Genomic DNA, 57,671 nt, shown 5'->3' with positions numbered 1-57,671 from the left:
TTCCAAGCAACTCCAAAAGGAAGTTGAAGAGGTAGTAGAAATGCAGGCAAATCTTACCGATGAGCAAAAGGCTTTGGTGGAATTTATGAGAGACGGTCCTCAATCTGTCCAACAAGCGGGGCACTGGCTTAAATTTGCACAGGAGGTTTCTATTCGAGATCAACATACCCTGGATGAGGATGTGAAAATGTATTTCTTAAATCAAATTACAGCAATGGACGCCTTTATTGCTTCCTGGGATTCAAAATTATATTATGATTTTACCCGGCCTTATGCACTCGTTCATGAGTATTACAAGGACAAAACGATCACGGGCTGGGGAGGGCCCGGAGTAGGAATGATTGAAATGAAAGGCCAGGACTGGCGACCTTATTCTCCCGATACATTTTTATGTCCGCCATTTCCCGGTTACACCTCCGGTCACAGTACTATTAGCGGTGCCTGTGCTGAAGCTTTAAAGTTATTCACCTAAGCAGCGATGAATTTGGATCTAAAGTAACGCTCATCCCGGGAATTTTAACCGAACCTGATAACCTGGGTGAGGCAGTCACAATTGAATTTCCAACTTTTTCTGAAGCAGCAGAACTGGCGGGAATTTCAAGAGTTCTGGGAGGATATCACATTCAGGCAGATAATACAGCGGGCCTTGAACTGGGAAAAAATGTGGCCCGGGAAAACTGGAAGTTTTATAAGAAACATATTGGAGAAAAAACCAATCTGGCTATGGATTAATTTCTGAAAGATATTGTGAACCGCATTACAGCATATACATTTTCCGGATTATGGGAGTTTTTAAAAATTTAACTAATTATTTCTCAAACATGAATTCTTCCGAAGTAAGAGGAATTTTTCCTATTCCTACTTTAACTCATTAATCTAATTCACTGCACCTGGGTAATAATGGATCTTCAGAAGGATATTAAACTATTCCTGATTGAGGAAGAAGATACTCCTGCTTTCTAATTTTTGATAAAAAATAATAGATAGCATCTTAAACTTTATTTTCCCGTAACTCCGGAACAGGCTGGCATTCTGGCCGCGACAATGGATTTTTAAAAGAAAAAATCGAGGAACACCTAAACAATAAGGAGCTTTATTTTCTGATAAACAGGAAATAAACTCATTGGAGTTGTGAGCCTAAAAAATATAGAGTGGAGAGTCCAAAAATGTGAAATTGCGTATTTAGTGGAAAGTGGTTTTCAGTGGAGGGGAATTATTTCGTTTGCTCTAGCCTGATCATAAATTATTGCTTCACATAGCGTAAAATGAAAAAAAATATGCACTTGTAGTTGAAAATCACCCCGGAAGCAAAGCAGTATTAGAAAAAAATGGTTTTAAGCAGGAGGGATTCTTAATTAAAATTACCGGAATGTTTATGGTTCTTTAATTAATCCCTTTAATTACGCCAAACATAAATTAGGAACCTGCTTACTTATCGCCAGAAATGGCAATTTGTAGAGGTCATTTATCATCATCAGTAAGCTCAAAATTGAAAAATTAACAGCTTTTTTAAAGTGAATGTTTAGCCTGGTGGTAGAACCCGCCCTTGTGCAGCGGGAAACATTATACAGCTCTTATATAAAACTTAAAAATTGGTCTCATATGACAGGTTCTTCATAGTATATAATACCTTGCGTCCTTATTGACCTATCTAAAAAGAACGTGCAATGAAGAATGAGCTTTCCAAAATGATGTGCCTTGATTTGTACCTATCCTCCCTTTCCAAAAAGGAATATAAAAATATAGAACCTCATTTAGAAAAAACAGAAGAGTTAAATATGCCCCTGGTAAGCTGGGATATTTTTGCACAGTCTTATCTTAAAGAAATTAAGGAAGGAAAAAAGAAAGGTGATGTGAAAAAGCTGGCTCATTTTGCCGGGAAATATAACTGGAGGATCAACATTGCCAAAATTTTGATGGAGCAGGATTATGAGGCTCTTGTACTTACCGATGTCTCCCAAAAAATAATTTGGGTTAATAAAGGATTTTCTGAAATGACAGGTTATTCCGCAAATTTTGCAGTCAACCGCTCCCCTTCCTTCCTTTCAGGTCCCGAAACTTCTGCTGAAGGTAGAAAGAGAATTGCCGAAAAATTAAGCACGGGAAAACCGTTTAAAGAGGTAATTGTGAATTACAAAAAAAACCAAGATAAATACAATTGTGAGCTAAACATAATTCCGTTGTACGGGAGTGAAATAATGCATTACCTGGCCCTTGAAAGGCAGGTAGGATAAATCATTCCTTTGGCTTAAAATAAGATGTAAGATTTCCTCCTATGGGAGGATCAATTATCTCCTCCCACAACTTCGATAAGATTAATTTCAAAAATTAAAACCGAGCCACCGGGAATGCTTCTGTAATTTTGAAAACCATAGCCAAGATGAGAGGGTACTAAAAGCAACCCACTTCCACCTTCCTTAAAATAAGTAATTCCTTCAGTCCATCCCTTTATAACCTGCTGTAAACCAAAGGAAACCCCTTCAGAGGTACTTTGGTCGAAAACCATACCGTTGGTGAAATAACCTTTGTAAGCCACACGAACTCTATCTGTTGCAGTTGGGCGCTCCCCTGTACCTTCGTCTTCAATGATATAATATAATCCTGAAGAACTTTTTTCGGCCTCAAGATTATTCTGTTCAAGGTAGGCCTTAATCTCTTTATCATTTTCAGTTATATAATCTACAGGTTCATCATCATTGCCGCAGGAAATAAAAAAGATCACGAGGAGTGCAAAGAAGGTATTTTTCATAATTTTTTTGGCAAATATACCTAAGTTATCATTTTCTTCACGCCTGTCCCTGAAATTTCTTGGTTCACTCCTAAAAATAAATGAAGATCTATAATTAATACAGGAAATAACTAGGCAAATTCTACAGGATCCGGACCTTGAAGAAGGACTTCTACAATTCTATCCAGTTCATCGGAACAACTTTCTGAAGTTTCTACTCCAACTTGAGCTAATGCTGCAAGGTTTTCTTTAGAGGCATTATCCATATCCACGTCTGCATTTCCCAAACTTGATGGCTGGATGCGAATATAGCTATTGGCTTTATTCCTGGCGGAAAACATCCTGGACAAATGGTAATGGGTGGTTTCAGCAGCACCGGACATCATAATATCTATAAGCGGTTTAATCCAACCCACTGCACCCCAGTTTTTGGCCCTGGTGTATTTATAGGATTGATGTTTGCTACTGGTACCCAGAGAGACCATAAACATTTCAGCAGCGGTAGGATTGTCTTTGGCATTGCGAACTTCAGAATATGCACAAAGGGAAGGATTATTGGCATAGACGCCGCCATCAATAAGGGGATAGGTAACCCCACTGCAGGATTTCACAATTGCAGCTTCAAAATAAGTGGGTGCAGCCGAGGTTGCCCGGCAAGCATCCCTAACTAAAAAATCCCTTCCTTCTCCCTTTATAGCAGGATCATGTTGAGCAAAAAAATAAGCCGATCTCCTGTCAATGTCATAGGAAGGGATAATACAGGGTTTTATTAATTCGCTTATTTTAAGGTCCCCAAAATATTTTCTAAGATACTTTTCCAGGGCGTCTTCTTTGTATTTTTCATCCAGATACCCGTTGGCAGCTTTTATCTTTTGCCAAAGATTCACACTAAATATTTCTTCCCCATGGTTCATATAAAGATTTACTGCCTCCTGAGCCGAAAATTTGGCTTTGAAAGGATCTTTTTCTGAAGGACAAAGGCAAATACAGGTAAGTATTCCACCTGTACTTGTTCCTGCGAAAAAATCAAAATAGTCCGCGAGCCTGGCTTCAGGATCACCTGATTTTTTTTGTAATTTTCTTTCCATGGTCACAAGTATCTGCCCCGGAATAATACCGCGGATACCCCCACCATCAATGGATAATATTTTTTTCATGGTGTTATGAGTTATGAGATTTTATTTAAATGCTTTTCACTTTAGCTTTTTAAAATAAAGCTTCTAACGTAGGGACTTTTGTTGCTTAGCCTTTATAACTTCAGGCTCTCCCTAATATAACACAAATCCGGATTTTGTGAGTTGTACTTCAATAATATTTTTCGATATTCCTTTCGTTATAAAGCTTTTACACTTTAGAAAGTTGCTAAATTAAAGTTTTATGTGAATGAATTCTGGATAGGAGGCCCATCTGCCAGTTATGCTATGAGAATAGTTAAATCTGTTTTCCTGTTTTTCTAAGACTGAAAAAAAATCAGAAAACAATTTATTTAACCTGAATCTAAGGTCACAATTTAATTATTTATGAGAATCATTAAATACAGGTCTGTGGGAAGTGATCTTCACTTTGCTTTCCGAAGAAATTGAAACTTATTGAAAAAAAACGAGCCACCCCAAGTGACTCGCTGTCAAAGAAGGGATAACCCCTTACCCCCTAAGCTTTGAATGGGTAAGATAGCATGAAGTTGTGCTAAGAAAATTATAATTCCAGTTAACAAAAAAACAACTTTTTGAGTTGAAGTTAGATTTTCGGTTACTTCCCAGGAGATCTTAAAGTGTAATGATTGTAATAAGATTTACCCTTAATTTTTTTAAGGTCTGAAGTTTTTTTGCCTCACAAGCCCTAATATTTTCTTTAGACTCCTCATAAAAAAAGAAAACAGACCTGGAAAATTAAAACTTAATATCCTGTATATAAGAGTGTTTAAAGGATAATTTTTTAATTTTATTGATAACCACGGCAGGTGGGTCTTTGGCTTCTTATACAGAACTCAATGGAACGAGCCTAAATTTAAGTTTAGAGAATTTTTATACGGACAAGGAGAAAATCCTGACTATTATGATTTCCTTGGGCATCAATGCAACAACAGGATAATTGGAGATATTACTTTCTGCTTCATAATTATCCCTATTGTAAAAATTTTGTTTTCTATATGTAATTAAGCCTGTTTTATACTTTCAGGATTAGTAGGAATTTGAATGAAAAAAATTAATATTATGGAAATTATCAGGCATACAAAAAATTCAGAAAGCGAAGTTCTCACAGTCGCAGGTAGTGAATACAGGATTCTGGTAGACGGGGAACAAACAGGAGGAAATTTCGCGGTAATTGAAATGAATATACCCCCAGGTAGTGGTCCCGGTTTACATTCCCATAAAGATATACAGGAAACATTTTATGTCGCTGCAGGAGAGGTTGATTTCTATTCAGAAACAGGAACTACCAGGGCCTTACCCGGTGATTTTATTGATATTCCTCCCGGTGGTGCTGTTCATGCTTTTAAAAACACATCAAATGAACCCGCCAAATTAATTTGTACAGTAATGCCTACGGGACTTGAAGAAATGTTTCGGGAGGTTAGTAAATTTGGAATGGAAAAAGCAAAAGAAATTGGGGAACGCTACGGCAATAAGTTTTACCCTGCAGATTATTTTAATAAATTGAAATAAAAACCTGCATTACAGTTTTCAGTTTGTTGTAACCAAATTGCCTGTGAGAAAATAGGCTGCAAACTTTAGATTATTTTTCCTTTATTCTGAAAAAGGAAATTTCAAGAAAACTTTTATACTTTCTCACTCTACTTTTTCATACACGATATTGTAATCACTTTTTGTATTAGTGCTGAAGCCACTAAGGACTAAGGTATTATTAGAAATTCGTAGTTTATCACATTTTCCCGCTTCCACCATAACTAAAATGATATCATCAGGCTTAACCGTTTTAATATTGTTGACATTAAAAGGGCATTTGTTTTCAACTTTGAATTCTTCAAATACAGGTTCCTCCACTACTCCCTCTTCTATAAATTTTACCAGGCTGTCTTTAAAATGAGCCACCCGAAATGGATATTCAGATTCCCTCCAACTGCCTTGCAATTTTTCAATAATTTCTTCCCGAATCTGGGGTGAGAGTAAATTTTCAGCTTCCTGAGAATTCGTTATTGTATCAGTATCCTGAGTATCTGTAGGGGAATTATCACTTCCGTTCTTGCACGAGAACAAAAGAACCGCAATCAAGACCTGCAAAAAAAAGATTTTAATCCTCATATCTTATACTTTGATTTTTAAACATTGGAGCAACTAAATATTGACTTTTTACCACTATTTATTTAAACCTACTAATTGTTAGATTCGCATTAAATGCCTGCAAAAGGTAAGCAACAAACAGATGGTCGTACTATATTCCTTTTGCTGAGCTCTTTTCAAAAGGAACTTTATTAAAATATGGGGTAAAAATCATTTTAAAATAAAGAGGTTTGATTGGCAGTACCAACAAAGAAGAGGGCTAAAATGGACTTCCCCTGCTATACCGCGGCAGGGTTTTTGTACACCTTCCGCTGGTTTCACGCCAAACCCCTCCTATTGATGAGACCTCAGTTTATAAGCATTACATAAATTTTCCTTAAATGCCGGGGGCTTTTCACCCACTTTTCTTAAAATTACTTTTATTTGTTATTCCTGAGAGAAAATATTTTTCAGGAATAATCCAGTTAGCACTTCTTAATGTCATCTTCACAAAATTCCGGTAACCGCACTCCTGTTAATCAATTTCAGAAAGAAATAGATTTTTTAAAAAAGGTTGCAAACCTAAGTCCTGATCTCTTATATATAATTGATCTTCAGGAAAAAAAAGTTGTCTTTGTCAATGACAAAATAAAGGACATCCTGGGTTTTGATCCTAAAATTGTTTACGAACAATGGCAGGAAATTATGAAGACAATCTTACACCCCGATGACAGAGAGAAGCGCTTGGAAAATCTTCAAAAATGTATTAGCTCTTCAAGCGAGGAGATATTTGAAGTAGAAGTGCGTTTAAAAGTTAAAGATGCTTAAGCTGGCAATGGTTTAGAATCAGGGATAAAATTTTTGAAAATAATCCAGATGGCACCGTTTCTCACATTATTTGTAATGCCCAAAATATTCATGATCAAAAACTGGGAGAATTAAAGCAACTGGAAGAACATCGCAGGTATTTAAATGCACAGGAAATAGGCCACATTGGAAGTTATGAAAGAATTCTTCCCGGAAACACTTTCTTCTACTCCCCTGAACTTTACCGTATTTTAGGTCTTGAACCAAAAGATGAAGAAATTAGCCTGGAGGAATTTATATCTCATGTTCATCCAGATGACCGGAAAAAATACCTTAAAGCGATTGACCACATCTACGCCACCCGGGAGCCATTAGATATGGTGACAAGGGCCATAAGGCCAGATGGCAGTATAAGATATCTTCACCGCAGGGCAGCGATTTTAACAGATGATGCCGGGAATGCTGTGAAAGGTTATGGGACTGCACAGGATATTACCGATAGAATTGAAGCAGAAAGAGAGAAAAAGCGCCTGGAAAATCTTATGGAGGCCACAGAGCTTGTAGCAGGAACAGGAAGCTACGAGGTAGACCTTCGCACCAATAAAATACTTTTTTCAAATGGCCTTTTTAAGCTGTTTGGGTATGAACCGGGCGAGTTTGAACCTTCAGAGGAGTGGATAGATGAACATTCCCATCCTGATGATATCTCTTCTGTGAGACAAATTCTAATTGAAGCAATAAACCGGAAAAGCGGCTACACCTATACCCGACGTATTTTTAGAAAGGACGGGCAAATTCGTACTGTGGAATGCCAGGGGAAAATTCTTCTGGATGAGAATGGCAATCCTCTAAAATTTATTGGCCTTTTACAGGATATAACAAAACGTAAACAGGCGGAGAATAAAATAATAAGAAGTGAAAAACGCAGCCGTAACCTTTTGAGGGTACTGCAAAATGCTCCGGATTCTTACCTTGTCCTCACCCCTACTTTTTATATAGAAATGGCCAGTGATTCCTACCTGGAGAATACTAATACAAGCCGGGATGAAATTATAGGAAAGTATATATTCGACGTATTTCCGGATAACCCTGCCCTGCCAGATGCCAGCGGGGTAAAAAATATCAATGCTTCTTTACAATCTGTCCTTTCCACCAAAAAGCCCCACAGGATGGCGATCCAAAATTTCGATGTAAAGCGACGGGATGCGGGATTTGAGGAAAAATACTGGAGTCTTACGAACTCTCCTGTTTTAAATGCAGAGGGGGAAGTAGAATATATTATTCAAAGGATCCTTGACATTTCTGATGTTGTTTTAAAGAAACAGGCGACTGTAAAAGGCCTTGTAACCGAAGCTGAAATGCTGAAGACTTCCCTGGAGGAAATTAAACTCCAGGCTGATCAAATCCAGGAGACCAGGAGCTTGTTGCAATCAATTTTTGACGCATCACCTAATTCAATTGTTCTCTTTAATATTTTATATAATAAAGAAGGAAAGGCAGACGATTTTCAATTTGCCATGTTAAATGCATTTAATTTTGAGCAATTGAGTTTTCCTGAAGATCTTGTGGGAAAAAAGCTGAGCAGCCAATTTCCGAATGTAAGGAGCACCGGGGTTCTTGAGCAACTCAAAATAACTGCAGAAACCGATATTCCGGCAGATTTTGAAACCCTGTATGAAGGGGATGGACTGAATCATTATTTCAGGTTTAGGGCAAAAAAAGTAGAAAACAGGCTGGTTCTCACCAGTGAGGACATTACCGAAAGAAAAAAATCTGAAGAAACCATTCATCAAATGCTGAATGGTTCTATTGCGGCCATAACCCTTCTTCAATCTATTCGTAACGAGCAGGGAAAAATCATCGATTTTGAAATTAGAGGAGCAAACAAAGCTGCAGAAAATATTAATAACCTAACGGAAGAGCAATTAGTTGGAACGCGTCTTCTTGATTTATATCCCGGAGTATCGAAGGTATTTTTAGATACCTATATTGAGGTTGTGGAAACTGGTAAGGCCCTAAGAGTGCAAAAAAACTATACTCATGAACAGTTTGAGAACTGGTTTGATGTCTCGGCAGTAAAGAACGGAGATGGCATAATTTTAACCTACCACGACATTACCGAACAGAAGAACAGAGAGAAGGAACTGGTGGAGCTGAAAGAAGAACTTGCGAAAAAGGCTACTGATAAGTACAGGAAAATTATTAATTCCCTTGATGAAGGTTATTGCCTGGTTGAAATGATCTATGATGAGCAGGGGGATTGTGTAGATTACCGTTATGTTGAAACAAACCCTGTTTTTGAGGCACATTCTGGAATGTCTAATGTATTAGGCAAGACCGTAAAAGAACTTGTACCTAATATAGAACCGTTCTGGCTGGAATATTACAGCAAAGTTTCTAAAACAGGTGAATCTTTACGCTTTGATGACTATTCCCAGTCCCTGGAACGCTGGTTTGATGTTTACGCTTTCAGGCTTGACTCCCAACAGGAGCAACAGGTAGCAATAATATTTAAAGATGTTACCGAAAGAAAACAGGCAGAGGAGCGGCAAACTTTTCTTCTTAAATTAAATGACGCTCTAAGGCCATTGGCAGATCCTACTGAGATCCAGTATACCGCCATGCAGGTATTGGGTGCACATCTTGAAGCAAACCGGGCTTATTATGCTGAAGCAATGGAAGATCAGGACACTTTGCAGTCCCGGCCAGGTTACCTGGATGGAGTAGAACCCGCACCCCCTGAAGGGAAACTTACTGATTTTGACAAGGAAATCCGGAACATTCTTCTTGAAGGGCGCACTCTTGTACTGGACGATGTTTCAGAAGGATTAGACCTTACCGGGGAAATGCAGGCTGTTATTGATGAAGCTCAATTACGGGCCTGCATAGGAGTCCCGCTGGTAAAGAATGGTAAGTTGCTGGCAGTTGTAGGAGTTCACCAGGCTGTTCCCCGAAAATGGACTCCTGTAGAGGTTTCTCTTGTAGAGGAGGTATGTGAATATACCTGGGCGGCTGTAGAAAGGGCCAGGGCAGAAAATGCACTGAGGGAAAGTGAACAACGCTTCCGGGATCTGGTCGAGTCATCTGCCATTGCTGTTTGGGAAACCAATGGCGAAGGTTTTGTTGTACAGGACAGCCCCTCATGGAGAAAATTTACTGGCCAGACATTGGAGCAATGGTTGGGTACAGGATGGGCAAATGCAATACATCCTGAAGACAGGGAATATGCTGAAAAGAACTGGCGCGTAGCTGTAGAATCCCAACAAAAAATAGATGTAGAGTTTCGATTGAAAAACGGAAACAACAAATTCCGCTGGACCAATGTGAAAGGTACTCCTATTTTCGATTTTGAAGGGAAAGTAAAAAAATGGGCGGGAATGAACCTTGATATTCACGACCGAAAATTGACTGAAGAAGCTCTATTGAAAGCTAAAGAGGAGGCTGAAGCTGCTTCCAGAGCAAAGGAGGATTTTGTTTCTACAATGAGTCATGAAATACGTACTCCCCTTAACGCCGTTATAGGTCTCACTAATCTCTTGCTCGACAGCAATCCCAGGGAAGATCAAAAAGAAAACCTGAGCTCCCTTAGCTTCTCTGCACAAAATTTATTGTCGCTTATTAATGATATTCTTGACTTCAGCAAACTTGAAGTCGGGAAAGGAGAAGTAGATCAAAATGAGTTTGATCTGTCCAAAATGATCTTAAGCCTACAACAATTATATAAGCCCCAGGCGAGAAACAATGGTACAATTTTAAAGGTTAAGATAGAGGAAAATATTCCCCAATACATTGTGACAGATCAACTTAAGTTGTCCCAAATCCTGCATAACCTGGTAAGCAACGCCGTAAAATTTACCCGGAATGGTTCTATTGACTTCGGAATTTCCATTGGTAAAAGGGAAAATGATTTATTGTGGCTGGATTTTTCTATTGAAGACACTGGAATTGGAGTTCCGGAGGAAAAGCTTTCCTACATATTTGAAAAATTTTCCCAGGCTGAAAGTTCCACGGTAAGACAATATGGTGGAACCGGGTTGGGACTTACAATAACTAAATTGCTTCTGGATTTGCTGGGAAGTGAAATAAAGGTAGAGAGCAGGGAAGGTAAAGGTTCCAGGTTCTACTTTAGCCTCCCCGTTAAAGAAGCCAAAATTCCAGCTTTAGAAGAGGAAATTAAAGTTCCGCAGGAGGAATTTTCAGATTTAAGCCATATTAAGCTTCTACTGGTGGAGGATGTGGAAATCAACCGGAATATACTCATCCAGTTCTTTAAAAATTGGTGGAACCTTATACCCGAGGAAGCAGTAAACGGAGAGAAAGCTGTTGAAATGGCACAACAAAATTCTTATGATTTTATTCTTATGGACGTGCGGATGCCAATAATGGATGGTTACGAAGCTACCAGGTTAATTCGGAAAATCAAGGGTTATGAAAATACTCCCATTCTTGCATTAACGGCCGATAAAAATCAGGAAGTGCAGCAAGTACAACATGCTACTCAATTTGACGATCTGCTTACAAAGCCTTTTGATCCGGCAAAATTGAAGAAAATCATTTTGTATCATCTCAATCTTAAAAGGACCAATGGAAATGCGAGGCCTAATTCTATAAATAACGAAATTAATAATATCCCTCCTTCCACTAAAAACCTGCCCACAGAAAAAGCTTTAAAAAGCCAGCATTACAGCGTAAAAAAATACCAAAGTTTAGCAGGAGAAAACCGGGAGGTATTTGAAAAATTAATAAACACTTCCATCAAAGCTATTCAACTTTACAAACAGGAATTTAGCACTGCAGCTAAAGCGGGAGATGTAGAAGCTATTTCTAATTTGATCCACAAAAATACTATTACATTACACTATATCGAGGCAAAAGTATTAGAGAAATGGATCCCGGCGTATCGGGACAAGCTCAAAGCTTCAGAAACAAAAACAATGGACAATCAGGAATTGAATGATATTTTAGCTGAATTTGATGTAGTAACATCAGGTTTAGAAGATTTTATTAGCAGGGAATAAAAAAATTTGCGCAAATTTATTATTCAAAAGTTCCACGAAAATAAAAGCAGAATCAAAGAGGCTGTAATATATTATTTGAAAAGTACAGAAAATGGCTTTTTTAAATATTATCAGTACTTTCAGGTAAGTTAAATCTAAACCAGAAGTCATGAAAACCGATGAGAAGCATAATCAACGTATGGCAAATATGACTTTTGCTTCTGTCTATCCTCATTACGTTACCAAAATTGAAAAAAAGGGCAGGACAAAAGAAGAATTGCACCAGGTCATAAAATGGCTAATAGGTTTTGATGATAAACAACTACAGGAAATCATAGCGGAAAAGCTGAGCTTTGAAACATTCTTTCAAAGGGCAAATCTTAATCCAAATGCCCGTCTAATTACGGGGGTGATTTGTGGGTACAGGGTTGAGGAAATTGACAATCCTCTCACACAACAGGTACGATATTTAGATAAATTGGTTGACGAATTGGCTAAAGGAAAAAAGATGGAGAAGATCCTGCGTGGCTCCTCTAATTAGAAATTAGCATCTGCTTTGGGAAAAAAATTAGGACTACTTCCTAAACTCTTTATTTTCCCACTCTACCTCATCTTTTTTAAATTTTCGCATTTCTTTTAGGATACATTATGATTTACTAAAGACTTTTCTTTCTCCTGAACTTTACATTTGAGGTATGATAAAACTAATAAAATTACGGGATCAATTTTTCAGGAATTTTAAAAATGAGTATCCGGAAAGTGAATTAGAGTCCATGTTCGAACTGCTCGTTGATAAATATTTAAACGTTCCGGCTGACCCTGACGAGCAGAAAAATGTTGTTCTTGAGGATTTCCAACAGCAGGAATTTGAGGATGCCCTGGAACGTCTTAAAAACAATGAGCCCATTCAATATATATTGGGGGAAGCCGATTTTTGTGGCAGGACCTTTAAGGTAAATCCTAATGTTCACATACCTCGTGAGGAAACTGAAACCCTGGTAAATTGGGTAAAAGAAGATTTTATGAGATTACAACAGGATAAAGGTTCAAACCTTACTATGTTGGATATAGGAACTTAGGTTGCGGACTTTTACCTGTCACTTTTGGAAAAGAAATACTGAGTAGAAGTTACTGCCGTCGATCTTTCAGGTGAGGCCCTGGAAATTGCACGGGAAAATGCTTCTTTAAATCACATTGATGTAGAATTTATCCAGGAAGATATTTTCAAGTGGGAAAAACTACCAAAACAATTTGATATCATTGTGTCCAATCCGCCATATGTCTCTGAAAACTCGAAAGATGATGATCAGGGAAAAAATCTGGATCGTGAACCACCTAGGTTGCCTTATATGTCAAAGGAAAAGATCCAATGATCTTTAACCGTAAAATTGCGGAACTGGCCAAAGAAGGATTATCTCCCCAGGGAGTGGTTTACGTGGAAATTAATAAAAATCATCATAAAGAAACTGCTAAAGTTTTTGCAGAAAACGGATTTAAAACCGAGATAAGAAAAGATATTTTTGGAAACAACAGGGCTATAAAAGCTTATAGATAATTATTAATGACCCTCCTTTTGAAGATTACGGTATAACAACTAAAAAAAGCACGGGTTTTTATACCCGGGTATTTGGTCATTTTTATTTCAGTGGGAGTTAAGAGATTCAACATGAATTTTTTCCATTATCCCCTGTAATTAAAATCTATAAAAATTACCCGAACTGTTATTTGAAGGAACAGCTAAAACATGTTCAGAAGATTGATCCTGTTTTCTTCCTTTTTAGGCTGAGGGATATGATTTATGGGGGAAAGCAAATTAATAAGTAGTAATCGAATTGAAACTATTGATGTTTTGCGGGGATTTGCCCTGGCAGGCATCCTTTACGCTCATATGATAATCTGGTATACTGGTGCTTCATTACCCCGTGAAGTATATTTCAGCTATCTCAGTACAGCAGACTATGTAGCATTTGCAATTTTTGGGGCTCTTGTCTTTGGAAAATTCTATTCAGTGTTTTCATTTTTATTTGGGTTAGGATTTTACCTCCATTTCCGAAGAAAAAAATCTGAATCGGGTTATGTTAGAGTTTATGCCTGGCGACTGTTCCTGCTTTTCATTATTGGAATTATCCATCACACGATTTGGCGGGGGGATATTTTGGCCATTTATGCAGTCCTGGGAATTATCCTAATTGCCTTTAGAAGACTGCCTGTCAATACTTTAATTGTAATTGCTTTGGTTTTGATAACAAATCTGCCAAACCATCTTTATGATGCAATTGTAACTGAGAATACTACCCCGAACATGTCACTTCCCATGGAAGCCAAAGCTGAAAGCTATAATTTGCTGGTGGATAAGGGAAGCTTTTTAGATAATATAACAGGGAACCTGAATTCCTGGTAAGCCAAGATAAGGTATCAACTGGAAAGCGGAAGGCTTCTAATGACCTTTGGTTACTTTCTCCTGGGCTTTTACGCGGGACGAAAGAAATTGTTTGAATCTATAGAAATAAATCTTGGAAAATTTTTACGCTGGAATAAATATACTAGGTTGGGTGATCGTTGGCCTGGTCCTGATTGCCTGGCTAATGCTTCTCATGGATTACGTTAGTCTTCCAAAAATAGATGTAGTGCCCAGTTTTAAGTGGATAGCAGCCTTTCTTTTTAGTATTTACAACTTTGCAGTTACCATCTTTTATATCACGGGAATAGCACTTCTCTATAGGAGAAAATTTTTTCATTCCTTTCTTAAACCTCTGGAGACGATGGGAAAAATGGCACTAACGAATTACCTTTTACAAACTGCATTCGGCCTGCTCCTTTTTTATAATTTCGGGTTTGATCTTTTTAATAAAAGCTCTCCTTCCTTAAATGTGCTAATGGCTATAGCTGTATTTTTTCTTCAGATCAAATTTAGTCAATGGTGGTTAAAGCGTTTTCATCAGGGACCTGTGGAGTGGTTTTGGAGATCACTTACTTACTTCAAATTTTCAGAAAATCGGAAAAAAATTGAGACCCTTCCAAAGTAGTTTAATAAGGGATTTGACTGGGCCTGATCGAAATCCAGATAAAAAACCGGGAAAAAGATCAGGACCTTTCCCCGGTTTTCCGGCTAATATTTAAACTTTACATAGATAGGCTTAATATCCTAATAGGAAATCTGAACAACCTCAGCCTGTCCCGGGATAAGAGCATTGCGGGTAGCCCAAAGAGTTCCGTTTTTGTCAATTGTTATTGCTGTTAATAATGGGATGCCAGTGGCTATTACTTCACATTGAAGAGTTTCAGGATTACAAACCTTGATCCTTCCTCCTACTCCAAGGCCTTCTTCCGCCGCTAACCAACCATTAGCATCCATTTCAGCCACGTATAACATTCCGTCTTTGCCAAAATCCATATCGATAATGGAGGTAAAACCACCATCAAATGCCTTCATACAATCAGGACTTGAACCGCACATAGCTCCTGTAGCATCAGGAGAAATTTTCCAGATGTTTGATTCCCCGATTGGAGCAGGAAAACCTTTAAGCTCTCCTACATAATAGTAGCCATCTGGTCCCATAACAACTGAAGTGGGAATCGCTGCGCAGGCAACATAGGCGGCAAACCACAAACATCAGGCGGACTAAGCAGGACAACCTACAAGATCTTTAATGTACTGGGTTGAAACCAGTTCAACAGGAAATACAGCTACAACTTCAATGTTCCCTTTTTGGTCTACACGAAGAAGGTCATTTCCTCCTGAATCTATTACAAGAGCTTCATTACCATTAAGAGCCAAAACTGCGTAGGGATTTGAATTAATATCCTGACCATCGGGATTGTAGTGCTCTTCAAATTCAAATAAGTTGGCTACCATTACTGTGCGGTTCTTTTGAACCCTATACAGTGCCTGTCCGTTATTTTCTTCGCCTGGTCCATTTGGTCCAACAGTAGCCCACATCAAGCCTCTTCCCACAGTTGATACCGAAGTAACTCCCGGGAGGGCTGCTTCCAGTTTTCCATAAAGAGTAGTAATTCCTACAGAGGCATCTGCAACAAGAATATCATTGTTGGGTGCTGTGTAAAGATCAAATAAAGGTCCTCCCGGTGAACTTTCTGAGTATTTCATAAAAGCGGGACCATCTTTGTAAGAGGCGTCCCGGACTTCAGGAACCTCTGCAGGTAATTTTTCATTTGAACATCCGGTCGCAAGCAGGACCAATAACAACAGAACTCCGGTAAAAGAATAATTCTTCATAATATTTCAATTTTTAAGTGGATAAATTCAAATAAAAATAGAATCAGGTAGGAGATTCTTCCAGGCAGAGGGGTAAGTAGGTGAGTACACTTGAGGCTTTGTGTAAACTACTGAAATATAGGGATGTAAATATAATATAATTCCTTAATGCAAAACTTAAAAAAGTGGTGACAGGAAGAAAAATTAACAATAGAAATAAAACATGAGTAAACTATCATACAAAAATCACCTAATTCTAAAGAAAAGGGACTGGTCGAAACCTATCCCTTTTAGATTTATCTGCGGAAGAGACAGATAAAGATCGGCATTTAAGTTTTAGAGCACTTTAATGTACAATTTTTTACCAGAATTTCCCACTTAAAATCTTAAGCTTCCTTATTATTAGGCGAAACCTGTCCACGAATTTCCCCTCCAGGATTTTGTGACGTATGCACGTTTATGTAAGCTCCTTCAGCCAGCATAATATTAATTAATTCGGCAAGAGTATAGCCTGTAATATCCTCATCTGTAATTTCCCCTTCAGCAAGGATTCCATTTGTTCTTCCTTCAATAGGTCCATTGTACAAGGTCACTGCAACGCCTCCGTTTGCCTAAGTTTCACCTATATGAATATGTGCAGCTGCAACATTTTCAATATTGGCGACAATTAACTTGTAGGAAAGGGTGCTACCATCTTTACTTAGCTTAAATATGGTTTGTCCTGTAGCTTCAGTATCTGCTTCCGGCACCTGCTGGTCTCCAGAGAGATGTGCTTTAAAACTTTGTACGTTCTTAAGATGAGCCTTTTGGCCATTTACTTCGGTTTGTAATTGCGCTTCCATTACTTCTGGTTCCATTGCTTCTTTCTCACAAGAGGTAAAAACAAAAAGAAAAGCGGCCAGGTAAAACATGTAATTTTTCATAAAATAATATTTAGTGGTTTATAATTACTATATCTACGTAGTCTATAGAGGTAGTTTTTGGACAATTACTAAAGTTTTCCCAAATCTAATAATGATCCTTCTTCAGAAGAGGAATTGACAAGAACAGCTACTGTCAATACTTTCTAACGGAAAAAATTAGAGGAAAAATAATCGTGGCAGGTTCTTCAATTCAGGAACAAAAAAACACCCCTTCAACAAGAGGTGTTTCACGTACGTTTCTAATAAAAATGATGCTGATATACGGAATATGCAGCTCCTGCTTATATTAATCTTCCTGTTCCACTGCATCAGCTTCCACTGCTTCTGTCATTTCGGAAACTTCAATCCTATCTTCGACTTCTTCCCCGGAAAAATATGGAAAAACATCCAGAATCGGAGATTCAGTAATAGAAGGAATGGTATAGTCGCCCATGGTGTTTTCCATAGCTTTAGTGGTATTTTCAAAAGCCTCTTTTACATCATTCGCCTGTACCAGTAAATAGACATTTGTTTTTCTTTCCTTCCCGCTCTCTTCATCAAGCGCGATAAGAGAAACTTTTGATTTAAACCAGCGATCGGAATATTCAAAGGGATGAACTTCAGAAAAGTTAGCAACTTTTATATTCGTGATCCTGAATTCTTCACTTGTATAAGCAGCCATTTCTTCGTTGATCCGTGCTTCTGCTTCAGTATAAGATACTGCGTCAAGTAAGTAGGTATCGGTAGTTACTTTTTGTTCTCCTGTTTCGTGTGTTTTTCTGTATTTCACCTTACATTCATACCAGGTTGCGCTCATATTATATTTTTTTGGGAGCCAAAAATATAATTTATAACAGCCACAAAAGATTATCCTGCCAATAGATATTCACAATTTTAATATTTCCTCCTGTTGGCGTAGTTCACCAGGGAAAGCATCACTAAGCACTTCGACCAAAACTCCCACTACACACACCAAAGCCGCCGGACTTTCGAGACCAAACAGACCTATGGCCACTGCAACAGATAGTTCAAAGAAATTACTGGCACCTATCATTGCTGCTTAAGTGCACAAACGGGATGAGAAAGATTCAAACCTTTACCTGCAAACCAGGTAATGAAAAAAATAAAATAGGTTTGAATGATGAGCGGGACAGCAATAAGAAAGATTATAAGAGGATTATTCAGAATGTTTTCCCCCTGAAAAGCAAACAGCAGCACCAAAGTAAGGAGCAGCGCAATAATACTTACAGGCTTGAACTTCGGAAGAAAATCAGATTTAAACCAATCTTCTCCGTGTCTTTTTATCAGCAATTTATTGGTTAGAATTCCGGCAATTAGTGGTACAACAACATATATTAAAATACTGAGGATAAGAGTTTCGTAGGGCACAACAACATCAGTAATCCCAAGCAACAATCCTACAATAGGTACAAAAGCAAAAAGAATGATAAGATCGTTTACCGATACCTGCATTAGGGTGTAATTTGGATCTCCATCTGTTAAGTAGGACCATACAAAAACCATAGCGGTACAGGGAGCTGCTCCCAGGATAATTGCACTAAGCGATATACTCTCCTGCCAATGAAGGTTCAATAAAAGCAGCAAAAATTTTAGTAAAAAAGATCCAGGCAAAAAATGCCATGGTGAACGGCTTCACCAGCCAATTCATAATTACTGTTAGCACAATGCCCTTTGGCTTTTGACCTATTTTTTTAATACTGCTGAAATCTATCTGCAACATCATAGGATAGATCATCATCCAGATTAACAAGGCAATAGGAATATTGACCTGGTATATTTCCCAGGTGCTCATTACTTCCATTGCATCACCTGCCACAGCTCCTATCGCTATTCCTCCGGCAATACACAATGCAACCCACAGACTTAAATATTTTTCGAAAAATGCTATTTTCTTTTTAGCCATTACTGCAGATTGATCTTAGAGAACACATAAAATAATTCTGACGCGATCTGCAGGCTTCGTTCCTTATATTTTTCAGCTTGTTCAGGAGTATTATCAAATTCTTTTGGATCATCATAAGTAATAGGAATTCTTTTTTCAGCACCCGGAATTAAAGGGCAAGCTTCGTCTGCCTGAGAACAGGTCATTATAGCTGCAAACTTACTTTCAGGGTTATAATGGTGATCAAAAGATTTGGAAAAACCTATAACAGGAAGTTCATTTGGTCCAAATTTAATGCTATAGACAGGATTTTGTGTTTCAGAAATTTTCTCCACCTGTAAGCCTGATTGTTCCAGTGTTTTTGCTGCCATAGGAAAGAGTGCAGTAGCTTCAGTTCCTCCCGAATAACAATGCACTCCCGGAATATTAAAGTAGGCTGAGATAACCTGCGCCCAGGTTTGAGAAAGGTGACTTCGCCGGGAATTATGGGTACAAATGAAATTTATGTTAACTAAGCTCCTGTTTTTCTACTTTTTGCTGAATATAATTAATAAGATCCTGTAGAACTTCTTTTCGGCTTTCCGAAATTTTGGAAGCTGAAAGTCCTTTTATTAGTTTATGTAATTCAGGAAACAATCTGTTAGTTGAATGATCCATATTGAGGTTTTTACAGGAATCTAGCAACAACCGGAATTTGGAGAGCAGGATATTTCAGATAATCTCTTTTTTGGTTTTTCCGTAGGAATACCGCAATTCTCCTTTGCAAGACAATCAGTTTTTGTTGTGGTAAGCTGAAAATTCTTACCGTCAAAATCAAGTCCGAATTTATTGATGGTTTCTCCCTGGTACTCAACTTCAATTTCCAGATCTTGAAGTCCCAGAATTTTTTCTGAAAGTTCAATTATGTGAGTTAATTTTTCAGGATGTAACCTGTGATTGTAATCATTGGAATCCCACAACTGAAAATTGGCTACTTCCTCTAATCTTACTGTTCCACCGCAATCAATAAAATGTTTGGATACTTTTCCCACTTCAGTAACGTGAAAATGACGTGGTACCAAAGATCCGTTTGGAAGTTGAAAAGCAATGGTCTCGAGTTCTCTTAAATGAGTTTTGATTTCTGAAAGTTTCATAGTATAAGTTTTTTATTATTAATTCAGCTAACAACAATCATTGTTATTGTTAAGGTTCTGATTGAAAAATTCTGTAAGTAGACCATTCATTTGTTTCCAGTTTTCCTGATCTATACAATAACACACCTTCACCCCTTCAATGGTGCCTTTTATTAATCCTACAGACTTCAACTCCTTTAAATGTTGAGAAATGGTGGGTTGTGCCAAACCTATTTCCATTGCAAGATCACCGCAAATACAGGACTCACTTTTCATAATCTGCTGTAGAATGGCTATACGCGCAGGATGTCCAAGCACTCTCGCAAGATTTGCTATCTCATTTTGTAACGGACTAAAAATTTCTGATTTCGTAATTCCCATTGCTTATTGTTATATAGCAATATTACGATAAATATTCTAAATGTTAATAGCTTGCTATAAATTATTTCTAAAACCAGTTTCCTTATTTCCTCCAATGCCAGCTTTTCGGGAAAGCACTTTTAAGTAAAGATGAGTTTTAATATCACTCGGTTCCTTTACTGCAAAGGCTTTTAATACGCACCTCTCTCAAGCTGAAGGTTGGGTAAGTCACTCACGGGTTTGTTCAGGTAAAAATACGCAGTTGCCTAAACCTCATCCCGCGGCTAAAAATTCTGCACTTTTCTTTTTTAAAAAGACTGAGTTTGGTATTAAATTCATATAAATATTCCGTATCTTATTAATATAGCTTTGTTACTAAATGCTGATGAAAAATTTTTATTACATCTTGCTTTTTATTGGTATCGCTCTCCTTATTTTTAATGCTGCCAGGTTAAGTTTTGATGATCTTAGCTGGGAGGAGAATTCAAATGCCTATCTGGGAATTATAGGACCTCTATTAATAATACTGGCAATGATCCTGGCCATTAGAAGTACAAAGAAGAAAAAAGCTCCCGAAGAAGATTCTAAAGGTAATCTCTATGGGAATGAGTAATATTCCCAAAAATTAATTTAGTTGACGAAAATTTTTCTCTTTTCTCTTAATTGATCAATCGTTAATCTCTGCGCAGTAACTACTGCAACAGCACGCGGAATTGCTACAGTTGATATTCCGTTTACGTAAGATGCAATTAAGGAGAATTCTTCAGCTAAATCGGCTCCTTCAAATCCCAGAATATCAGCATAAGTTACCTGTTCATTATAAGCCCGAAGAAAAAAATTGGCCAGAGGCATATAAGACCAGTGCCATTTTTCTTCAGAATAACCTGTCCTCCCCGATGCCTGGTTGTTGTAAACCTGGTAAAATCCAAATTTCCCAGCATTATTGATTAACCATTGATACTCAGCTATTCCTTTTTCAGAGGTGAAATAGGAGGATTCTACACTGTTAATGTCTATATCTGTTCCCCAGTGGTGTCTGGAGGTAGCTGGCATAGAACTAAACTCAAGAATTCTTTTTATGCGGTCCTGAGGAACGGTATCTGGTAAGCTCTGCCATTTCTTTTCCCAAATTATTTTCTGTTCCTCAAAACTGCGGGCTCCCGAAACGATCCTGAGGTCTAGGCCATCAAATTTTGCCGCGTCAGCCATCTTTATAAAAGCTTCATAAACTGTTGGATTGAGATAGACCTGTCTCAGGGAATGCTCCTTCCCCACTCTCATGAAGCGTGCGTCTTCACAATAATTAATTTTACCTGTAAGAAATTCTTTGTCAATATTTTTAAAAAATAGGCTCTGACCAAAGAGGTTCATATTGATTAATAGTAGTAAATAAATAAGGAGCCAGCTTTTCATTCTAAATTTTTCATTGAGATATACTAATTAGCTATGTATAATTCCTTTTTTGAAGAAACAAGTCTCACAAGTAATACTGTAAGTGGCCAGGTTTCAAAAATTGAAATTCTTAAATATTTCTGAAAACAATTATGTCTTTACTACTAATTTGAAATATATTAATTTCACTTCTATTGGATAGATAAATTTGAATTTTTCTAATTGATTTAAAATGAACTGAAAAAATCTAATTCTAATATGACAGGAGGAGTAACAAAAAGTATGGCTGAGTTTTAGTTCATCTTTAATCTGTTGAACAGGTTTCTCCACCCTGTGCAGAAATTAGGGTAGCACTTAAGGGTGAGAAAAACTTATGTACGGTTTATATTAATTTTCCTGTCTTAAGGAATGTCAATATTTACTTTCAAAATTACACCTTCTTTGGGGGCAAATCGAATGCAACAGCCTCATGTTCGAAATGATTTCTGTGGGACCCGTCGCAAAAAGGTTTGTTTGCTGAAAGGCCACAACGGCAAAGGGTAACCTGTTCCCGTCCTCCCAGGTTGTATTCATTTCCGTTCTTATCTACTATTTCGAAATCTCCTGCAATTATAAGAGAGCCATTATTGTTTACGGTAATTTTTGTTTTGGACATTTGTTTTTGTTTTAGGTTGCGAATCTACTTCAATTAGAATTCTTGTTCTGAAGAAATATAAAGAAAATCTTACAGACATTGTAACCTTGCTATATAATAACAAACTGTTTTCAAAACTAGAAGTTTACTTCCCGACAGAATTATAAAATTTTCTTTAAAGGATCTCTACAAGATCACTTTCCCCAATACTTTCTTTAATTATCATAAAATCAATGGTTTTGTTTAACCTCTTAAAAATCCTGAATTTTTTATTATAGGATTAAATATTATAAAAAAATCTAATAGAAGTAGTAGCTGCCACTCTTTTTCTAATCTCTTTTCTTCTTAAACAGGAATTTGCATCGTTCCACAAGGGTTAAACTAGGTTAATAAGGGAATTCCCCTACTAGTGCTCCCCCACCACAAGGGTATCTTTATAATTCTTCATAGCCTATTGATCTTGCTTGGTTAAAGCATCCCATCAATTATTATGAATCAAAACCGTAATTATTAACCATTTTATATAAATCTAAATTAAAACTTATGAAGAAATTTAAACTCAGTATTAGCTTCCTGGCCGCTTTTGCCCTCCTTTTTACATCCTGTAGTAAGGAAGAAGCTGTAAATACAAATTCGAATCCCGATATGGCTACCTTAAGTTTTGGAGCCCTTCTTACAGATCTTGCTACCAATCGTGCGGCTAACAAAGCCCATACAAGTTTTCTTGACGGTGTCCCGGAATGTTCCGACGAAGCTGCTGCTTATGTTGAAATAGTACTTTCTATGGACGGCAATGATATTGTGGGAACACAGGATGAGCCGTATCGCGTAAATCTTGCCGATGGCCAGATTTTTACAGTAGAAGATGCAAATCTTGAATTGATGCCCGGGAATTATTCTCTGGACTATTTTGCAGTGCATGGAGCTTCAGGAAATATGATCTGGCTTGCGCCCTGGGGCAATGGAAACGATCTTTCCTCCTTTGTTGATCAGTCACTCCCTATGGCCATCGACCTTAGAGCGGGAGTTAAGAAATACGTAGAAGTAGATGTTCTATGTTATGATGACCGTATGGTTAACCAGTATGGATATCTTTTCTTTGAAATAGACCAAAATGAAGCTATTGAACTTTGCATATTTGGTAACTATTGTGATGAGTCCGGAAGACATTATGCTGCAGAATATACAGTAGATGTATGGAGCTATTCCAATGGTGAAAAAGGAGATCAAATGTACAACGACGTACCAAGTACAGTAACTATGAATGACGCCGGAGATTATGCCGGAAGTCCTGTATGTTTTGCTTTACCTGATACAGATGGAATGGATGAATACTATTTTGAGATCACTCTGAGAAATTCTGATGCTTATGATGACATACAAGAGCATATCGTTCGTGCAGGTGTAATTACAGATGGTGATGTTAGAGATTTAATGGACGGTGATGACAATGTTGATTATTACCACTTTAGAGCAGGTAACTGTGGAGACATGGGAGATACTCCTGATCTTTTAGAAGCAGATATTTATAGCAGCTGGTTATCTTCTTTAAATGATAGCGGTGTTTGGGGACACGCAAGTCTTATCCAAATGGATAATAAATTAACCGTTAAAGTTTGGGCAGATGGATTAACTCCCAGTATGGTACATCCACAACATATCCACGGTCTTGAAAGTGATGAGAATGGAACCTGTCCTCCATCACCCGGTGAAACAGGATTTATGGCTGCCGATACCAATGGTAACGGAGTAATAGAACTTGGGGAAGGTGCACCATTTTACGGACCTGTATTACTTTCTCTTTATAATCCTATTGATGAATTTCCCGTTGCTAACGCTGATGGAGAACTTTATTATGAAAGAACATTTACTTTAGGAGAAACAGAGTTTGAGGAAGAAGGAGCAGTACCAACATGGGAAGAACTTGCACCTCTTGTTAACAGAACTATTGTTCTTCACGGAATGAACTTCGAAGGTAATTATATTGCTACATTACCTGTAGCTTGTGGACAAATCCAATGGGTTTATAACGCGCAATAATTTTTGTTGATAATCCCGGAATGGATAAGGTTAGGTTGAAGAGGCTGCCTTTAAGTGGAAGTACAAAAACTGAATTCTCAGTATTGTAATTCTCTTAGGCAGCCTCTTCTTTTTTTATCCTGCCAAGTCATTAAGTGATATTACTTTTAAATAAGTTTACCATTTTTTAATAACACGATTTTTACGCCATATTTTATAACCTACGGGCAGCAAATCCCTTCCACCCCTGTCTCTGATCTCTCCTACCCGGCAAATTCATTATTAGTTTATCTTCTTTAAATGGATGATCTGTATCAAATCAAAGGCAGTTTTAAATTTTTTATGAAATAAATAAAGAATAAGAAATTATGAATATCACAACTCGTGAGAAAATATCTTCAGCTTTTTAAATAAATAGATTTGAAATGCCCTGGTAAATTGTTATTTTGCAAGGTATATCTCTATTTAGAACCCAATGACTGAAATAAAAAGACTTTTTGATTTCCCATATTATCAACTGGAAAATCACCCCCTGGAAAAGGCTCTGGTAACCAAGTATAATGGCAGCTGGCAATCTTTATCTACCAAAGAATACATAGACAGGGCTAATGCCATGAGCAGGGGTTTACTTCGGCTGGGGGTTTTACCTGGTGAAAAAATTGCTGTCATTTCCTCCTCCAACAGGACAGAGTGGAATATTGTAGACATAGGGGTTCTCCAGCTGGGAGCTCAAAATGTCCCTATTTATCCCACCATTTCTGAAGAAGATTATGAATATGTGATCAATCACAGTGAAGCCACTTACTGCTTTGTTTCAGATACTGAAGTTCTGGAGAAATTAAACGCCATAAAACACAATACAAAACTCAAGGAAGTTTATAGTTTTGATGAAATAGTAGGATGTAAAAATTGGACAGAGGTCTTGCAGTTAGGTGAAGACAAAACTAACCAGGATGAAGTAGAGCAATTAAAAAAGCAGGTGAAGCCAGATGATCTCGCTACTCTTATATATACCTCTGGAACTACTTAAGCAGGCCAAAAGGAGTCATGCTGTCACACTATAATATTGTTAGCAATGTTCTTGGAAGTGCTCCCCGGGTCCCGTTTGAATTTGGCACCTACACTGCCTTAAGTTTTCTCCCGGTATGCCATATTTTCGAAAGGATGATCCTGTACTTATACCAATATTACAGCGTCTCCATCTACTTTGCAGAATCTATTGATAAAATAAGTGAAAATTTAAAAGAAGTAAAACCTCATGTTATTACCGCGGTTCCGAGATTACTTGAAAAAGTGTACGACAAAATCATTGCTAAAGGATCTACTGTTGGCGGAGTTAAACAAAAATTGTTTTTCTGGGCTGTGGAGCTGGGACTTCAATATGAACCATATGGCGCCAATGGTTGGTGGTATGAAACAAAACTTGGCCTTGCCAGAAAGATCATATTTTCGAAATGGAAAGAAGGTCTTGGAGGTAATATAGAATTAATAGTTTCAGGAAGTGCAGCCCTGCAACCAAGATTAGCGAGAGTTTTGCAGCCGCCGAAATTCCTGTGATGGAAGGCTATGGTTTAACCGAAACTTCTCCGGTTATTGCTGTTAACGATCAAAGAAACCACGGATTTAAAATAGGAACCGTAGGAAAAGTTATTGATAAAGTCGAGGTAAAAATTGCTGAAGACGGGGAAATCCTTACAAAAGGACCAAATCTTATGTTAGGCTATTATAAAGAGCCCGATAAAACCAATGAAGCAATTGATGAGGAGGGTTATTTCCATACGGGAGACATAGGCGAAATAGACAGTGAAGGTTTCCTTAAAATTACCGACCGAAAAAAAGAAATGTTTAAGACATCTGGCGGAAAATATGTGGCTCCTCAAATTATAGAAAATACAATGAAACAATCCCGCTTCATTGAACAGATCATGGTAATTGGAGAAGGAGAAAAAATGCTTAAGCAGCATTTATTCAGCCAAATTTCGAATTTGTTCAGGAATGGGCAAACCGAAAAAATTTAAATATTGGAAACTCTCCTGCAGAAATGATCAAACATCCTGAAGTAGTTTCCCGTATTCAGGAAGAAGTAGATTTTTACAACGCTAAATTTGGCCACTGGGAAAAAGTGAAAAAATTTGAACTTACTCCTGATGTTTGGAGTATTGAAGGAGAACATTTAACTCCTACGATGAAGCTGAAACGAAGAAACATCAAGAAGTTGTACGAGAATCTCTACAACAATATCTATGAAAAATAAGATCTTGAATGGCTTTCTATTCTGAAAGCCATTTTTAATTTAAACTTTATTATGAATACATATATACCATCTGAAAACAGATATGAAAAAATGCAATATCGCCGCTGTGGCCGAAGCGGAATCGACCTGCCACTACTTTCACTGGGGCTGTGGCATAACTTTGGCGATGTAGATGATTTTGAAAATTCCCGTAAGCTGCTAAGGACTGCATTTGATAATGGGATAACACACTTTGACCTGGCAAATAATTACGGACCTCCTTATGGCTCTGCTGAAAGAAATTTTGGAAAGATCTTTTCTGAAGATTTCAAAGTTTACCGTGATGAACTTATAATTTCCACTAAAGCAGGATGGGATATGTGGCCGGGACCTTATGGAAATTTCGGATCCCGAAAATATCTTATTGCCAGCCTCGATCAATCCTTAAACAGGATGGGTCTGGAATATGTAGATATTTTTTACCACCACCTAAGCCTGATCCCGAAACTCCTCTGGAAGAAACAATGGGAGCTTTGGATCAAATCGTAAGACAGGGAAAAGCCTTATACGTAGGTGTCTCTCAATACTCAGCTGAAGACACTGCAAAAGCTGCGAAAATTCTGAAGGAACAGGGAACACCGTTTTTGATCCATCAGCCCCGATACAACATGTTGGACAGGTGGGTGGAAAATGGATTGATGGATACCCTGGAGCAGGAAGGTATTGGAAGCATAGTATTTTCTCCCTTGGAACAAGGTATTTTGACCTCTAAATATCTTCATGGAATTCCTGAAGATTCCAGGGCAGCAATAGAAGGAGGATACCTTGATAAATCCCAAATTACTCCTGAACTTGTCGGGAAAATGAAGAAACTGAATTCCATTGCCGAAAACCGAAATCAAAGTCTGGCCCAAATGGCTATTGCCTGGTTGCTTAAAGATTTACGGGTAACTTCTGTGCTCGTGGGCGCGAGCAAAGTTTCTCAATTACAGGACAACATTAATACTTTACAAAATCTGGAGTTTAATAAGGAGGAACTTCAGGAAATTGAAGAAATACTAAACAAATAGCTTTATTTAATTGGAGAGCCACGAATTCACTAATAATTTATTAGTGAATTCGTGGCTATATTATTAAGTAGGAAAGATCTACAGTGAATTTTTAATTTTTCTCTTTCACTCTTTTACTCTTTTACTCCTTAACTTTTTATTCCTGGCTTTAGCCTATATATACTTCCAGTAACTCGACATCTTCTGAAGATATGGTTACTTTCTTATTCTTTGCAGGAATTAATACTGTTTGTCCCTGTTGAATATTTTCTGTGTTCCTACCTGTTTCAATTTCAGCTTTACCGCTAACGCACATGTAGATCACAAATGAATCTATTTCAGAATAATCCTTCTCCACCTTACCTCTTATCTGTAAATAATTTGTGGTAAAATATTCGCACCTTGCGATATTCGAAGATTCATTTTCAGTTTTGGAATACTCCAGTTTAAAGTCGTCTTTTTTCTGAAAATCAATTGCATCCAGGGCTTCGGCTGTATGTAGATCTCTGCTTTTTCCCTGGGCATCTACCCTGTCCCAGTCATATATTCGATAGGTAATATCAGAGGTTTGCTGGATTTCGGCTAATAAAACTCCGGCTCCTATAGCGTGAACTTTTCCGGTATTAATAAAGAAGGAATCTCCTTTTTCCACCTTTTCAAAATTGAGCAATTTTGTAATTTCGCCTTTTTCAAGCCTTTGAAGATATTCATCTTTGGTTGTGGTGTTCTTAAAACCTACATTAATTTCAGCTCCTTCATCGGCCTGCATGATATACCACATTTCAGTTTTTCCAAAAGAGTTGTGCCTTTTTTTGGCAAGTTCATCATTGGGATGCAATTGTACCGATAATTCAGTTTTTGCATCAATATACTTTATAAGAAGTGGAAATTCTGCTCCAAAATTTTCGTAGACCTTTTCTCCCAGAAAGTCCCCTTTGTATTTCTCCAGTAACTCATTCAAAGTACTACCTTTCAAAGCACCATTTTCAACCACCGAAATATCATTTTGTACTCCTGAAATTTCCCAGCTTTCCCCCAGTTCATTACTGTTGGAATCTTTATTTAATACTTCTCTTAACTTACTACCACCCCAAATTTTTTCTTTTAAAACGGGGGTAAACTTCAATGGATAATCTAGCATTTTTCTTCTGAATTTTTTAGAGACCTAAAAGTAAAATAAAATATTTAGATGAGAGGAATATCCATCTTAGGTTTAAACATCATCAATACTTTCAGTTGATAAGCATTTTAAATATTTACTGTAATAGAAATACAGCTATTTCCTTAATTAATTGTAGTTGAAGAGGTTTTTAACCTCCTCTCCTGTTCTTCATTCTATGTTTTACCACATTCATTATAAGAATAAAAAATTTCCTTGGATTTATTATGCGTGCATAATAAATTTTGTTAACTTTACATTTCACCATTTTTTATATGAAGGAGAAGACAATTGATTATGTATTGCGGGCAACCTGGATTGCAGTTTCCAAAATGTACAATGAGGAAGCCGGAAAAGCAGGAAGCACTATGGCTACTGGTTTTGCTTTACTAAGTATTGATCCTGAAAAAGGAACCCCTTCGACTTCTTTAGGTCCCAAAATGGGAATGGAAGCCACCAGTCTTTCCCGAATTTTAAAAACCATGGAAGAGAAAGGTCTAATAATTAGAAAAAAGAATCCCAAAGATGGCCGGAGTGTCTTACTTCACCTTACAAAGTTCGGGCTGGAAATGCGTGACTTTTCAAAAAGTGTGGTATTGAGATTTGATGAGGCCGTGAAAGAAAATGTTCCTGAAGAAGATCTAAAAACATTCATTCGGGTTGCCAATACTATAACCGATTTAATTGGAAACAAAAAGATCTATGATAAAGATCTCAAATTAAATGACATCATTAATCCTGATTAAGCTAAAAACTCCTCAGGTTTTACACCTTTTTGCAATAGGAAAAAGGGGAAAATAATTTGCTAATTACTTCAGTGAGTTTCACCGAAGCTATTAAAACTATATAAAACATATGAAACGAAGAATTAACAAAGTTGCAGTAATTGGTTCCGGAATTATGGGAAGCGGTATTGCCTGCCATTTCGCCAATATTGGTGTGGAGGTACTCCTGCTGGATATTGTTCCAAGGGAATTAACCGAGCAGGAAAAGAAGAAAGGCCTAACGCTGGAAAGCAAACAGGTAAGGAATCGCCTGGTAAATCAATCTCTTCAAGACGCACTTAAATCAAAGCCATCTCCTATTTACCATAAAGACTTTGCAAGCAGGATTAAAACGGGGAATTTGGAGGATGATATTTCAAAAGTTTCTGAAGTTGACTGGATTATCGAAGTCGTTGTTGAACGTCTTGATATTAAAAAACAGGTTTTTGATAATCTGGAAAAACACCGAAAAGAAGGTACTCTTATAACTTCTAATACCTCCGGAATTCCAATTCAATTGATGAATGAAGGCCGTAGTGAAGATTTCAGAAAGCACTTCTGCGGAACACATTTCTTTAATCCTCCAAGATATTTAAGGCTATTTGAAATTATTCCGGGACCCGATACTTCAGAAGAAGTACTGGAATTCCTGAATGAGTATGGAGAAAAATTCCTGGGTAAAACTTCTGTAGTTGCAAAAGATACTCCTGCTTTTATTGGGAACCGTATTGGAATTTTCAGCATTATGAGTTTGTTCCATATGGTGAAGGAAATGGATATGACGGTTGAAGAAGTTGACAAACTTACAGGACCAGTTATTGGAAGACCTAAATCGGCAACCTTTAGAACGGTTGATGTTGTAGGTCTTGACACCCTGGTGCACGTGGCGAATGGATTACATGAAGGCGTTCCAAATGATGAGCGACACGACCTGTTTAAATTACCCGACTTTATCCAGACCATGATGGATAAGAAGTGGTTGGGTAGTAAAACTAAGTCAGGGTTTTTATAAAAAAGAAAAGAAAAAAGATGGATCCAGTGAGATCCTAACTTTGGACTTAAATAGAATGGAATATCGCGAGGGTAAAAAAGCAAATTTTGCTACTCTCGAGCAAACGAAAACTATAGACAAAGTAGAAGATCGGTTTTCTGTTTTGGTAAAAGGAAATGACAAAGCAGGTGAATTTTACCGCAAGAACCTCTCTGCACTTTTTGCTTACGTTTCAAACCGAATTCCGGAAATAACAGATGAGCTTTATAAGATAGATGATGCTATGCGTGCTTAGGTTTTGGATGGGATCACGGGCCTTTCCAAATTTGGGATGCTGTAGGCGTAAAGAAGGGAATAGAAATGATGAAGGCCGAAGGTTATGAACCTGCAGCCTGGGTAAATGTAATGCTGGAAAGCGGTAGTGAAAGCTTCTATACAGTAAAAGACGGGAATTCCTATTATTACGATATTCCGCAGAAGAAACAGGTAAAAGTTCCGGGACAGGATGCTTTTATTATTCTGGACAACATCCGCGAATCAAAACAGGTTTTCAAAAACAGCGGAGTGGTAGTGGAAGATCTTGGCGACGGAATCCTCAATGTAGAGTTCCGAAGTAAAATGAATACCATTGGCGGCGATGTGCTGGACGGACTAAATAAAGCCCTGGATCTGGCTGAAAGAGATTACCAGGGATTGGTGGTGGCCAACAACGGCAAGAACTTTTCTGTAGGTGCCAACATCGGGATGATTTTTATGATGGCTGTTGAACAGGAATACGATGAGCTGAATATTGCCATTAAATATTTCCAGGACACGATGATGCGGATGCGTTATTCTTCCATTCCAACGGTAGCAGCACCACACGCAATGACACTGGGGGGCGGATGTGAACTTTCACTTCACGCCGATAAAGTTGTAGCCGCAGCCGAAACTTACATTGGTCTCGTGGAATTTGGCGTGGGAGTTATTCCCGGTGGAGGTGGTTCCAAGGAAATGACTGTGAGAGCAAGTGATACATACCAAAAAGATGATGTGGAATTGAACCGTCTTAGAGAACACTTCCTCACAATTGCAATGGCAAAAGTTTCAACTTCAGCCTATGAAGCTTACGACCTCAACATTCTTCAAAAAGGAAAAGATATAGTAGTTGTTAACCCAGACAGGCAATTGGCTATGGCAAAACAACACGCACTTCTCATGGCAGAAAACGGCTATACAAAACCAATACCTAGAACAGACATAAAAGTTTTAGGAAAACAGGCCCTTGGAACTTTTATGGTAGGAACAGACCAGATGGTAGCAGGTAATTACATCAGCGAACATGACAGAAAAATAGCCAATAAGCTGGCATACGTTATGTCCGGTGGAGATTTATCTGATGCAAGTTATGTGAGCGAACAATACCTACTTGATCTTGAAAGAGAAGCGTTTTTATCTCTCACAGGAGAAAGGAAGACGCTTGAAAGAATTGAGCACATGCTGAAGAAGGGAAAGCCGCTTAGGAATTAGACAGGAGATATAAGACATGAGATATTAGATTTGAGATTTCATCAACAAAAACGTAAAACTGTTAATATGCATAATTTTCAGGATTTAAAGATTTGGCAAAAAGCAATGGATGTTGCAGAACAGACCTATTTAATTTCTTCAGAATTTCCTAAAGAAGAAAAATATGGACTAACAAGTCAAATTAGAAGAAGCGCTATTTCAGTTCCTTCTAACATTGCCGAAGGAGCCGGAAGAAATACAGATGGTGAATTCCGCAACTTCCTGGGAATCGCAAGTGGATCTTCAAATGAATTATTTACACAATTAATTTTATCTCATCGCTTAAAGCTTATTCCAGAAGATAAAACACGACAATTATTAAAAGATTTGATTGAAGTTCAAAAGATGAATTATTCCCTAATCCAGAAGTTTAGCAAATAATACGTCTAATGTCTCACATCTCAAATCTAACATCTAAATACTAGAACAATGAACAGACAGGCATACATAGTAAAAGCATACAGAACCGCAGTGGGGAAAGCGCCTCGCGGAGTATTCAGGTTTAAGAGGCCGGATGAATTGGCGGCGGAAACTATTGAATATTTAATGAAGGATCTTCCGCAGCTGGATAAAAAGAGAATTGACGATGTTATGGTCGGTAATGCGATGCCGGAGGCGGAGCAGGGACTTAATATGGGTAGATTGATCTCTTTAATGGGATTAAAGATCGAAGATGTTCCAGGAGTTACGGTGAATAGATATTGTGCATCGGGAATTGAAACCATTGCCATGGCATCGGCCAAGATCCAGAGCGGAATGGCAGATTGCATTATAGCAGGAGGATCTGAAAGTATGAGCTATATTCCTATGGGAGGATACAAACCTGTTCCTAATTACAGCGTTGCGAAAGAAGGCCACGAAGACTATTATTGGGGAATGGGATTAACTGCGGAAGAAGTAGCAAAACGTTACAATATTTCCCGGGAAGACCAGGATGAATTCGCTTACAATTCCCACCAAAAGGCCTTAAAAGCTCTTAAGGAAGAGAGGTTCAAAGAACAAATAGTTCCTATTGAAGTGGAAGAAACATTTATAAATGCTGAAGGAAAAAAAGAAAAAAGGACTTACACAGTAACCGAAGACGAAGGTCCACGCGCCGATACATCTGTAGAAGCCCTGGCAAGATTACGACCTGTTTTTGCTGAAGGTGGAAGTGTCACCCTAAGTAACGCCTCTCAAATGAGTGACGGTGCAGCCTTTTTAATGGTGATGAGTGAAGAAATGGTGAAAGAGTTAAACCTTGAACCAATCGCACGCTTAGTCAGTTATGCCGTAGCGGGAGTAGATCCAAGGGTAATGGGAATAAGTCCGGTAATAGCAGTTCCAAAAGCATTGAAACGAGCAGGATTGAAAAAAGAAGACATGGAGCTTATCGAGCTTAATGAAGCTTTTGCTTCCCAGTCACTTGCCGTAATACGAGAAACGGGATTAAATCCGCAGCTGGTCAATGTGAACGGAGGAGCAATAGCGATGGGTCATCCCCTGGGATGTTCAGGAGCGAAACTCTCTGTACAGATCTTCGATGAAATGCGAAAACGCGGCCACCAAAATAAACATTGTCTCGTGACCATGTGCGTGGGAACAGGACAGGGAGCAGCTGGGGTTTATGAGTTTTTAAATTAGAATAACAGGGAGAAAATAGAGAAGAGAAAAGAGAGAAGAGAAGAAATGAGCAGCAGGAAGAGACACAATTATAAAAATCTCAAGATTTGGAAATTAGGACTCGAGATTGCAAAAGATGTTTCAGATATTCTCCTCAGTTTTCCGAAACACGAGATTTATGATCTTAGTTCACAACTTAGTAAATGTTCTGTTTCAATGCCAAGTAATATTGCAGAAGGATCTTCAAGATCAGAAAAATCCTTTCGTCATTTTTTAGATATTTCACTTGGATCATCATTTGAGTTAGGAACTCAACTGTTAGTAGCAAGGCATCGTAATTATATAACCGAAATCGAATTAGAAAAATTAGAGAATAAAATTGAAGAATTTCAGAAGATGACAATGGGTTTCCAAAATGGATTAGATTAAGTCTCTCTTCTTTTCTCTCTTCTCTTTATTCTGAACCAAAAAGAATAAATATAAATGGATACAACACCAAACCAAAAAGACCTCTTAAGAGGCGGCCAGTTTTTGGTCAAAGAAACAAAGGCTGAAAATATATTCACTCCGGAGGATTTTACTGATGAACAAAAAATGATGAAAGATTCCGTAAAGGAATTTGTTGATCGGGAGATCTGGCCGCGGAAAGAAGAGTTTGAACAGAAAAATTACGAGCTAACAGAAGAGCTAATGCGTAAGGCAGGAGAAATGGGATTCCTTGGAGTTTCAGTTCCCGAAGAATATGACGGATTGGGAATGGGATTTGTCACTACTATGTTGGTTGTAGATTATATCTCTGGCGCAACTGGTTCTTTCTCCACTGCTTTTGGAGCGCATTCGGGAATTGGTACTTTGCCCATTACTCTTTACGGTAATGAGGAGCAAAAGAAGAAATACCTTCCGAAGCTGGCAACCGGAGAATGGTTTGGTGCTTATGCATTAACTGAGCCCGGAGCAGGTAGTGATGCCAATAGCGGAAAAACAAAAGCTGTACTTTCTGAAGACGGAAAATATTACAGTATCACCGGGCAAAAAATGTGGATCTCCAATGCCGGGTTCTGCAATATGATGATCGTTTTTGCACGTATTGAAGATGATAAAAATATTACCGGATTTATCGTAGAATACGATCCTGAAAATCCTAATGGAATTTCTTTAGGCGAAGAAGAAAAAAAATTGGGAATCCACTCCTCCTCTACCCGTCAGGTTTTCTTTAATGATACCAAAGTACCTTTAGAGAACATGCTGTCTGAAAGAGGGAATGGCTTTAAGATTGCGATGAATGCTCTTAACGTTGGGAGAATAAAACTTGCGGGAGCTTGTCTTGATGCTCAAAGAAGGGTTATAGATTCTTCAGTTAAATATGCAAATGACAGGGTTCAGTTTAAGACACCTATTGCCCAGTTTGGAGCAATAAAATCTAAACTTGCTGAAATGGCCACTTCAGCATACGTGGGAGAATCTGCTTCTTACAGAGCCGCAAAAGATATTGAAGACAGAATCGCAATTCGCCAGGCAGAAGGAGCTTCGCATCAGGAGGCAGAATTGAAAGGGGTTGAGGAATACGCTATAGAGTGTTCAATTTTAAAAGTTGCAGCTTCAGAAGATCTTCAAAATTGTAGTGATGAGGGAATTCAGATTTTTGGAGGAATGGGATTCTCGGCAGATGCACCAATGGAATCTGCGTGGAGAGATGCCCGTATTACAAGGATCTACGAAGGAACCAATGAGATCAACAGAATGCTTTGTGTTGGAATGTTGGTAAAGAAAGCTATGAAAGGCCACGTTGATTTACTCGGTCCTGCAACTGCAGTTGGCCAGGAATTAATAAGCATACCTTCCTTTGATAAGCCTGATTATTCTGAACTATTTGCTGAAGAAAAAGAGATCATCAAAAATCTGAAAAAAGTATTTTTGATGGTAGCTGGTAGTGCGGTGCAAAAATTCGGCCCTGAGCTTGAAGAACACCAGCAACTTCTATTAGCTTCTGCCGATATACTTATTGAAGTTTATATGGCGGAATCAGGAATTCTAAGAACTGAGAAAAATGCCAAACGTTTTGGAGAGGAAAGCCAGAAAGGGCAAATAGCAATGGCTAAACTTTACCTATACCATGCAGTAGATTTAATCATCCAAAGGGCAAAGGAGGGAATTATTTCGTTTGCTGAAGGAGATGAACAAAGGATGATGTTGATGGGCCTTAAAAGATTCACCAAATATCAGAACTATCCCAATGTGGTAGAACTAAGGAACACTATTGCAGACAGATTAATTGCCGACAATAAATATTCTTTTTAAGAATTAAATGTTTTGATTACAAGGCCGTTTCGCAGAGAAACGGCCTTTTTTATTAACGATATCGATTTAATAGCAGAGACAAACTATGATTAGGAAAGATTTAAGGGTTATTCTACTAATTTTTTTTAGCTTTAAAAATATAGGATAAATTTTTTTTATGAACAGTTTACAATCTGATGTTTTACAGTTTCTGGTAGCAGGTATCGTAATATTACTTGTTGTCTTTGCAGTTTCCTATTATGTCTTAAAAAAGCTCGGGAAAAACCCTAAAAATGTTTTACCTGTAAACTTTGCCAATAGAATTTTTATACCCTTACTAATTTTTCTGGGCGCTCTTTTGGTGAAGGCCGCAATTTTAGCCCGGTTATTCCATTACGACTACACCTATGAAATTTTAGGGAATATTAGTACTCTGGCAATCATTTTAAGTGTCACCTGGTTTATTATTGTTGGCTTAAGAATCCTAAAAACGAGAATGTTATTAAAATATGATGTTTCTGCAGAAGATAACCTTAGTGCCCGAAAGCGATACACTCAATATAATATACTGGAAAACATAGCAATTTTTATTATTGTAATTCTGGCTATAGGAATTTCCCTGATGACTTTTGAAGGAATCCGTGCCATAGGAGTAAGCGTTTTAACTTCAGCGGGAATAGCAGGTATTATTTTAGGATTTTCAGCGCAAAAAGCTATTGGAACTTTACTTGCAAGTATTCAAATAGCCATTACCCAGCCAATAAGAATTGATGATGTTGTTATTGTTGACGAGGAATGGGGTAAAATCGAGGAAATCAATTTGACTTATGTGGTAGTGAAAATTTGGGATAAGCGACGCCTCGTAGTACCTTCTACCTACTTCATTGAAAATACCTTTCAAAACTGGACAAGAGAATCTGCAGATATTTTAGGAACAGTATTTATTTATACAGATTACCAGGTGCCATTTGAAGCCCTAAGGGAGGAACTTACCAGATTACTTAAAAGCACCCCCCTCTGGGACCAAAATGTAAATGTTCTCCAGGTAACCGATACTACTGAACACAGCGTGCAAATACGAGCCCTTATGAGTGCAAAAGATTCCGGTACTGCATGGGACCTGCGGGTTTTTATTAGAGAAAAGCTTTTGGTATTTCTTCAGGAAAATTATCCTGAGAGCCTCCCCAGGACCAGGATTTCCATTAAAGATTACACTAAAGAAACCTCTTAATTACTCCGCTGACCATATTTCTTCTTCAGAGAGATAACCTTTGGAAAAATTGGTCGCAGTTTCTATTAAAGCAAGGTGAGAATATGCTTGCGGAAAATTTCCCAATAATCTCTTTGTCTCAAAATCGATATCCTCGCTAAAAAGACCTAAATGATTGCTGTAGGAAAGCAATTGATCAAACAATTCCTGTGCCCGCTTACGCTCCCCTATCTTGTATAAACTGTCAATAAACCAGAAGGTACAAATTGTGAAGGAAGAACTGGGAGTGCCAAAATCATCCTTGTTCTTATAACGATACAATAAGCCGTCTCTACACAAATCCCGTTCGGTAGCCTTCACAGTGCTTATAAATCTTGGATCTTTGGCATCAATAAAACCATACTGCTCCATTAGGAGTGTAGAAGCATCAAGATCACTGGATCCATAAGATTGAGTGTAAGCTTCTACTTCATCATTCCAGCCATTGTGATAAATATCTTCATAGATTTCGGTTCTTAACCCCTTCCATTTTGCATCATTAATTCCCTTCCGCAGAATTTCTCCAATCTTAATTGCTCTGTCTATTGCAACCCAGCACAGTAATTTAGAAAATACAAAATGCTTAGTCCTCAGTTCTTAATTCCCATATTCCTTTATCGGGTTGCTGCCAATGCTCTTCTACAATCCTTACAATACCTCTTACGATTGTCCACAACTCTTCACTATTTTCTAAAGAAGTTTCAAATTGTATAAATTGTTGGTAGATCACCTCCATCAAGATACCGTAAATATCATTTTGTTTTTGAATGTAGGCTGCATTCCCTGTACGCACCTAAGTCTCGAACTTTCAAAACCCTCAAGGTGAGTTAAAATATTTTCGGTAAGTTCTTTTTCTCCATTAATTCCATACATGATCTGTATCTTCTCATCCTTGTGAGGAATAAGATCTATAATAAACCCGAGAAAATCCTTAGCCGATTTTGAATGTCCCAAACCTGCCATTACTTTAATTACCATAGAAGCATCTCTTATCCAGCAAAAGCGGTAATCCCAGTTGCGTTCCTCCCCCACGGTCTCGGGCAAAGAGGTAGTAGCTGCAGCAAGAACAGCTCCCGATCTTTCAAAGGTTAAAGCCTTTAAAACAAGTGCGCTTCTAAGAATTTCATCATTGTAAAGCCTATAATTGGTCGTTTTTTCGCTCCAGTTCATCCAGTAGGTTTTGGTGCGTTGAAATTTTAAGTAAGCACGATCCAGACTTTGCCTGATCAATTTTTCGTGATAACCTAAAAGAAAATAAGCGTTACCTTCAAGAATAATTTCTTCGTAGTTAACTATTTTATTTAAATCAAAGCTGGAATAAAGGTACAGGGAATCATATTTACCCTCCTGCGTGTAGCTTTTTATATAATCCCCCTTATTTTCATTATACGTTTTCTCTCTGGCAAAATCGAGTTTAGGATCGTATTTTACTTTAATTACAGGCTTTCCTTTCAAAAGCCGAATAAATCTTATAATATCAGGCGGAGCATAGTAAGAACCATCCTCTCTTTGATATCTTGGCATAAGATCTATAAGTTGAAATGAATCTTCTCCATTATCAAAACAGGTACTTATTACATTGGTTTGCCACAGGTATTCCTGGGTGATAGAGTAATTTTCAGTAACATCAATTGAAAAGCTACCGCCAATTTTGTCATCGAGTAATTTTGCAAAAATTGAAGAGGAATTGAATTGAGGAAGACAACACCAATCTATTGAGTAGGTTTTGGAAACAAGAGCAGCACTCTTACAGTTTCCAATGATCCCGTAATCTAAATTTTTCATTATTCTTAAAGTTCTTTTAAAAAGGAGGTAAAGTAAGGACAAATTAGGTAATTTAATAAAAAACTATTCTGCCGTAATCTGCATTAAAATTTAGTATGAGCAAAACCATCATAATATCCAATAGACTACCATTACAAGTTTCAATAAAAAATGACAAATTAGAAGTCGTTCCCAGTGTGGGAGGATTAGCAACGGGCTTAAAATCTTTTCACAGAGACGGAAAAAGTGTGTGGATTGGATGGAGTGGACTCACCAAAGAAGAAATACCAGAAGATTTGCTTCCACAAGTGCAGGAGAAAGCCAAAGAAGAAGCTTGTATCGCCGTCAATTTTTCTGAAGAAGAAATTGAGGGATTCTATTATGGTTTCAGTAACAGGAGTATTTGGCCTTTGTTCCACTATTTTATGGAATACACTGAATGGGATTCAGAAAAATGGGAGGTTTACAAAAGCGTAAACCAGAAATATGCCGATGTTGTTATTGAAAACTATGAAGAAGGTGACCTCATTTGGGTACATGATTACCAGCTTTTATTGGTGCCTCAAATGATAAGAGATAAAGAGCCAGGTGCTACTATTGGCTTCTTTAATCACATCCCTTTTCCCTCATATGAAGTTTTTAGAACAATGCCCTGGAGAGAAGAAGTTCTTAAAGGAATGCTTGGTGCTAACTTAATAGGATTTCACACCTTTGATTATGAACGACATTTTCTAAGTGCTGTAAGCCGAATCTTAAGACACCAGATCGAGTTTAATGAAGTCTCTCTTCCCGACAGGCTGGTAAAGGTAGAATCCTTCCCAATGGGAATTGACTATGACAAATTTGAACAGGCAGCTCTTACCAATCAGGAACAAAGTGCAGAAAGAGAATCAGATCTTCAGCAAAGACTCAATCACCATCGAAATAAAGCTCCCGATTCAAAACTAATTTTGAGCATAGACAGGCTTGACTATACTAAAGGGATTGCACACAGGATACGTGCATTTGAATATTTTCTGGAAAAATATCCCCAGTACCTTGAGAATATCCGGCTGGTGATGCTCGCTGTTCCCTCACGTTCTGACGTACCTCAATATCAAATATTGAAAAAAGAAGTGGATGAGTTGGTGGGACGCATCAATGGTAAATTTGCAACTGTCAACTGGATCCCCATCTGGTACTTTTATAGATCCATGCCATTTGAGAACTTAATAGACCTTTATACAACCTGTAATATTGCCCTATTAACTCCTATACGTGACGGAATGAACCTGGTGGCAAAAGAGTACATTGCAACCCGTACTGATAAAACCGGAGTATTAATTCTAAGTGAAATGGCAGGTGCTGCTCACGAAATGAATGAGGCTTTAATAATTAATCCTAACAATTTTGAACAGATTGCCGACACCATTCATCAAGCCATTCAAATGCCTCAGGACGAGCAAATACGAAGAAATACCATCCTGCAAAAACGTCTTAAAAGATACAGTGTAGAAAAATGGGCTGCTGATTTCATGAAAGCTCTTGAAAAAACCAAGGAGACAAAACCTGCATATAAAGCCGTTCGCATCTCTGAAAATATTGAAAACAATATTCTTGAACGTTTCACAAAATCAAGAAGCAGAATATTCTACCTGGACTATGACGGCACTTTAGTGGATTTCGTAGATAAACCTGAAAACGCAAAACCTGACGGGGAGCTCGTAGAGCTAATTAAATCTTTAACACAAATAAAGCATACCAAAGTAGTTCTTATTAGTGGCAGAGACAAAGAAACCCTGGGGACCTGGTGGGAAGATGTTCAGGTAGATTTAATAGCAGAACATGGGGTCTGGATGAGGAGGCCAGGGAAAAACTGGCAGCTTAATGAAAAAGTCCATAATGACTGGATGGATATGGTGAGACCAGTTATAGAAACATTTTGTGACAGAACACCAGGTACATTTATAGAAGAAAAAAACTATTCTTTAGCCTGGCATTATCGAAAAGCCGATCCAGAATTAGGGGAAATTCGTGCAAATGACCTTTCCAACACCCTGAAAGAACTTATTTCCAATCACGGATTAAGTGTATTACAGGGAAATAAGGTTTTAGAAATAAAAAGCAGCGGAGTTAACAAAGGAAAGGCTGCAGGAAAATATTTGGTGAAAAAGAAGTACGATTTCATCTTCGCAATTGGAGATGACTGGACAGATGAAATTCTTTATAAAGAACTCCCCGATAGCGCAGTAACTGTAAAGGTAGGACTTAAAAAAACCGCAGCATCTTACTTTGTTAATGAAACAAAAAGGGTGCGAAGTCTCCTTACCCACTTTATTGAGGTAGACGCGGCACAAAAGGAAAAAGCAGGGAATGTGAAGAATTAAATTGTTAAATTTCTTAGGGATTGTGTATTAAAATTATGGCAAACTTAACTAGCAAAACTATGCTGGAGTTAGCTTATGAACTACTTTTACGCTAGTTTATAATGTAGAACCAAGAAAAGAAACATAATTATGAAAGCAGGAAAATTAATATTAGGTATTTTGACCGGAGCTGCCGCAGGAGCTGCTGCAGGTTTGTTATTTGCACCTAAAAAAGGAACCGAAACCCGCAGATCTCTTAATGATACAACCGATAATTATTTAAGAGAAGCTAAGAGCAGATTCAATGAATTTGCCGATAACCTTAACCACAAGGTAGAATCTGTAAGAAGCAAATCTAAAGCTACTTTAAGCAGATCAAAAACCGATCAAAAAATTAATGAAGCAAAAGCAGAATTGCACGATATGCAATCATAGGCTGCTTATTATATTAAACTTTATTGTGCCCCGGAATCTTTCCGGGGCTTTTTTATTTTTAAAAATATGCTCCGGGAATAATCTTTCCGTTTTTCAGAAGATTAGCTTATTTTAGAGCATAGCAACAAAATTCGTTATATGATCAAAAAAATTACCTTATTCGTCCTTCCATTTTTGGCTGCAGGCATTTTCACTTCAGCCCAGGCACAGGAAACAGATGAACGGATATATGATATTATAGAAGAAGTTTCAGCAGAAAGGCTTGAAAAAGACATTAGAACTCTCGCAAATTTTGGAACCAGGAATACCTTTAGCGATACCATTTCAAACACCCGCGGTATTGGTGCAGCAAGAAGATGGATCAAATCTGAATTTGACAATATCTCCACAAATTGCAATAATTGTTTAAATGTGTTTTATCAAAAAGATCTTGTAAGCCCAAAGGATGGAAAAAGAATTCCACATGAGGCGTGGGTGGTAAATGTGGTTGCAATTCAAAAGGGAACTAAATATCCAAACCGCTACATCATTATGAGTGGAGACATAGATTCCAGGGCAAGCAATACTATGGATTTTGAAACCGATGCTCCCGGAGCTAACGATAACGCGACAGGAATGGCAGGTGCTATGGAAGCCGCGCGGGTTCTTTCAAAATATAAATTTGAAAACAGCATTATTTATGTAGGTCTTTCAGGCGAAGAGCAGGGTTTATTTGGAGGAAAAGGACTGGCAGAATATGCTAAGAAAAATAACTGGGAAATTATAGGCGTCCTTAATAATGATATGATAGGTAACATTGAAGGTGTAGACGGAGTTATTGATAACAGGAGTTTCAGAATTTTTTCTGAACCTGTACCTCCTACTGAAACAGAACAAGAAAGAAACATGCGCAGATTTTATGGCGGGGAGGTCGATGGAATTTCCCGGCAACTTGCCCGTTACATACATAAGACCACAGAAAAATATATGCCGGAAATGAATCCTATGATGATCTATCGCTTGGACCGTTTTGGCCGTGGGGGGCACCACCGTCCTTTTAATGATTTGGGGTATCCCGGTGTTAGAATAATGGAAGCTCACGAAAACTACAATCGGCAGCACCAGGATGTAAGAACCGAAAATGGCGTAGAATATGGCGATGTAATCGAAGGGGTCAATTTTGACTACGCTGCTAAATTAACGGCTGTCAATGCCATTAATCTTGCGAGCCTTGCCTGGGCACCTCCTGCACCTGAAAAGGTGGAGATTGGAGGAATAGTGGAAGCCTCTACCCGTTTAAAGTGGGAAAAAGTAACTGGAGATATTGCTGGATATAAAATCTACTGGCGTGATACTACTGCTCCTCAATGGCAACATTCCAGATTTGTGGGAGATGTAAATGAGTTTACTTTAAATGGTATAGTAATAGACAATTTTTATTTTGGTGTTGCCGCGGTTGGTAAAAATGGCCATGAAAGCCCTGTAGTCTTTCCATCGGGAACATATTAGGTAAATACAATTAATTTTTTTGATATGAAGAGATTATACAATGGGCTGATGATTATATTGATTTGCTACACAACGATTTCTTGTGCCCTGTTTAAAACAGAAAAATCAGGATCTCCTCAAATTGAAAATTCTGAAAGAACTATAACTGAGCAATTGTCCAATTCACCAAGACACCATGAGTGGGTAAGCTTATCTCATGGCAACCGGGAGTTACAGGCGTTTGTAGTATATCCCGAATCCAGAAAAAAAACAGCGGCTGTTATTGTAATACACGAGAATAGGGGTTTAGACGACTGGGCGAGATTATTTGCAGATAAACTTGCGGCACAAGGCTACCTGGTTATAGCACCAGATATGATCTCAAACACCCACGGAAAAAAACGCACTACAGATTTTGAAAACCCAGATGCAGCCAGAGACGCCATTTATGACCTGGATCCTGCTCAGGTCACGGAAGATCTCGATGCCGCTTTTGCTTATGTAAAAGATGATGCGGCAGCTACAGGTAAAGTTACTGTCGTGGGTTTCTGCTGGGGTGGATCGCAAACCTTTCGCTATGCAACTAATAATTCTGAAATTTCTTCGGCACATGTGTTTTATGGGACGGCTCCCGATGATGCCAGCGTCCTGAAAGAAATAAAAGCTCCCGTGTACGGTTATTATGGAGGAGACGATGAAAGAGTAAATGCAACCATTGAAAAAACTTCCCAACAAATGCAAGGCGCTAAGCAAAACCTTCGACTATAAAATTTACGAAGGAGCCGGGCACGCTTTTATGAAAAGAGCACATCAACCGGATGCCAGTGAGGCAAACGAAAAAGCACATGATGCTGCGTGGAATCGATTTTTAGAGCTTTTAAAATAAAATCACTTCATTTTGACTCTCAGATTTCTTTTTCGCTAAATCTTCTTAGAATTACCAGAAGGAAAATAAATTATGACAGAAAGAGAATCTGCATTTGCAATTACTGAAAGATCAAAAAGCAGCATTATACAGCATAAGAATTTTGAATCCCGGTACGTGGACAATCGTACAGTAGATGTCTGGATACCGCCACGCTTCACTTTTGATAAGGTTCAAAAATATAAAGTCCTTTATGTTCATGATGGGCAAAACATTTTTAATGATCGCTCTCAAAACAATTCTAAACAATGGGGTATTGGACAAACATTGGAAAATCTTATAAGTGAGGGAAAAGTAGCTCCCACCATTGTAGTAGCTATTCACAATAATGGTTTTAAAAGATTCATTGAATATATGCCCGAGGTACCAAAAGAATATACCTCTACTCCTCAGGCCAGGGCCATTCTAAAAGCTAATTTTGGAGTTACAGAATTACAATCTAACAATTACCTGAAATTTATAGTAGAAGAACTTATTCCATTTATTAAAACTACTTACCCTATTTCAAATGAGAAGAAGGATACAGTTATTATGGGATCGTCCATGGGCGGTCTAATATCTCTATATGCTATCTCTAAGTATCCTGCTATTTTTGGAGCCGCAGGATGTATCTCTACACATTGGTAAGTGCCTCTTATTGGAGAAGCCTATATTCGGGGATTAGCTTCTGCCCTTCCCGACCCGGAAGATCATAAGATCTATTTTGATCATGGTACAGAAACTATGGATGCTGCCTATGAACCTTATCAACTAAGAGTAGACAGGATCATGGAAAACAGAGGCTACATTAACAATCAAAACTGGGTGTCAAAAAAATTTGAAGGGGCTGCTCATAATGAAGAAAGCTGGAAAAAAAGAGCGCATATTCCCCTTGAATTTTTGCTGAAGTAATTTAAAATTTTTTAATTTCCGAATGAGAAATATCTTTTCCGAAACTCTCATTGAAAATTTTGTCAATCCGAATCATTTGTCTTCCGTAGTCTAAAAAATTTTCGTGAAATAGGAATTTGCATTAATCCACACAGGAGCAAAAGCAAAAATGCAATTTTTAAATTAAATATGTGTGCCAGATATCCAATGAGGGGTGGTCCCAGCAACATTCCTATTATACCGTAAGTTGCAATAATGGAAACAGCCATTCCCGGGGAATATTTTTTGGAAGTACTTAGCGAGGGCATAGATCATAGGAATAATAGCCGCTACCCCAAAACCTACAAGGCTAAAACCTATAATTGCTTAAGCCAAAAAACAGGAAAAAATACCATTAGCAAAATACCCATTGAAATTATAGAGGCACTTAAAATGAACATATTTTGCATTCCCAGGCTGTCAATTAACCTGTCAGAAAAAAACCTGGAAATTGCCATAAATAACATAAATATAAAATAGCCTAACGTAAAGGTATCTTCCTTCACCACCTCTTTAAAAAACACCCCACTCCAATCAAACATTCCACCCTCACAAACTGCTGCAAAAAATATCATGATACCCAGGTAGAGAATAAACTTATCGGGATTTTTTAATTGTAATTTATTTCCACTTTTTGCCCTGTCTTTTTTTAAAAGATTTTGATATGCAATTCCTGCTGCCAGAAGAAAGAATCCTCCTATTATAGCGAGATGTGTTTCCATGGAAACATTGTAATGAATCATTAAAGTTGAGCAGCCAACCCCAAAGAGTCCACCCGCACTCCATAAACCATGGAAACTCCCGATAATTCTTTTTTCATAAAATTTTTGAAGCGTTAAAGATTGGGTGTTCATAGAAATATTCAGGATTCTCATGGAAAAGGAAAACATGCCTATGGAGAGAACCATCATCAGGAGATTTTCAGCAAACCCAATGAAAACAAGTGCAATGGAAAAAAATAAAAAGGAGATTAATAATGGCTGTCGACTGTCAAACCTGGAAACGAGCCAGCCAGAAATTGGTAAACCTATTAGAGAACTTACTAAGCATAGCCAGAAGAAGATTTCCTAACTGTGCCTCATTGAGGTCAAAAAACATCTTTATGCTGGGTATTCTGGAAGCCCAGGTGGCAAAACCAAAACCTGACAAAAAGAAATATATGCTTAAGGATAGACGTTGTTGCTTTTTTGATGACATTCCAGAAAGTGAGGTGCAAATATCTGTGCTTATTTTTTAAGAATAAAACCAGCATTAATATTTTAAGGAACTTTTAAATTGACCTTATCTTCATTTTGCTTCCGTAGGATTTTAATTATAAAAAAATGAGAAATTTTCATTTCTCCCTGAGATTATTCTGTAAAATTTAATCTTCGTGATGTTCATAGAATTTTTTCTGCAAGTTGGCTTGCATACTTTTAGGGATAGCCCTTCTTATAAAGGTCATAACTTTATTAGTTGCTCCGGGAATATAAATTCTTTCTCCATCCATTAAAGCTTTATAAGCTCCTTTAGCCACTTCTTCAGGCGGCTGCATAGTCATATCCTTGTAGTGGACTACATTGGATTCCTCCAGATCTGCCCGGGAAAAGAATTTTGTATCTGTAGGTCCTGGACAAAGACAGGTAATAGAAACATGGCTGTCTATATCCTGAAGTTCTGTCGCAATTGCTTCAGAAAGTGAAACTACATAAGCTTTAGTTGCATGATAAACAGCCATTCCCGGCCCCGGTTGAAATCCTGCAACAGATCCTAGTTGGAGTATTTTACCTTCATCCCTTGCCACCATTTCTTTTAAGTATAGTTTCGTGAGGTGAGTAAGGGAAATTACATTAAGGTGAATTAATTCGGTATCCCTTTCAAAAGGCAGGTCAAAGAATTTTCCACTTTGCCCCACCTAAGCGTCATTTACCAAAACATCTATCTGCCTACCGAATTGCTTTACCTCCTCATATACCTGTTTAGCAGCGCCATCCTCTGCAAGATCTTTGGTAATTACAAACATTTCAGCCTTATGCTGTTGTTTTAGATCGTATTTTAACTGTTCCAGTTCCTTCTCGTTACGTGCAACCCCAATTATGTCATAACCTTCTGAAGCAAACTTTTTTGCCAGCTCCTTCCCTATTCCACTTGATGCTCCGGTTATTAATACAGTTTTTCTATTCTCGCTCATAATTTTATTTACTTAATTATTTTACTTCAAGATACTGAACTACAAATTGAATTGGTTTTAAAGAAAATGTAAACCCTTCCCAAAAAACTATAAATTATAAACCTCAGGAAAATATTTCATTAACCGGGAAAGCTGAGGAATATCATTCCAGATCAACAAGTTGTGGATTAACTTTATTTAAAATTCCGGGTTATGAAAAAAATAGTTTATGCTACAGATTTTTCAGAAAATTCTGTTGCTGCTTTAAGATACACTTATGAACTGGGGAAGCTTCTAAAAAAAGATGTTATTGTCCTGCATACTTTTAATCCTGATGATCTTTCTTCTGCGAGAACTCCTTCAGAAAAAAAGGAAATTATTTCTCACCATACCCGGAGGCTTCAAAAATTTTGTAGCCTGAACCTTCAGGAAAATTTCGAGAATCTGGATCTTTCGCTTGCAGTAGTAAAAGGAGAAAATGTTTGTCGGGAAATAATTAAATTCACAAGAGACATAGATGTGCTTATGGTAGTCACTAAGCTCCTGTGGCTCAGGAACTGTTAAAGGATTTTCCCCTGGTAGTACAGCAGAACAGTTAATTTCTGCCTCACCCATTCCTGTTCTTACTGTTCCCGGAAATTTTATTTTTAAAAGCCTGGAAAATATTTTATACACTACAGATTTTGCTGAAGAAGACATTAAGAATATTTGTGAGTTACTCCTAACCTTTAAGCCATTACAATTAAACATTACCATTGTTCACGTAGCAATTGGGCGGGAAAGCGAAGCTAATGAACTTATGGAATGGTTTAAAGAACTGCTGTTTGAAAAAACGGGCTATAAAAATATATCATTTAGAACCTTAAGTTCCACAGATGTTATTGAATCCATCATAGATTGCCTTGAGGAAACCAATGCCGATCTTATAGTTATGATGGAACATCTATCTAAATTAAGTTTTAAGGCTATGGTTCACCGTGATCTTGTAAAAAAAATGCAATCCAGCACGAGGATCCCATTATTAAGTATTAGAGAAGCACGATAAAGTTTAACGATCCTTCCCCTAAAGATGGTTCATTTTCCACCTCTTTAAGCCTGGTAAAAGTTTGATCATTTGTTGAGCCTCCTCCAGAGAAAAATCGTTATGGACTTTTGCCATTTCCATTATTTGAACTTCCAGGCAATGCAGGCTAAGTGAGGGATCCAAAAATTTCCCATTGTCAAAACAGGACCTGCAGTATTCCTGATTAATGCTGCGGTCCCGGTTGGTACCTTTATTCTCCTCATTTAGAGTGACAGCACAACTTTGACAAATGGGAAGATCTTTCATTTTAAGAGTGCTTTCAATTTTGATAACATAATCATTTCATCTTCATTTTTTCCTGCAAAAGACACAGCAATTTTATAGGCGGTTTTCCAAATTAAATGATCTGTCTCCTCATCAAAAAGATTTTCATGCTCTACACGATAATCCTTAAATTGGGTAAATGCTTCTTCAGGATCAGGTGTGTTTTCATCGAGCCAATCAAAGATTATTTCAATTTGGTAAGCAGTATCTGTTCCAAATTCGTCTTTTGTTTCGTCCAGTTTCACCCACTCTTCCTCAACAATTGATTTTAAAGTTTGAATTTCCACTTCATTGACATCATTATCGGCCGCGGCAATAGCGTAAAATAGGTTTCCCAAGTTTTTGGTAAAAAGTTTGAGCAGTATTAAGGCTTACAGAATTTTTCATAATAAGATAATTTTTCCGGACCCCTATGGGTCTCTTTTAAATATAGTTTAAATCTAACTTTAAAAGAAAAAGGATTGTGCCAAAATTTTATTAATCTAATAGGGATTCTTACCTTATTGGTACCGCTCTAAACAAAAAAAGCGAGAACTGATATAGGTCATTTTACAGTAAAAAATTATCGGGTAATTTTAATAAATATATTAGGTTATGAAAAGAGTTTTATTGCCCACAGATTTTTCACAGAATGCGTTTAACGCAATACGATATGCCATACAACTTCTATGGAATGAAGAGTGTACCTTTTATCTATTGAATACTTACACTCCGGTATTATATGATTCTGTTTTCATCTTGTACAATTCCTCCAGTCTAAGCCTGGATGAGATCTACAATGAAAATTCCCTGAAAGGACTTGAAAAGATCGAAGAAAAGATAAGGCAGGACTATAATAACAAAAAGCACTGTTTTGAGAAAATTGCTGAATTTAATTTGTTAAACGAATCCATCAGGGAAATAGTAAAGGACCAAAATATAGATATGGTGGTAATGGGTACAAAGGGAGCTACGGGTGCGGAACAAATCCTCTTTGGAACCCACACAGTGCATGCTATTAAAAGAATTAAGTGCCCCCTCCTGGCTATTCCTTCAGGATTTCATTTTAAGCTTCCCCATAACATTCTTTTTCCTACAGATTATGATGTGAATTACACTTAGCGACCAGCTTAATGTCCTCAAAGATCTCGCTGTAGGTTGTAAATCAACCATACATATTCTCCATGTCAATTTTGGGATTGCTTTACAACCTCAACAGTTAAAACAAAAAGATCTCCTTTCTTCCTATCTTTCAGAAATTCCACACGAGTTTCACAATTTGGAAGAACAAACTGTATCACGTGGCATATACGCTTTTCAGGAGAAAACGGAGACGGATATGATGGTAATGGTGAGCAATAAACACTCATTTTTCGAGAATCTACTTTTTCGGCCTGTGATCAATGAGATAGGATTTAATTTAAAAATACCCCTACTTGTAATCCCTTCAGGAAAATTTAATAAGTAATGTCCGGCTACGAAAACTTCATATAAAACCAGTACAAGAAATATAGACATCCCGGTTTAATGCTCTCCTGATATTATATCTTAATTGGCATCTTCAGAAACAATAACATTCAGAAGTTCAGGAGAATCAGCTAAATTACAATTACCCTCTCTTATGTGGTAGTAATCAAGCCTATCTGCACCGTCATAAAGAAGTTTAATATCTTCTTCGTTAATTATTCCCTTTCTAATTAGTTTTTCTTCAGCAGTGTAACCTACACCACTTCCCAGGGTTATTTCAATATAAAACTCATCATTTTCTGCGGTACCGGGAAGGGAGACACAAATAGGATCGGCAGTTGTTTCAGAATAACCTTCCTCAAAATAATCGGTTACCACTATTCCGTTCTTCACATTTTCATATAACAGTGTTCCCCGCGGCTCTTCTTCATTTCCACTATATTTCCATATACTGGCTATAATTCCCATAGCATCTGCGTGCCTGTCATCTTCATTACAGTAATTGCCAAAGATGCAAAATTCCATTGCTTCAAGAGGATCTGCATTTAAGACGAAACGGTTGTTAAAACAAAATACCTGAATATCTAAATACTTTTTTAAACCTGGTGCCAAGCTAAAACGGTAAGGAAGAGGCCTATCCATGATGCTCGCAAAAAATTGATTTCCCTCAATTACTACTGGAGCAATCCATATTACCTCTCCTAAAGAATTTAAAACAGTGAAATGTTCAAGTGTGTAATTCCCTGGCTCAAGTTCAACTTCTGCTGCTTTTTGAGAAATATATTCGACCATGCCGTCTCCATTTGAATCTACTGCATTAGGATTTATCTTAATTTTGAATGGCTTCTCCATGCTTCCCACCACTTCAATATCGTTCCTGGATATAACTACCTCCAGAAAAGCGGGAACATCTTCAGAACAATCCGGGATTTCTCCAATCTCCTGTTTTAAAGCTTCTTTAAGAGAAGCCAGATCATTAAGAACAGCTCCAAAGGATAAAATTGATTTATCAGGACTACTAGTTTGCTGTAAATTTTCCGAATCTCCTGAACACGCAAGAAGTACTGTAAGCACTGCAAATATCCCAACAAAAATGTTCAGCTTTTTCATTATTACTCTATTAAATTAATTTCCGACTTAAATTATGTATATGATGGTTACGAAAATTCAATGGGGTAGAAATAACAAGCAAAACAGCAGTAATGCTGTATTGCTTTATAGCTGTAATCTATTTAGGAGGAATGTTTAAATTAGGTAATTTTCTTCAAATTGACCTATAAGGGTTTTCACCTAATTCGGGAAAGTGCATTATTGGAACAGAGGAACTATGGAAAACAAAAAATTCTCCAAAACCTGATCACGGTCATAAAAACATTCGGCCGTAATAGTGACCTTTATTGAAATTAAAAATAAAGCATAACACTTTTTTCTAAAGCTATGAGAGCCAAAATATTTATAGAAAATTTTAGTTGGGAAGAAGAACTTTTAAACCTGACTAAAAAACTTTCAGCTATAAGCGGTCTGGACAATATAAGGATTAATCCCAAAGAGGCCAGTATCTCTTTTGAGTATATCACAGAGGAGGCTATGCTCCTTGTTTTTGAGAAGATATATCCTAAAGTATTTAGAACCTCGATCTAAATTAAGATACTAGTACAATACTCTAAAACGTATTGTTCCTTTTAATTTCCTTAGATCACCTATAACTGTTTTGTCGTATTCCTTGTTAATATCGGTAATTACATATCCAATAGTTTCATTTGTTTTAAGGTATTGGCCCACTATGTTGATATCATGACCAGCCAGGATACGGTTTATCTCAGCCAAAATACCGGGTACATTTTGATGTATATGGATTAGGCGGTGAGCATTCTTTAAAACCGGAAGTTGCAGATTTGGAAAGTTAACACTGTTGGTGGTACTTCCTGTATTAATATATTCCATAATCTTCGCAGGAACAAAATTCCCAATATTTTCCTGAGCTTCCAGGGTACTTCCTCCTATGTGTGGAGTAAGAATTACATTTGGCAGTCCACGAAGTTCTGATGCAAATTCTTCATTATTCGTTTTTGGCTCACTCGGGAAAACGTCTATTCCTGCTCCTAAAACTTTTCCGCTTTCAATATTTTTCTTAAGAGCTACAATATCTACCACGTGACCACGGCTTAAATTAAGGAAGATAACCCCCTCTTTCATCTGGTCAAATTTTTCCTCGTCAATGAGGTTTTTATTTTCTTTCCTTCCATCTACGTGTAGGGTAACAATGTCTACTTTATTAAGTAATTCTTTTAATGTATTGCATTTGGTAACATTTCCTAATGGCAACTTTTCCTCAACATCAAAATAATAAACATCAAAACCAATAGATTCTGCAACCACAGAGAGTTGTGCTCCAATGTTACCATAGCCTACAATTCCTAATTTCTTACCACGTATTTCAAAACTATTACTTGCAGATTTGTCCCACTTACCTTCGTGCATCAACTTGATTTTATCAGGAAGGTTACGCATAAGCAGAATAATCTCACCTATAGCCAGCTCAACTACAGATCGTGTATTACTATAAGGAGCATTAAAAACTGCCACGCCCTTCTTAAGACATTCTTCGAGATCTATTTGGTTTGTTCCAATACAAAAAGCTCCTACGGCAATAAGCCTGTTGGCTTTATCTAATACTTTTTTGGTAAGATGGGTCTTGGATCTAATACCAATTACTGAAACATCCTTAATTCGCTCTGCCAGTTCCTCTTCATCCATAGCTCCCGGATGAGTAGTAACATTATATCCTTCCTCTTTCATTTTTCTTAAAGCATCGGGATGTACGTTTTCAAGCAATAAAACATTAATTCTGTTTTTTGGGTAAGAAATGGCTTTGTTCATATTGTGTAAAAAAAGAAATTCATCAAGACTGGGAGTTATATGATCTGCTTTTGCGAGTACTTTTTCCCGCTCCACATTTTCAGTAAATGCATAAAATTTATTGGCAAGTCCGGAGGCTTTTATTTCATAGTCTGTATACCCATCGCCTATCACGTATACATCACCCTGAAGATTAAGCTCTTTTAATTTTTCAACTTTACCGTTGTTTGAAGATAAAACATTGTTATAATCAAATCCCGTGATTTTTCCCTCTTCATTGTACTCAAAGGTGTTCGCAAAAACATTTTCTCCTTTTACTCCATACTCTTCTACAATAGGGACAATAAATTCTCTAAAGCCATTGGAAACTATATAAACATTGTCGCAATTATCTTTAAAGAATTCACGATTACGAATGAAGGACTGGGAAACTTTGTCTTTAAGGTTTTCAATGAGAGGATCCAGGTGATCTCTATTCGCCTGTAGTAAATCCAGCCGTTTTACGAGAGATTCTCTAAAAGATATTTCACCTTTCATTCCAAGATCGGTCAAATCCTCAATTTGTTTTAATTTCTCCTTCTTTTCTTTATCATTTGCAAGAGAAATTTCTCCAAGAACATCCAGAGCTTCAACTTTCGTAAAAGTGCTATCAAAATCAATTACAAAATGTCGGTTATTTTCCATAGGTAATCCTAAAATTTGCCCTAAAGCTAATGCTTTCTCCAATTTTGGAAAGCTTATTTTTGGGAAAATATTTCAGGAAAATTTTCTAATCTGCAGGCATTATTGAATCACTAACAAAATCTGGAATCGATTTAATTTTTCTGAAATTTCCTGGCGCTAAATTAGAATTCCTAAATATCGCGAAGTGCTTTTTGTCTATAAAATGATCCCCGTTTGCGTTTTTGGGATTGAGAGGAAGAATACTTAGAGTAAGATCATCTGGTAAGAAACAGCAGGAAATAAAAAAGTTTGGCAATTTGTAGAAACAAAAAAACGCAGCCGGGGGCTGCGTTCTTTTTTAAAAGACTTAAATTTTTACTCCACAATAAATTTTCCCTGCATTAAAGCATAATGTCCGGGGAAGCTACAAATGAAGTCGTAAGTTCCGGCTGCTGGTGCAGTAAATTCTATTGTAGTAGTTTCTCCTCCACCAATTATTTCGGTATGAGCTATTACTTTATCAGAATTTTGAGGGATATAATCATTATCAGCTGCCTGAGCTGCTGCCTGACCAAATTCGTTAATATTAGTACCTTGTTTTAATAGAACAAAGTTGTGGCCCATCACATTTTCCTGCATTTGACCCACATGCTCTAAGGTCAATCTAACAGTTTGGCCAGCTTTTACTTTTATTTCATTCTTACCAAACTGCATTTGATCATTAGCAGTTAGAGAAATTTCAACAACATTGGAATCAGAAGAAGAGTTAACCGCATCTTCATCGTCTAGGGTGCTTTCTACCGCGTCTACAGTTGTATTCTCTCCACTAATTGTAAAATCCTCGTTTTCTTCCTGTTTTTTCTCGTTACCACAACCTATTAAAACAGTGGCTGCCATCACAAATAATATTTTACTTAAGTTTTTCATTTTAAAATTTTTAGGTTAAAGATTTAAACCTTTTACCTCAAAAAAGGTAGTTATAAAGGCTCTCCAAAGATAATTGATTCTAATAGAATAACCTTACATTTGGCCCGAAAACACGAGCATTCAGCAAAAAAAAATTACTGGTTTCTGAATAGTAATAACTTATGAGAAAGTGATTATGAAAGTTGAAAACTTTAAACTTTATAAACCCTATGGTTTTTTAAGCCAATTCCTCAATAATCAGACTAAACGGAAGAATAAAAAGTTGCTTGGCGAATTGCACGAATTTCCTCCCGGCTCCATGGCCATTGGACGTCTTGATGAAGATTCAGAAGGTTTGCTGTTTATTACTACGAGTGGAAATATAAGTGAGGAGGTAAGAAGTAAAAAGGTTGAAAAGGAATATTACGTACAGGTAGATGGTTCTATAGATCCACAGGCCATTGAAAGATTAAAGGATGGGGTTGAAATTTCGGTTAATGGTCAAAAATATTTAACACTTCCCTGCCGGGCTTATCTTCTTAAGACTCCTCCTGCTCTACCCGTACGCCTTAAGAAAGTTAGAGATGATCGCCATGGTCTCAGCAGCTGGATTTCTATAACCTTGGTAGAGGGAAAATTCCGGCAAATTAGGAAAATGACGGCCGTAGTAGGATATCCCACCCTTAGGCTGGTTCGTGTGCGGATTGGCCAGGAAACTATCGAGGGGTTTTCGCCGGGAGAGGTCAGAGAAGTATCAGAGTTTCTTCTGGATATTTAATAAAAACATTCTACAGCCACAAGAAGGTTTGATCAGGAAATGGTGCAGGAGCAATTAAATAAACCCTTTGCCGCTGAACTTAATTAAGTGAATAATTGTTGCCACTCTCTATAATTCAGCATTAGTAAGCTTTGTTTTTAAGGCTTCCATTAACCTGAAAATTATTTATTCACAGGTATAACCTCGGAAGGGGTAAGCAATTTCACTTCAGAAAAAACTTTGCCAAAAAACTGAAATGTTTCCCTGGCTTTTTGCACTGCCTGCTCTTCTTCAGAAGCTGAAAATGTTTCCTTTTTTACCATTTTGCAGAACTGCTTCCAGCCATTTACGGCTTGCCTGTTCCCACTAAAGAAATGATGCTTTTCTATTTCTGATAGAGAAGGACATTTTGCTATTTGTTGGGAAATCATCATTCCTCCCAAAGAGGAGCCTTCAACAACATAAGCAGCTCCTATGGCTTCAGCTCTATTGTTTATGCTGAAGTATTTTTGAAAATTTTTAGCGATAGAATAATCCACTCCCTCTCCTTCCAAATCCTTTTGAAGCTGTTCACACTTATCAGCCGGGAATTCAACAAGGAAAACTTTTATTTGTCCTTCAGTAACTGAATAAGCTATATAATTTTGCAGCAATAGCAGCTTATATTGATCCCGTGTAATAGTATGGGAGAGGATAAATTCAGCTAAATTTCCTTTCTCAATCTCCCTGTGAAGCTCCTTTGTTTCTTCCCTTAACCTTTCCAGCATCTGATTTTATGTTTTCTATGTTCTTCCTTATTTGAATAATATTCTCCCTTTGCTCCTCTGTATCAACATTGAGGTTATCGAGGTAATTGTAAATTTGGTTCACCGCGATCTTGTTTTGCCTTACCTTCTCCCTTATCTCTGTTCTCCCTACCATATTAAAAACAATCTGCTTCAGTAGAGGCCCTAACTTCGCATCGAGATTATCCATATGCTTTTTTAGAATAAAACCACTGGCACCTGCAAGAAAGGTGTTAGAAGCCAATACCTCATCTTCTATTGTTCCCGTGAGAAATATAAAGGGAATTGAATCATCTGTAGATCGTGCACTTTCAAAAATTTCAATTCCTGAAGAGGTAGGGAGGTTATAATCAGATATCACAACATCTGGCACAAAACTTTGGAGTGCCAGTTCAAAATCTTCCAGGTCATCCACCACTTTTACGTGTGGAAATTCCACTATTTTATTGATATGCCAGATTATAAGCTCTGCATCTGTCTTTACATCTTCAACCAAAAGGATTCGTAGTGGAATCGTGATCATTCTTTACAAGGTTTATTCAGCATTACCCGCTAAAGTAAAATAAAAAGTGGAACCCTGGCCGGGGGAGCTTTCAGCCCATATTTTCCCCTGGTGTTTATCAACTACCTTCCTGGCAATAGCTAAACCTATCTGGTTCCTGCATATTCCTCACCCACCAGCCGGGAAAACACATCAAATATTTTATTGCTTAATTTGGGATTAAAGCCTATTCCATTATCTCTTACATAAAAAACGTCTGGCTGTTCACTTTGTTGCATGGCACCCATTTCTATCGTAGGGCTGGCAACTCCTGAAGAATATTTTAGAGCATTTTCAATAAGATTACTATACAATTGAAATATGAGTTTTTCATCTCCGGTAATACCGGGAAAGCCGTTTTTAATCGAAATTTGAGTGTTGCTATAATTGTCCTCCAGGTTTAAAGAAGCCAGTATTTCCTCTATAAGCTTTTCCAGGTCTCTAAGTTTCCTCTGAATTTTCTCGTTTCCAAGCTTCGCAAAACTTAAAAGATCGTTTATAAGGAGATTTAATCCTGCAGCAGAATTTTTAATTGTATTTAATGCTTTCACTCCCTTTTCATCTAATTGGGAACCGTGATCTTGCAATAAAATATTTGCATAACCACTTATTCCTCTTAATGGGGCTCGTAAATCGTGGGAAATACTATAAGAAAACGCCTCAAGTTCTTTGTTGACCAGGGTAAGGCGCTTATTTAGGTCATTTATTTCCTCTTTTTGTTGCTGAACAATTTTATGGGTAATACTCTCCTGCAGTGCAATCGCTGCATCAAATTCATAATCTCTCCAGGGTCTCGAAATTCCTGATACCTTCTGTGTCCATTTTTTGAAAGAGTTGCGAGGGCTTAAATATTTTACTCCTCCCTTAATGACTTCATCTTTTTCAGGTTTTCCTCCCCAATTTACACTTTCTGAAGTTTCTTCCCGAAACCATATTAGAAGGTTTTTTTCACTTTCACCTATTTGTACTGAAAGTACTCCCGAAGCTACGTCCTTATAAGCACCCGCAGCACGAAAGATCTTTTCCAGTTGATTGGTGTGAAATATCTTTTGCCTATTAAGAAGATTTTCTACTAAATGCTGCACTTCCTCCCGGGAGGGTGTTTTACCAACAAGTTCAATTTCATCTTCTAAAAAAACTGCTCCACCAGAACAGGAAATGATTTCGGTAAAAGAAGTTTTATCTTTTGTTATTGCTGAAATTATATCC

At 37.6% G+C, this 57,671-nt stretch carries 51 protein-coding genes and 9 pseudogenes (2 of these 60 only partly in view); 35 read left to right on the top strand and 25 right to left on the bottom strand.

Annotation, left to right across the window (positions count from 1 at the left end):
• Positions 1–472: the 3' portion of a vanadium-dependent haloperoxidase gene (locus tag LZ575_RS01055; RefSeq protein WP_235327766.1), read on the top strand. 173 nt of this gene lie to the left of the window's left edge; 472 of the gene's 645 nt are visible here — the last part of the coding sequence; its start codon lies off the left edge, out of view; its stop codon occupies positions 470–472.
• A gap of 1,195 nt (positions 473–1,667) precedes the next feature.
• The gene (locus LZ575_RS01050; RefSeq protein ID WP_235327764.1) at positions 1,668–2,234 is read left to right on the top strand and encodes a PAS domain-containing protein; all 567 of its coding nucleotides are present in this window, start codon (positions 1,668–1,670) and stop codon (positions 2,232–2,234) included.
• 50 nt (positions 2,235–2,284) lie between these two features.
• Here the strand turns inward: LZ575_RS01050 and LZ575_RS01045 are convergent, their stop codons facing one another.
• On the bottom strand, positions 2,285–2,749 hold the full coding sequence (locus LZ575_RS01045) for an FKBP-type peptidyl-prolyl cis-trans isomerase (RefSeq protein ID WP_235327762.1): 465 nt from the start codon (positions 2,747–2,749) through the stop codon (positions 2,285–2,287).
• A 110-nt stretch (positions 2,750–2,859) separates the two neighbouring features.
• A complete protein-coding gene (locus LZ575_RS01040; protein ID WP_235327760.1) occupies positions 2,860–3,885 on the bottom strand; it encodes a patatin-like phospholipase family protein in 1,026 nt (341 codons plus the stop codon).
• Between the two features lie 1,056 nt (positions 3,886–4,941).
• On the opposite strand from LZ575_RS01040, the gene LZ575_RS01035 reads away from it, so the two are divergent.
• Entirely contained in the window at positions 4,942–5,394 is a 453-nt protein-coding gene (locus LZ575_RS01035; RefSeq protein ID WP_235327758.1) for a cupin domain-containing protein, read from the top strand.
• Positions 5,395–5,517: 123 nt separating this feature from the next.
• On the opposite strand, the gene LZ575_RS01030 is transcribed toward LZ575_RS01035, so the two are convergent.
• Positions 5,518–5,970, bottom strand: coding sequence for a hypothetical protein (locus LZ575_RS01030; protein WP_235327756.1), 453 nt, complete (start codon positions 5,968–5,970; stop codon positions 5,518–5,520).
• Between the two features lie 477 nt (positions 5,971–6,447).
• Here LZ575_RS01030 and LZ575_RS01025 point away from each other — a divergent pair, with 477 nt between their 5' ends.
• The 8 genes from LZ575_RS01025 (at position 6,448) to LZ575_RS00995 (ending at position 14,779) form a co-directional block, all read left to right on the top strand.
• Entirely contained in the window at positions 6,448–6,777 is a 330-nt protein-coding gene (locus tag LZ575_RS01025) for a PAS domain-containing protein (RefSeq protein WP_235327754.1), read from the top strand.
• 17 nt (positions 6,778–6,794) lie between these two features.
• Positions 6,795–11,774, top strand: a complete 4,980-nt coding sequence (locus LZ575_RS01020) for a PAS domain S-box protein (RefSeq protein WP_311196141.1) — start codon at positions 6,795–6,797, stop codon at positions 11,772–11,774.
• Positions 11,775–11,922: 148 nt separating this feature from the next.
• The gene (locus LZ575_RS01015; protein ID WP_235327752.1) at positions 11,923–12,294 is read left to right on the top strand and encodes a DUF2200 domain-containing protein; all 372 of its coding nucleotides are present in this window, start codon (positions 11,923–11,925) and stop codon (positions 12,292–12,294) included.
• A gap of 154 nt (positions 12,295–12,448) precedes the next feature.
• Positions 12,449–12,832 carry a hypothetical protein gene (locus LZ575_RS01010; protein ID WP_235327750.1) on the top strand — a complete coding sequence of 128 codons (384 nt, stop codon included), beginning with the start codon at positions 12,449–12,451 and terminating at the stop codon, positions 12,830–12,832.
• A 78-nt stretch (positions 12,833–12,910) separates the two neighbouring features.
• The gene (locus tag LZ575_RS24150; RefSeq protein ID WP_409187235.1) at positions 12,911–13,126 is read left to right on the top strand and encodes an Eco57I restriction-modification methylase domain-containing protein; all 216 of its coding nucleotides are present in this window, start codon (positions 12,911–12,913) and stop codon (positions 13,124–13,126) included.
• The gene (locus LZ575_RS01005; RefSeq protein WP_235327748.1) at positions 13,123–13,308 is read left to right on the top strand and encodes a hypothetical protein; all 186 of its coding nucleotides are present in this window, start codon (positions 13,123–13,125) and stop codon (positions 13,306–13,308) included. Before LZ575_RS24150 ends, LZ575_RS01005 begins: the two co-directional genes overlap by 4 nt.
• A gap of 243 nt (positions 13,309–13,551) precedes the next feature.
• Positions 13,552–14,154, top strand: a complete 603-nt coding sequence (locus LZ575_RS01000; protein ID WP_235327747.1) for a DUF418 domain-containing protein — start codon at positions 13,552–13,554, stop codon at positions 14,152–14,154.
• A gap of 112 nt (positions 14,155–14,266) precedes the next feature.
• Positions 14,267–14,779 carry a DUF418 domain-containing protein gene (locus tag LZ575_RS00995; RefSeq protein ID WP_235327745.1) on the top strand — a complete coding sequence of 171 codons (513 nt, stop codon included), beginning with the start codon at positions 14,267–14,269 and terminating at the stop codon, positions 14,777–14,779.
• Between the two features lie 119 nt (positions 14,780–14,898).
• Here the strand turns inward: LZ575_RS00995 and LZ575_RS00990 are convergent.
• The 7 genes and pseudogenes from LZ575_RS00990 to LZ575_RS00955 all read right to left on the bottom strand — a co-directional run bounded on the left by LZ575_RS00990 (position 14,899) and on the right by LZ575_RS00955 (position 20,267).
• A pseudogene (locus LZ575_RS00990) lies at positions 14,899–15,693 on the bottom strand (ScyD/ScyE family protein).
• A gap of 662 nt (positions 15,694–16,355) precedes the next feature.
• Positions 16,356–16,811: pseudogene (locus LZ575_RS00985) on the bottom strand (CHRD domain-containing protein).
• 367 nt (positions 16,812–17,178) lie between these two features.
• Complete coding sequence (locus LZ575_RS00980) at positions 17,179–17,688, bottom strand: DUF4494 domain-containing protein (RefSeq protein ID WP_235327743.1); 510 nt, start codon at positions 17,686–17,688, stop codon at positions 17,179–17,181.
• Positions 17,689–17,765: 77 nt separating this feature from the next.
• A pseudogene (gene arsB / locus LZ575_RS00970) lies at positions 17,766–18,795 on the bottom strand (ACR3 family arsenite efflux transporter).
• Positions 18,795–19,431: pseudogene (locus LZ575_RS00965) on the bottom strand (low molecular weight phosphatase family protein). The pseudogenes arsB and LZ575_RS00965 overlap by 1 nt, the downstream one beginning before the upstream one ends.
• Before the next feature lie 20 nt (positions 19,432–19,451).
• Positions 19,452–19,907, bottom strand: a complete 456-nt coding sequence (locus tag LZ575_RS00960; RefSeq protein WP_235327739.1) for a DUF6428 family protein — start codon at positions 19,905–19,907, stop codon at positions 19,452–19,454.
• Positions 19,908–19,934: 27 nt separating this feature from the next.
• Positions 19,935–20,267: a helix-turn-helix transcriptional regulator gene (locus LZ575_RS00955; RefSeq protein WP_235327737.1), complete on the bottom strand. Its 333-nt coding sequence runs from the start codon at positions 20,265–20,267 to the stop codon at positions 19,935–19,937.
• A 364-nt stretch (positions 20,268–20,631) separates the two neighbouring features.
• Here LZ575_RS00955 and LZ575_RS00950 point away from each other — a divergent pair, with 364 nt between their 5' ends.
• A complete protein-coding gene (locus LZ575_RS00950; RefSeq protein ID WP_235327735.1) occupies positions 20,632–20,859 on the top strand; it encodes a hypothetical protein in 228 nt (75 codons plus the stop codon).
• Positions 20,860–20,876: 17 nt separating this feature from the next.
• Here the strand turns inward: LZ575_RS00950 and LZ575_RS00945 are convergent, their stop codons facing one another.
• Together LZ575_RS00945 and LZ575_RS00940 are read right to left on the bottom strand one after the other, a co-directional pair.
• The gene (locus tag LZ575_RS00945; RefSeq protein ID WP_235327733.1) at positions 20,877–21,659 is read right to left on the bottom strand and encodes a M15 family metallopeptidase; all 783 of its coding nucleotides are present in this window, start codon (positions 21,657–21,659) and stop codon (positions 20,877–20,879) included.
• 409 nt (positions 21,660–22,068) lie between these two features.
• Complete coding sequence (locus LZ575_RS00940; protein WP_235327731.1) at positions 22,069–22,293, bottom strand: CDGSH iron-sulfur domain-containing protein; 225 nt, start codon at positions 22,291–22,293, stop codon at positions 22,069–22,071.
• A gap of 522 nt (positions 22,294–22,815) precedes the next feature.
• Between LZ575_RS00940 and LZ575_RS00935 the strand changes: the two genes are divergently transcribed.
• The 3 genes and pseudogenes from LZ575_RS00935 (at position 22,816) to mgrA (ending at position 27,594) form a co-directional block, all read left to right on the top strand.
• Positions 22,816–24,312, top strand: a complete 1,497-nt coding sequence (locus tag LZ575_RS00935) for a hypothetical protein (protein WP_235327729.1) — start codon at positions 22,816–22,818, stop codon at positions 24,310–24,312.
• Positions 24,313–24,766: 454 nt separating this feature from the next.
• A pseudogene (locus tag LZ575_RS00930) lies at positions 24,767–26,545 on the top strand (AMP-dependent synthetase/ligase).
• 51 nt (positions 26,546–26,596) lie between these two features.
• A pseudogene (gene mgrA / locus LZ575_RS00925) lies at positions 26,597–27,594 on the top strand (L-glyceraldehyde 3-phosphate reductase).
• A 148-nt stretch (positions 27,595–27,742) separates the two neighbouring features.
• Here mgrA and LZ575_RS00920 read toward each other — a convergent pair.
• Positions 27,743–28,714, bottom strand: coding sequence for a type I phosphomannose isomerase catalytic subunit (locus tag LZ575_RS00920; RefSeq protein ID WP_235327727.1), 972 nt, complete (start codon positions 28,712–28,714; stop codon positions 27,743–27,745).
• Between the two features lie 293 nt (positions 28,715–29,007).
• Between LZ575_RS00920 and LZ575_RS00915 the strand changes: the two genes are divergently transcribed.
• From LZ575_RS00915 to LZ575_RS00885, 7 genes and pseudogenes are all read left to right on the top strand, one after another.
• Positions 29,008–29,478: a MarR family winged helix-turn-helix transcriptional regulator gene (locus LZ575_RS00915; RefSeq protein ID WP_235327725.1), complete on the top strand. Its 471-nt coding sequence runs from the start codon at positions 29,008–29,010 to the stop codon at positions 29,476–29,478.
• Between the two features lie 109 nt (positions 29,479–29,587).
• A pseudogene (locus tag LZ575_RS00910) lies at positions 29,588–31,996 on the top strand (3-hydroxyacyl-CoA dehydrogenase NAD-binding domain-containing protein).
• A gap of 66 nt (positions 31,997–32,062) precedes the next feature.
• Complete coding sequence (locus LZ575_RS00905) at positions 32,063–32,416, top strand: four helix bundle protein (protein ID WP_235327723.1); 354 nt, start codon at positions 32,063–32,065, stop codon at positions 32,414–32,416.
• Between the two features lie 48 nt (positions 32,417–32,464).
• Entirely contained in the window at positions 32,465–33,658 is a 1,194-nt protein-coding gene (locus LZ575_RS00900; RefSeq protein WP_235327721.1) for an acetyl-CoA C-acyltransferase, read from the top strand.
• Positions 33,659–33,703: 45 nt separating this feature from the next.
• Positions 33,704–34,066, top strand: coding sequence for a four helix bundle protein (locus LZ575_RS00895; RefSeq protein ID WP_235327719.1), 363 nt, complete (start codon positions 33,704–33,706; stop codon positions 34,064–34,066).
• A gap of 54 nt (positions 34,067–34,120) precedes the next feature.
• A complete protein-coding gene (locus tag LZ575_RS00890) occupies positions 34,121–35,935 on the top strand; it encodes an acyl-CoA dehydrogenase family protein (RefSeq protein WP_235327717.1) in 1,815 nt (604 codons plus the stop codon).
• Positions 35,936–36,092: 157 nt separating this feature from the next.
• The gene (locus LZ575_RS00885; protein ID WP_235327715.1) at positions 36,093–37,145 is read left to right on the top strand and encodes a mechanosensitive ion channel family protein; all 1,053 of its coding nucleotides are present in this window, start codon (positions 36,093–36,095) and stop codon (positions 37,143–37,145) included.
• Here the strand turns inward: LZ575_RS00885 and LZ575_RS00880 are convergent.
• Positions 37,146–38,948: pseudogene (locus LZ575_RS00880) on the bottom strand (glycoside hydrolase family 15 protein).
• Positions 38,949–39,043: 95 nt separating this feature from the next.
• Between LZ575_RS00880 and LZ575_RS00875 the strand changes: the two are divergent.
• The 7 genes from LZ575_RS00875 to LZ575_RS00845 all read left to right on the top strand — a co-directional run bounded on the left by LZ575_RS00875 (position 39,044) and on the right by LZ575_RS00845 (position 44,990).
• Positions 39,044–41,293: a bifunctional alpha,alpha-trehalose-phosphate synthase (UDP-forming)/trehalose-phosphatase gene (locus LZ575_RS00875; protein ID WP_235327713.1), complete on the top strand. Its 2,250-nt coding sequence runs from the start codon at positions 39,044–39,046 to the stop codon at positions 41,291–41,293.
• Positions 41,294–41,422: 129 nt separating this feature from the next.
• Entirely contained in the window at positions 41,423–41,707 is a 285-nt protein-coding gene (locus tag LZ575_RS00870) for a YtxH domain-containing protein (protein WP_235327711.1), read from the top strand.
• A 138-nt stretch (positions 41,708–41,845) separates the two neighbouring features.
• A complete protein-coding gene (locus LZ575_RS00865; RefSeq protein WP_235327709.1) occupies positions 41,846–43,195 on the top strand; it encodes a M28 family metallopeptidase in 1,350 nt (449 codons plus the stop codon).
• A 24-nt stretch (positions 43,196–43,219) separates the two neighbouring features.
• Positions 43,220–43,942: a dienelactone hydrolase family protein gene (locus LZ575_RS00860; protein WP_235327707.1), complete on the top strand. Its 723-nt coding sequence runs from the start codon at positions 43,220–43,222 to the stop codon at positions 43,940–43,942.
• Complete coding sequence (locus LZ575_RS00855) at positions 43,881–44,060, top strand: dienelactone hydrolase family protein (RefSeq protein ID WP_235327705.1); 180 nt, start codon at positions 43,881–43,883, stop codon at positions 44,058–44,060. The genes LZ575_RS00860 and LZ575_RS00855 overlap by 62 nt, the downstream gene beginning before the upstream one ends.
• A 72-nt stretch (positions 44,061–44,132) precedes the next feature.
• Positions 44,133–44,726, top strand: a complete 594-nt coding sequence (locus LZ575_RS00850) for an alpha/beta hydrolase (protein ID WP_235327703.1) — start codon at positions 44,133–44,135, stop codon at positions 44,724–44,726.
• Positions 44,727–44,990 (top strand): hypothetical protein, encoded by a 264-nt coding sequence (locus LZ575_RS00845; RefSeq protein WP_235327701.1) that lies wholly within the window; start codon positions 44,727–44,729, stop codon positions 44,988–44,990.
• Positions 44,991–45,325: 335 nt separating this feature from the next.
• Here LZ575_RS00845 and LZ575_RS00840 read toward each other — a convergent pair whose 3' ends face one another.
• Positions 45,326–46,027 (bottom strand): MFS transporter, encoded by a 702-nt coding sequence (locus LZ575_RS00840; RefSeq protein WP_235330799.1) that lies wholly within the window; start codon positions 46,025–46,027, stop codon positions 45,326–45,328.
• Between the two features lie 83 nt (positions 46,028–46,110).
• Between LZ575_RS00840 and LZ575_RS22170 the strand changes: the two genes are divergently transcribed.
• Complete coding sequence (locus LZ575_RS22170) at positions 46,111–46,245, top strand: hypothetical protein (RefSeq protein ID WP_255702721.1); 135 nt, start codon at positions 46,111–46,113, stop codon at positions 46,243–46,245.
• Positions 46,246–46,371: 126 nt separating this feature from the next.
• On the opposite strand, the pseudogene LZ575_RS00835 reads toward LZ575_RS22170, so the two are convergent.
• Positions 46,372–47,178 (bottom strand): annotated as a pseudogene (locus tag LZ575_RS00835) (SDR family NAD(P)-dependent oxidoreductase).
• Positions 47,179–47,370: 192 nt separating this feature from the next.
• Here LZ575_RS00835 and LZ575_RS00830 point away from each other — a divergent pair.
• Together LZ575_RS00830 and LZ575_RS00825 are read left to right on the top strand one after the other, a co-directional pair.
• Positions 47,371–47,721 carry a universal stress protein gene (locus tag LZ575_RS00830; RefSeq protein WP_235327699.1) on the top strand — a complete coding sequence of 117 codons (351 nt, stop codon included), beginning with the start codon at positions 47,371–47,373 and terminating at the stop codon, positions 47,719–47,721.
• 235 nt (positions 47,722–47,956) lie between these two features.
• Positions 47,957–48,202 carry a hypothetical protein gene (locus LZ575_RS00825; RefSeq protein ID WP_235327697.1) on the top strand — a complete coding sequence of 82 codons (246 nt, stop codon included), beginning with the start codon at positions 47,957–47,959 and terminating at the stop codon, positions 48,200–48,202.
• An 18-nt stretch (positions 48,203–48,220) separates the two neighbouring features.
• Here the strand turns inward: LZ575_RS00825 and LZ575_RS00820 are convergent, their stop codons facing one another.
• Together LZ575_RS00820 and LZ575_RS00815 are read right to left on the bottom strand one after the other, a co-directional pair.
• On the bottom strand, positions 48,221–48,487 hold the full coding sequence (locus LZ575_RS00820; protein WP_235327695.1) for a zinc ribbon domain-containing protein: 267 nt from the start codon (positions 48,485–48,487) through the stop codon (positions 48,221–48,223).
• Positions 48,484–48,843, bottom strand: coding sequence for a hypothetical protein (locus LZ575_RS00815; RefSeq protein WP_235327693.1), 360 nt, complete (start codon positions 48,841–48,843; stop codon positions 48,484–48,486). Before LZ575_RS00815 ends, LZ575_RS00820 begins: the two co-directional genes overlap by 4 nt.
• A gap of 256 nt (positions 48,844–49,099) precedes the next feature.
• On the opposite strand from LZ575_RS00815, the gene LZ575_RS00810 reads away from it, so the two are divergent.
• Positions 49,100–49,606: a universal stress protein gene (locus tag LZ575_RS00810; protein ID WP_235327692.1), complete on the top strand. Its 507-nt coding sequence runs from the start codon at positions 49,100–49,102 to the stop codon at positions 49,604–49,606.
• A gap of 426 nt (positions 49,607–50,032) precedes the next feature.
• Here the strand turns inward: LZ575_RS00810 and LZ575_RS00805 are convergent, their stop codons facing one another.
• Positions 50,033–51,061 carry a hypothetical protein gene (locus LZ575_RS00805; protein ID WP_235327690.1) on the bottom strand — a complete coding sequence of 343 codons (1,029 nt, stop codon included), beginning with the start codon at positions 51,059–51,061 and terminating at the stop codon, positions 50,033–50,035.
• 327 nt (positions 51,062–51,388) lie between these two features.
• Between LZ575_RS00805 and LZ575_RS00800 the strand changes: the two genes are divergently transcribed.
• On the top strand, positions 51,389–51,592 hold the full coding sequence (locus LZ575_RS00800) for a hypothetical protein (protein WP_235327688.1): 204 nt from the start codon (positions 51,389–51,391) through the stop codon (positions 51,590–51,592).
• A gap of 9 nt (positions 51,593–51,601) precedes the next feature.
• Here LZ575_RS00800 and serA read toward each other — a convergent pair whose 3' ends face one another.
• Entirely contained in the window at positions 51,602–53,494 is a 1,893-nt protein-coding gene (gene serA, locus LZ575_RS00795; protein WP_235330798.1) for a phosphoglycerate dehydrogenase, read from the bottom strand.
• 354 nt (positions 53,495–53,848) lie between these two features.
• A complete protein-coding gene (gene azu / locus LZ575_RS00790) occupies positions 53,849–54,400 on the bottom strand; it encodes an azurin (protein WP_235327686.1) in 552 nt (183 codons plus the stop codon).
• 175 nt (positions 54,401–54,575) lie between these two features.
• Between azu and LZ575_RS00785 the strand changes: the two genes are divergently transcribed.
• The gene (locus LZ575_RS00785; protein ID WP_235327684.1) at positions 54,576–55,157 is read left to right on the top strand and encodes a pseudouridine synthase; all 582 of its coding nucleotides are present in this window, start codon (positions 54,576–54,578) and stop codon (positions 55,155–55,157) included.
• 161 nt (positions 55,158–55,318) lie between these two features.
• Here LZ575_RS00785 and LZ575_RS00780 read toward each other — a convergent pair whose 3' ends face one another.
• The 4 genes in view from LZ575_RS00780 to LZ575_RS00770 are tightly spaced (at most 12 nt apart) and all read right to left on the bottom strand, a layout consistent with a single transcriptional unit that may run on beyond the window.
• Positions 55,319–55,903 (bottom strand): biliverdin-producing heme oxygenase, encoded by a 585-nt coding sequence (locus LZ575_RS00780; protein WP_235327682.1) that lies wholly within the window; start codon positions 55,901–55,903, stop codon positions 55,319–55,321.
• Positions 55,854–56,444 carry a response regulator gene (locus LZ575_RS00775; protein WP_235327680.1) on the bottom strand — a complete coding sequence of 197 codons (591 nt, stop codon included), beginning with the start codon at positions 56,442–56,444 and terminating at the stop codon, positions 55,854–55,856. Before LZ575_RS00775 ends, LZ575_RS00780 begins: the two co-directional genes overlap by 50 nt.
• A 12-nt stretch (positions 56,445–56,456) precedes the next feature.
• On the bottom strand, positions 56,457–56,561 hold the full coding sequence (locus tag LZ575_RS24145) for an ATP-binding protein (protein ID WP_409187234.1): 105 nt from the start codon (positions 56,559–56,561) through the stop codon (positions 56,457–56,459).
• Between the two features lie 8 nt (positions 56,562–56,569).
• Positions 56,570–57,671, bottom strand: partial view of a histidine kinase dimerization/phospho-acceptor domain-containing protein gene (locus tag LZ575_RS00770; protein ID WP_235327678.1) — the 3' portion only. The gene runs 911 nt beyond the window's last position; 1,102 of the gene's 2,013 nt are visible here — the last part of the coding sequence; its start codon lies off the right edge, out of view; the stop codon is at positions 56,570–56,572.

Source organism: Antarcticibacterium sp. 1MA-6-2 (genome assembly GCF_021535135.1).
Lineage (GTDB): Bacteria > Bacteroidota > Bacteroidia > Flavobacteriales > Flavobacteriaceae > Gillisia.
This window is presented reverse-complemented; position numbering and strand designations above follow the sequence as displayed.

What these genes read in the sequence shown, in the direction of transcription:
- LZ575_RS00865 (WP_235327709.1), top strand. Translation starts at nt 41,846, where the DNA reads ATGATCAAAAAAATTACCTTATTCGTCCTTCCATTTTTGGCTGCAGGC.
- LZ575_RS01040 (WP_235327760.1), bottom strand. Translation starts at nt 3,885, where the DNA reads ATGAAAAAAATATTATCCATTGATGGTGGGGGTATCCGCGGTATTATT.
- azu (WP_235327686.1), bottom strand. Translation starts at nt 54,400, where the DNA reads ATGAAAAACTTAAGTAAAATATTATTTGTGATGGCAGCCACTGTTTTA.
- LZ575_RS00955 (WP_235327737.1), bottom strand. Translation starts at nt 20,267, where the DNA reads ATGGGAATTACGAAATCAGAAATTTTTAGTCCGTTACAAAATGAGATA.
- LZ575_RS00820 (WP_235327695.1), bottom strand. Translation starts at nt 48,487, where the DNA reads ATGAAAGATCTTCCCATTTGTCAAAGTTGTGCTGTCACTCTAAATGAG.
- LZ575_RS00950 (WP_235327735.1), top strand. Translation starts at nt 20,632, where the DNA reads ATGAAAAATTTTTATTACATCTTGCTTTTTATTGGTATCGCTCTCCTT.
- LZ575_RS00825 (WP_235327697.1), top strand. Translation starts at nt 47,957, where the DNA reads ATGGAATGGTTTAAAGAACTGCTGTTTGAAAAAACGGGCTATAAAAAT.
- LZ575_RS00960 (WP_235327739.1), bottom strand. Translation starts at nt 19,907, where the DNA reads ATGAAACTTTCAGAAATCAAAACTCATTTAAGAGAACTCGAGACCATT.
- LZ575_RS00945 (WP_235327733.1), bottom strand. Translation starts at nt 21,659, where the DNA reads ATGAAAAGCTGGCTCCTTATTTATTTACTACTATTAATCAATATGAAC.
- LZ575_RS22170 (WP_255702721.1), top strand. Translation starts at nt 46,111, where the DNA reads ATGCTGGGTATTCTGGAAGCCCAGGTGGCAAAACCAAAACCTGACAAA.
- LZ575_RS00935 (WP_235327729.1), top strand. Translation starts at nt 22,816, where the DNA reads ATGAAGAAATTTAAACTCAGTATTAGCTTCCTGGCCGCTTTTGCCCTC.
- LZ575_RS00890 (WP_235327717.1), top strand. Translation starts at nt 34,121, where the DNA reads ATGGATACAACACCAAACCAAAAAGACCTCTTAAGAGGCGGCCAGTTT.
- LZ575_RS01025 (WP_235327754.1), top strand. Translation starts at nt 6,448, where the DNA reads ATGTCATCTTCACAAAATTCCGGTAACCGCACTCCTGTTAATCAATTT.
- LZ575_RS00905 (WP_235327723.1), top strand. Translation starts at nt 32,063, where the DNA reads ATGCATAATTTTCAGGATTTAAAGATTTGGCAAAAAGCAATGGATGTT.
- LZ575_RS01000 (WP_235327747.1), top strand. Translation starts at nt 13,552, where the DNA reads ATGGGGGAAAGCAAATTAATAAGTAGTAATCGAATTGAAACTATTGAT.
- LZ575_RS00785 (WP_235327684.1), top strand. Translation starts at nt 54,576, where the DNA reads ATGAAAGTTGAAAACTTTAAACTTTATAAACCCTATGGTTTTTTAAGC.
- LZ575_RS00885 (WP_235327715.1), top strand. Translation starts at nt 36,093, where the DNA reads ATGAACAGTTTACAATCTGATGTTTTACAGTTTCTGGTAGCAGGTATC.
- LZ575_RS01050 (WP_235327764.1), top strand. Translation starts at nt 1,668, where the DNA reads ATGAAGAATGAGCTTTCCAAAATGATGTGCCTTGATTTGTACCTATCC.
- LZ575_RS00980 (WP_235327743.1), bottom strand. Translation starts at nt 17,688, where the DNA reads ATGAGCGCAACCTGGTATGAATGTAAGGTGAAATACAGAAAAACACAC.
- LZ575_RS00800 (WP_235327688.1), top strand. Translation starts at nt 51,389, where the DNA reads ATGAGAGCCAAAATATTTATAGAAAATTTTAGTTGGGAAGAAGAACTT.
- LZ575_RS00775 (WP_235327680.1), bottom strand. Translation starts at nt 56,444, where the DNA reads ATGATCACGATTCCACTACGAATCCTTTTGGTTGAAGATGTAAAGACA.
- LZ575_RS00920 (WP_235327727.1), bottom strand. Translation starts at nt 28,714, where the DNA reads ATGCTAGATTATCCATTGAAGTTTACCCCCGTTTTAAAAGAAAAAATT.
- LZ575_RS01010 (WP_235327750.1), top strand. Translation starts at nt 12,449, where the DNA reads ATGATAAAACTAATAAAATTACGGGATCAATTTTTCAGGAATTTTAAA.
- LZ575_RS01035 (WP_235327758.1), top strand. Translation starts at nt 4,942, where the DNA reads ATGGAAATTATCAGGCATACAAAAAATTCAGAAAGCGAAGTTCTCACA.
- LZ575_RS00850 (WP_235327703.1), top strand. Translation starts at nt 44,133, where the DNA reads ATGACAGAAAGAGAATCTGCATTTGCAATTACTGAAAGATCAAAAAGC.
- LZ575_RS01015 (WP_235327752.1), top strand. Translation starts at nt 11,923, where the DNA reads ATGAAAACCGATGAGAAGCATAATCAACGTATGGCAAATATGACTTTT.
- LZ575_RS00860 (WP_235327707.1), top strand. Translation starts at nt 43,220, where the DNA reads ATGAAGAGATTATACAATGGGCTGATGATTATATTGATTTGCTACACA.
- LZ575_RS00900 (WP_235327721.1), top strand. Translation starts at nt 32,465, where the DNA reads ATGAACAGACAGGCATACATAGTAAAAGCATACAGAACCGCAGTGGGG.
- LZ575_RS00940 (WP_235327731.1), bottom strand. Translation starts at nt 22,293, where the DNA reads ATGTCCAAAACAAAAATTACCGTAAACAATAATGGCTCTCTTATAATT.
- LZ575_RS00895 (WP_235327719.1), top strand. Translation starts at nt 33,704, where the DNA reads ATGAGCAGCAGGAAGAGACACAATTATAAAAATCTCAAGATTTGGAAA.
- LZ575_RS00780 (WP_235327682.1), bottom strand. Translation starts at nt 55,903, where the DNA reads ATGCTGGAAAGGTTAAGGGAAGAAACAAAGGAGCTTCACAGGGAGATT.
- LZ575_RS00875 (WP_235327713.1), top strand. Translation starts at nt 39,044, where the DNA reads ATGAGCAAAACCATCATAATATCCAATAGACTACCATTACAAGTTTCA.
- LZ575_RS01045 (WP_235327762.1), bottom strand. Translation starts at nt 2,749, where the DNA reads ATGAAAAATACCTTCTTTGCACTCCTCGTGATCTTTTTTATTTCCTGC.
- LZ575_RS00870 (WP_235327711.1), top strand. Translation starts at nt 41,423, where the DNA reads ATGAAAGCAGGAAAATTAATATTAGGTATTTTGACCGGAGCTGCCGCA.
- LZ575_RS00830 (WP_235327699.1), top strand. Translation starts at nt 47,371, where the DNA reads ATGAAAAAAATAGTTTATGCTACAGATTTTTCAGAAAATTCTGTTGCT.
- LZ575_RS00805 (WP_235327690.1), bottom strand. Translation starts at nt 51,061, where the DNA reads ATGAAAAAGCTGAACATTTTTGTTGGGATATTTGCAGTGCTTACAGTA.
- LZ575_RS00855 (WP_235327705.1), top strand. Translation starts at nt 43,881, where the DNA reads ATGCAACCATTGAAAAAACTTCCCAACAAATGCAAGGCGCTAAGCAAA.
- LZ575_RS00915 (WP_235327725.1), top strand. Translation starts at nt 29,008, where the DNA reads ATGAAGGAGAAGACAATTGATTATGTATTGCGGGCAACCTGGATTGCA.
- LZ575_RS01005 (WP_235327748.1), top strand. Translation starts at nt 13,123, where the DNA reads ATGATCTTTAACCGTAAAATTGCGGAACTGGCCAAAGAAGGATTATCT.
- serA (WP_235330798.1), bottom strand. Translation starts at nt 53,494, where the DNA reads ATGGAAAATAACCGACATTTTGTAATTGATTTTGATAGCACTTTTACG.
- LZ575_RS00810 (WP_235327692.1), top strand. Translation starts at nt 49,100, where the DNA reads ATGAAAAGAGTTTTATTGCCCACAGATTTTTCACAGAATGCGTTTAAC.